This window comes from Blastomonas sp. AAP25, from assembly GCF_001295965.1.
Taxonomy (GTDB): domain Bacteria; phylum Pseudomonadota; class Alphaproteobacteria; order Sphingomonadales; family Sphingomonadaceae; genus Blastomonas; species Blastomonas fulva.
This window is the reverse complement of sequence record NZ_LJHP01000023.1, coordinates 1-57,671: the sequence shown is the minus strand read 5'-3', so window position 1 is coordinate 57,671 and position 57,671 is coordinate 1. Positions and strand designations below refer to the sequence as shown.

The 57,671-nt window shown below is 65.3% G+C and carries 47 protein-coding genes and 1 tRNA gene (1 of these 48 running past the window's edge); 27 read left to right on the top strand and 21 right to left on the bottom strand.

Translation table 11 applies throughout. From position 1 onward, the window contains the following. Together IP68_RS15555 and IP68_RS15550 are read right to left on the bottom strand one after the other, a co-directional pair. Positions 1–229, bottom strand: partial view of a UDP-glucose/GDP-mannose dehydrogenase family protein gene (locus IP68_RS15555; RefSeq protein WP_054135929.1) — the start only. It extends 1,073 nt beyond the left edge of the window; 229 of the gene's 1,302 nt are visible here — the first part of the coding sequence; it begins with the start codon at positions 227–229; its stop codon lies beyond the left edge, outside the window. 145 nt (positions 230–374) lie between these two features. Beyond that, entirely contained in the window at positions 375–1,535 is a 1,161-nt protein-coding gene (locus IP68_RS15550; RefSeq protein ID WP_054135928.1) for a hypothetical protein, read from the bottom strand. 162 nt (positions 1,536–1,697) lie between these two features. Here IP68_RS15550 and IP68_RS15545 point away from each other — a divergent pair, with 162 nt between their 5' ends. Then, positions 1,698–2,807 (top strand): fatty acid desaturase, encoded by a 1,110-nt coding sequence (locus tag IP68_RS15545; protein WP_054135927.1) that lies wholly within the window; start codon positions 1,698–1,700, stop codon positions 2,805–2,807. A gap of 36 nt (positions 2,808–2,843) precedes the next feature. Here IP68_RS15545 and IP68_RS15540 read toward each other — a convergent pair whose 3' ends face one another. Continuing rightward, a complete protein-coding gene (locus tag IP68_RS15540) occupies positions 2,844–3,665 on the bottom strand; it encodes a rhodanese-related sulfurtransferase (protein ID WP_054135926.1) in 822 nt (273 codons plus the stop codon). 81 nt (positions 3,666–3,746) lie between these two features. Between IP68_RS15540 and pdeM the strand changes: the two genes are divergently transcribed. Both pdeM and IP68_RS15530 read left to right on the top strand, forming a co-directional pair. Further along, positions 3,747–4,427, top strand: a complete 681-nt coding sequence (gene pdeM / locus IP68_RS15535) for a ligase-associated DNA damage response endonuclease PdeM (protein WP_054135925.1) — start codon at positions 3,747–3,749, stop codon at positions 4,425–4,427. Between the two features lie 152 nt (positions 4,428–4,579). Then, entirely contained in the window at positions 4,580–7,363 is a 2,784-nt protein-coding gene (locus IP68_RS15530) for a TonB-dependent receptor (protein WP_054135924.1), read from the top strand. A gap of 65 nt (positions 7,364–7,428) precedes the next feature. Here IP68_RS15530 and IP68_RS15525 read toward each other — a convergent pair whose 3' ends face one another. The 3 genes from IP68_RS15525 to IP68_RS15515 all read right to left on the bottom strand — a co-directional run bounded on the left by IP68_RS15525 (position 7,429) and on the right by IP68_RS15515 (position 10,786). Next, positions 7,429–8,646 (bottom strand): MFS transporter, encoded by a 1,218-nt coding sequence (locus IP68_RS15525; RefSeq protein WP_082382420.1) that lies wholly within the window; start codon positions 8,644–8,646, stop codon positions 7,429–7,431. A 128-nt stretch (positions 8,647–8,774) separates the two neighbouring features. Further along, the gene (locus tag IP68_RS15520) at positions 8,775–9,587 is read right to left on the bottom strand and encodes an RlmE family RNA methyltransferase (protein WP_082382419.1); all 813 of its coding nucleotides are present in this window, start codon (positions 9,585–9,587) and stop codon (positions 8,775–8,777) included. Next, positions 9,584–10,786, bottom strand: a complete 1,203-nt coding sequence (locus IP68_RS15515) for a Ppx/GppA phosphatase family protein (RefSeq protein ID WP_082382418.1) — start codon at positions 10,784–10,786, stop codon at positions 9,584–9,586. The genes IP68_RS15520 and IP68_RS15515 overlap by 4 nt, the downstream gene beginning before the upstream one ends. Before the next feature lie 177 nt (positions 10,787–10,963). Here IP68_RS15515 and IP68_RS15510 point away from each other — a divergent pair. Then, a tRNA-Gln gene (locus IP68_RS15510) sits at positions 10,964–11,037 on the top strand. 602 nt (positions 11,038–11,639) lie between these two features. On the opposite strand, the gene IP68_RS15505 is transcribed toward IP68_RS15510, so the two are convergent. Together IP68_RS15505 and IP68_RS15500 are read right to left on the bottom strand one after the other, a co-directional pair. Then, the gene (locus tag IP68_RS15505) at positions 11,640–13,343 is read right to left on the bottom strand and encodes an amidohydrolase family protein (protein ID WP_054135922.1); all 1,704 of its coding nucleotides are present in this window, start codon (positions 13,341–13,343) and stop codon (positions 11,640–11,642) included. Between the two features lie 39 nt (positions 13,344–13,382). Further along, complete coding sequence (locus IP68_RS15500) at positions 13,383–14,006, bottom strand: helix-turn-helix domain-containing protein (RefSeq protein ID WP_054135921.1); 624 nt, start codon at positions 14,004–14,006, stop codon at positions 13,383–13,385. Between the two features lie 144 nt (positions 14,007–14,150). On the opposite strand from IP68_RS15500, the gene IP68_RS15495 reads away from it, so the two are divergent. From IP68_RS15495 to IP68_RS15465, 7 genes are all read left to right on the top strand, one after another. Next, complete coding sequence (locus tag IP68_RS15495; RefSeq protein WP_054135920.1) at positions 14,151–16,130, top strand: serine hydrolase; 1,980 nt, start codon at positions 14,151–14,153, stop codon at positions 16,128–16,130. Then, positions 16,130–17,137: a dipeptide epimerase gene (locus IP68_RS15490; protein WP_054135919.1), complete on the top strand. Its 1,008-nt coding sequence runs from the start codon at positions 16,130–16,132 to the stop codon at positions 17,135–17,137. The genes IP68_RS15495 and IP68_RS15490 overlap by 1 nt, the downstream gene beginning before the upstream one ends. A 283-nt stretch (positions 17,138–17,420) precedes the next feature. Then, on the top strand, positions 17,421–19,583 hold the full coding sequence (locus IP68_RS15485) for a TonB-dependent receptor (RefSeq protein ID WP_197275826.1): 2,163 nt from the start codon (positions 17,421–17,423) through the stop codon (positions 19,581–19,583). A gap of 17 nt (positions 19,584–19,600) precedes the next feature. Beyond that, entirely contained in the window at positions 19,601–20,641 is a 1,041-nt protein-coding gene (locus IP68_RS15480; RefSeq protein ID WP_054135917.1) for a DUF1611 domain-containing protein, read from the top strand. Then, positions 20,638–21,777 (top strand): hypothetical protein, encoded by a 1,140-nt coding sequence (locus IP68_RS15475; RefSeq protein WP_054135916.1) that lies wholly within the window; start codon positions 20,638–20,640, stop codon positions 21,775–21,777. Before IP68_RS15480 ends, IP68_RS15475 begins: the two co-directional genes overlap by 4 nt. After that, positions 21,774–23,360, top strand: coding sequence for a serine hydrolase (locus tag IP68_RS15470; protein ID WP_054135915.1), 1,587 nt, complete (start codon positions 21,774–21,776; stop codon positions 23,358–23,360). The genes IP68_RS15475 and IP68_RS15470 overlap by 4 nt, the downstream gene beginning before the upstream one ends. Further along, on the top strand, positions 23,357–24,556 hold the full coding sequence (locus tag IP68_RS15465) for a dipeptidase (protein ID WP_054135914.1): 1,200 nt from the start codon (positions 23,357–23,359) through the stop codon (positions 24,554–24,556). Before IP68_RS15470 ends, IP68_RS15465 begins: the two co-directional genes overlap by 4 nt. On the opposite strand, the gene IP68_RS15460 is transcribed toward IP68_RS15465, so the two are convergent. Together IP68_RS15460 and IP68_RS15455 are read right to left on the bottom strand one after the other, a co-directional pair. After that, a complete protein-coding gene (locus IP68_RS15460) occupies positions 24,553–24,825 on the bottom strand; it encodes a hypothetical protein (RefSeq protein WP_054135913.1) in 273 nt (90 codons plus the stop codon). The two genes, IP68_RS15465 and IP68_RS15460, sit on opposite strands and share 4 nt — an antisense overlap. Further along, entirely contained in the window at positions 24,822–25,877 is a 1,056-nt protein-coding gene (locus tag IP68_RS15455; RefSeq protein ID WP_054135946.1) for a Glu/Leu/Phe/Val dehydrogenase dimerization domain-containing protein, read from the bottom strand. The genes IP68_RS15460 and IP68_RS15455 overlap by 4 nt, the downstream gene beginning before the upstream one ends. 124 nt (positions 25,878–26,001) lie before the next feature. Between IP68_RS15455 and IP68_RS15450 the strand changes: the two genes are divergently transcribed. From IP68_RS15450 to leuD, 4 genes are all read left to right on the top strand, one after another. Then, complete coding sequence (locus IP68_RS15450) at positions 26,002–26,475, top strand: Lrp/AsnC family transcriptional regulator (RefSeq protein ID WP_054135912.1); 474 nt, start codon at positions 26,002–26,004, stop codon at positions 26,473–26,475. Between the two features lie 579 nt (positions 26,476–27,054). Further along, a complete protein-coding gene (locus IP68_RS15445) occupies positions 27,055–27,456 on the top strand; it encodes a cytochrome c family protein (RefSeq protein ID WP_054135911.1) in 402 nt (133 codons plus the stop codon). Between the two features lie 21 nt (positions 27,457–27,477). Then, positions 27,478–28,896: a 3-isopropylmalate dehydratase large subunit gene (gene leuC, locus IP68_RS15440; protein WP_054135910.1), complete on the top strand. Its 1,419-nt coding sequence runs from the start codon at positions 27,478–27,480 to the stop codon at positions 28,894–28,896. A 4-nt stretch (positions 28,897–28,900) separates the two neighbouring features. After that, entirely contained in the window at positions 28,901–29,473 is a 573-nt protein-coding gene (gene leuD, locus IP68_RS15435) for a 3-isopropylmalate dehydratase small subunit (RefSeq protein ID WP_054135909.1), read from the top strand. A 6-nt stretch (positions 29,474–29,479) separates the two neighbouring features. On the opposite strand, the gene IP68_RS15430 is transcribed toward leuD, so the two are convergent. Then, positions 29,480–30,346 carry an oxaloacetate decarboxylase gene (locus tag IP68_RS15430; protein WP_054135908.1) on the bottom strand — a complete coding sequence of 289 codons (867 nt, stop codon included), beginning with the start codon at positions 30,344–30,346 and terminating at the stop codon, positions 29,480–29,482. Between the two features lie 318 nt (positions 30,347–30,664). Between IP68_RS15430 and IP68_RS15425 the strand changes: the two genes are divergently transcribed. The 3 genes from IP68_RS15425 (at position 30,665) to IP68_RS15415 (ending at position 35,572) form a co-directional block, all read left to right on the top strand. Continuing rightward, positions 30,665–33,262 (top strand): TonB-dependent receptor, encoded by a 2,598-nt coding sequence (locus IP68_RS15425; protein WP_054135907.1) that lies wholly within the window; start codon positions 30,665–30,667, stop codon positions 33,260–33,262. A 95-nt stretch (positions 33,263–33,357) separates the two neighbouring features. After that, positions 33,358–34,218, top strand: a complete 861-nt coding sequence (locus IP68_RS15420; protein WP_197275825.1) for a DUF1838 family protein — start codon at positions 33,358–33,360, stop codon at positions 34,216–34,218. Between the two features lie 184 nt (positions 34,219–34,402). Continuing rightward, positions 34,403–35,572 (top strand): alpha/beta fold hydrolase, encoded by a 1,170-nt coding sequence (locus tag IP68_RS15415; RefSeq protein ID WP_197275824.1) that lies wholly within the window; start codon positions 34,403–34,405, stop codon positions 35,570–35,572. Here IP68_RS15415 and IP68_RS15410 read toward each other — a convergent pair. Continuing rightward, positions 35,553–36,650 (bottom strand): DUF3089 domain-containing protein, encoded by a 1,098-nt coding sequence (locus IP68_RS15410; RefSeq protein WP_054135904.1) that lies wholly within the window; start codon positions 36,648–36,650, stop codon positions 35,553–35,555. The two genes, IP68_RS15415 and IP68_RS15410, sit on opposite strands and share 20 nt — an antisense overlap. A 140-nt stretch (positions 36,651–36,790) precedes the next feature. Between IP68_RS15410 and IP68_RS15405 the strand changes: the two genes are divergently transcribed. Then, positions 36,791–37,675, top strand: coding sequence for an alpha/beta hydrolase (locus IP68_RS15405; protein WP_054135903.1), 885 nt, complete (start codon positions 36,791–36,793; stop codon positions 37,673–37,675). Here the strand turns inward: IP68_RS15405 and IP68_RS15400 are convergent. Both IP68_RS15400 and IP68_RS15395 read right to left on the bottom strand, forming a co-directional pair. Then, the gene (locus IP68_RS15400; RefSeq protein WP_054135902.1) at positions 37,672–38,034 is read right to left on the bottom strand and encodes a hypothetical protein; all 363 of its coding nucleotides are present in this window, start codon (positions 38,032–38,034) and stop codon (positions 37,672–37,674) included. The two genes, IP68_RS15405 and IP68_RS15400, sit on opposite strands and share 4 nt — an antisense overlap. Before the next feature lie 16 nt (positions 38,035–38,050). Continuing rightward, positions 38,051–39,289, bottom strand: a complete 1,239-nt coding sequence (locus tag IP68_RS15395; RefSeq protein WP_231684078.1) for a class I SAM-dependent methyltransferase — start codon at positions 39,287–39,289, stop codon at positions 38,051–38,053. A gap of 174 nt (positions 39,290–39,463) precedes the next feature. Here IP68_RS15395 and IP68_RS15390 point away from each other — a divergent pair, with 174 nt between their 5' ends. The 3 genes from IP68_RS15390 to IP68_RS15380 all read left to right on the top strand — a co-directional run bounded on the left by IP68_RS15390 (position 39,464) and on the right by IP68_RS15380 (position 42,749). Further along, positions 39,464–40,498, top strand: coding sequence for a DUF1838 family protein (locus tag IP68_RS15390; protein WP_054135945.1), 1,035 nt, complete (start codon positions 39,464–39,466; stop codon positions 40,496–40,498). Further along, positions 40,495–41,859 (top strand): MFS transporter, encoded by a 1,365-nt coding sequence (locus IP68_RS15385; RefSeq protein ID WP_054135900.1) that lies wholly within the window; start codon positions 40,495–40,497, stop codon positions 41,857–41,859. The genes IP68_RS15390 and IP68_RS15385 overlap by 4 nt, the downstream gene beginning before the upstream one ends. A gap of 95 nt (positions 41,860–41,954) precedes the next feature. After that, positions 41,955–42,749 carry an IclR family transcriptional regulator gene (locus IP68_RS15380; RefSeq protein WP_054135899.1) on the top strand — a complete coding sequence of 265 codons (795 nt, stop codon included), beginning with the start codon at positions 41,955–41,957 and terminating at the stop codon, positions 42,747–42,749. Positions 42,750–42,761: 12 nt separating this feature from the next. On the opposite strand, the gene IP68_RS15375 is transcribed toward IP68_RS15380, so the two are convergent. Genes IP68_RS15375 through IP68_RS15360 form a run of 4 tightly spaced genes read right to left on the bottom strand, consistent with a single transcriptional unit; the run spans position 42,762 to position 47,927 of the window. Next, positions 42,762–44,276 carry an aldehyde dehydrogenase gene (locus IP68_RS15375; RefSeq protein ID WP_054135898.1) on the bottom strand — a complete coding sequence of 505 codons (1,515 nt, stop codon included), beginning with the start codon at positions 44,274–44,276 and terminating at the stop codon, positions 42,762–42,764. Between the two features lie 11 nt (positions 44,277–44,287). Then, positions 44,288–45,436: an FAD-dependent monooxygenase gene (locus IP68_RS15370; RefSeq protein WP_054135897.1), complete on the bottom strand. Its 1,149-nt coding sequence runs from the start codon at positions 45,434–45,436 to the stop codon at positions 44,288–44,290. Next, positions 45,433–46,347 (bottom strand): polysaccharide deacetylase, encoded by a 915-nt coding sequence (locus tag IP68_RS15365; protein WP_054135896.1) that lies wholly within the window; start codon positions 46,345–46,347, stop codon positions 45,433–45,435. The genes IP68_RS15370 and IP68_RS15365 overlap by 4 nt, the downstream gene beginning before the upstream one ends. Positions 46,348–46,376: 29 nt before the next feature. Continuing rightward, positions 46,377–47,927, bottom strand: coding sequence for an FAD-binding oxidoreductase (locus IP68_RS15360; RefSeq protein WP_054135895.1), 1,551 nt, complete (start codon positions 47,925–47,927; stop codon positions 46,377–46,379). Positions 47,928–48,095: 168 nt separating this feature from the next. Between IP68_RS15360 and IP68_RS15355 the strand changes: the two genes are divergently transcribed. Then, positions 48,096–49,598, top strand: coding sequence for an aldehyde dehydrogenase (locus tag IP68_RS15355; protein WP_054135894.1), 1,503 nt, complete (start codon positions 48,096–48,098; stop codon positions 49,596–49,598). A gap of 26 nt (positions 49,599–49,624) precedes the next feature. Next, complete coding sequence (locus IP68_RS15350) at positions 49,625–50,623, top strand: DUF1838 family protein (protein WP_197275823.1); 999 nt, start codon at positions 49,625–49,627, stop codon at positions 50,621–50,623. Positions 50,624–50,629: 6 nt separating this feature from the next. Here the strand turns inward: IP68_RS15350 and IP68_RS15345 are convergent, their stop codons facing one another. The 3 genes from IP68_RS15345 to IP68_RS15335 all read right to left on the bottom strand — a co-directional run bounded on the left by IP68_RS15345 (position 50,630) and on the right by IP68_RS15335 (position 54,689). Continuing rightward, entirely contained in the window at positions 50,630–51,802 is a 1,173-nt protein-coding gene (locus tag IP68_RS15345) for a serine hydrolase (RefSeq protein ID WP_197275822.1), read from the bottom strand. Then, complete coding sequence (locus tag IP68_RS15340; RefSeq protein ID WP_082382412.1) at positions 51,795–53,258, bottom strand: NAD(P)/FAD-dependent oxidoreductase; 1,464 nt, start codon at positions 53,256–53,258, stop codon at positions 51,795–51,797. The genes IP68_RS15345 and IP68_RS15340 overlap by 8 nt, the downstream gene beginning before the upstream one ends. Before the next feature lie 78 nt (positions 53,259–53,336). After that, entirely contained in the window at positions 53,337–54,689 is a 1,353-nt protein-coding gene (locus tag IP68_RS15335; RefSeq protein WP_054135890.1) for an alpha/beta fold hydrolase, read from the bottom strand. 163 nt (positions 54,690–54,852) lie between these two features. On the opposite strand from IP68_RS15335, the gene IP68_RS15330 reads away from it, so the two are divergent. The 3 genes from IP68_RS15330 to IP68_RS15320 all read left to right on the top strand — a co-directional run bounded on the left by IP68_RS15330 (position 54,853) and on the right by IP68_RS15320 (position 57,461). Then, on the top strand, positions 54,853–55,362 hold the full coding sequence (locus IP68_RS15330) for a MaoC family dehydratase (protein ID WP_054135889.1): 510 nt from the start codon (positions 54,853–54,855) through the stop codon (positions 55,360–55,362). Positions 55,363–55,488: 126 nt separating this feature from the next. Continuing rightward, complete coding sequence (locus tag IP68_RS15325) at positions 55,489–56,694, top strand: NAD(P)/FAD-dependent oxidoreductase (protein WP_054135888.1); 1,206 nt, start codon at positions 55,489–55,491, stop codon at positions 56,692–56,694. A 20-nt stretch (positions 56,695–56,714) separates the two neighbouring features. Then, positions 56,715–57,461 (top strand): arylmalonate decarboxylase, encoded by a 747-nt coding sequence (locus tag IP68_RS15320; RefSeq protein ID WP_054135887.1) that lies wholly within the window; start codon positions 56,715–56,717, stop codon positions 57,459–57,461. Positions 57,462–57,671: the final 210 nt, after the last annotated feature.

The following is a 57,671-nucleotide window of genomic DNA, read 5'->3' as shown; positions in this document are numbered from 1 at the left end:
CATCGGCGACGCTTGTCGGCAGATCGGTCGAGAACGACAGGTTGCCGGCGCGGACGTTCTTGTTGACCAGCCCTTCCAGCCCCGGCTCGTAGATCGGCATGACTCCGGCGAGCAGCGACTCGATCTTGGCGGGATCCTTGTCGACGCAGACCACGTCATGGCCGAAATCGGCAAAGCATGCCCCCGATACCAGGCCGACATAGCCCGAACCAATCATTGCAATCTTCATGTCAGGATAAGCTCCAGAGCGTCTTTGCCCCGTCTAGTTGCCGCCAGTGAGGGCGTCAAATGTTCAACGGGCGGGCGATTGACCGCGCCTGATAGCGGCAGAATGTTGCAATGATCTGAACGGCGCGGCTGCGTCTGCCAGAGGGTCAGAGCGGCTTTTCGTAGATCACATATTCGCGGTTCACCTTGCTGTCGATCGCATCGGCAATCGCGACCATGCCCTGGTTGTCCTCCAGCACCCAGCCAAGCTCGCCGCGTACCGCGCCATATCTGCCCACCGCCTCGATGCGGATCGTCTCGATCATCATGAACGCCATCTGCGCCGCGAGCCGAGAATTCTGCAGCTCGGTGCGCACCCCCATCAGCGGCACGCGCACGCTGGGCGAGCGGCAATCGCGCAGCCACCAAAGCAATTTGGCCCAGCCGAACGGCAGCAGCGAACCCTTGAGCGGCGCGGTGACCGCGTTGACATCGGGCAGCGTCATCAGGAACGCGACCGGGCGCCCGTCATATTCGGCGATCATGATCAGGTCCTCGCGCACCAGCGGGCGCAGTTTCTTGCCGATATAGGCGATCTCCGCATCGGTGATCGGCACGAACCCCCAGTTGTTGCCCCATGCCTCGTTGAGGATCTCCAGGATGATCGCCGCCTCCTCGTCGAACCTGCTCTTGTCGACCTTGCGGATGTGGATGCGATCGTTGCGGTGGCCCGATGCGACGATCCGCTGGATCAGCGGCGAAAACCCGCCGACGATCGGCAGCTCATAGGTCAGCAGCTTCTTCGCGGGGGCATAGCCCATCGCCTCGATCCAGCCGCGATAGGCGCGGTTGTGGTGTCCCATCATCACCATCGGCGGTGTCTCGAAGCCGGCGGTCAGCAGTCCGGGCTCGTCCCAGATCGACAGGCTGAGCGGCCCCAGCGCGCGGGTCATCCCCTGGTCCCGCAGCCAGCCCTCCGCCGCTGTCAGCAGCGCGCGCGCGACCTGTTCGTCGGCGGCCTCGAACATCCCGAAATTGCCCGTGCCCGGCCCCATGCCCTGGCTGACCGGCTGAGCGAGCGCGAGATGATCGATATGCGCCGAGATCCGCCCCACCACCTTGCCGCCGCGCAGCGCGATCATCGGCTGGACGGTGGCGTGGCCATAGAAAGGGTTCTTGGCCGGATCGAACATCTCGCGCATTTCGGTGCGCAGCGGCGGCACCCAGGCTGGGTCCGACGCGTTCAGCGTATAGGCAATTTCGATGAATGCCTTGAGCCCCGCCTTGTCATTGACCGGGCTGACCCTTATTTCACCTGGGTTCGTCAACGCCGTTTCCTTGTCCGGGCCGCGACCTCATCGGGGTCCGGCCATGTGCGAAGCGTTCTTTGTCGCCCGGCCATGATCTGTGTCAAGGACATGCGGGCCAGATGTTGCCATGTTGCTGCCATCTTGGTCTGGCTTAAGCAGGCACTCACAAGCAGGATTTTTATGGCAAGCAGCTTTCCATTGACCGGCCCTGACGCCTCTGCATCGCAGGGTACGACCAGCGCGCGGGTCGTCGGCCAGGTGCCCGACGACATGGCGATGATCCGCGCGGCGGCGAGCCTGACGCGCGATCTCAACGCCGCGCGTCCGGCGATCTACTGGACCGATCTGCTGGCCTCGGTCGCGATCGGCTATGGCGGCCTGGCAGGCGCGATCCTGGCGGATTCGACCGCGCTCGCGGTGCTGTGCGGGCTGGTCGCGGTGCTGGCGCTGTACCGCGCGGGCAGCTTCATCCACGAACTCACCCATTTGCGGCCCGATGCGGTGCCGGGCTTCAATGCCGGGTGGAATGCGCTTGTCGGCATTCCGCTGCTGATCCCCAGCTTCATGTACGAAGGCGTGCACAACCTGCACCACCAGCGCCTGCGCTATGGCACCGTCAAGGATCCCGAATATCTGCCGCTCGCGCTGATGAAGCCGTGGACGGTGCCGCTGTTCGTCGCGGTGGCCGCGCTCGGTCCTGTCGGGCTGATCATCCGCTATGGCGTGCTTTCGCCATTGTCCGCGCTGATCCCGCCGCTGCGCCGCATCGTCGTCGAGCGCTATTCGGGGCTGGTGATCAACCCGGCATTCCGCCGCGTGATGCCGGAAGGTCCTGCCCGCCGCCAGTGGCTGGTGCTCGAGACGCTTGCCAGCGTCTGGGCGATGAGCCTGATCGCGCTGGTCGCGACCGGGACGATCCCCTTGCGCGTATTTCTGATCGGCCTGGCCATCGCATCGGGCACGATGGTGCTTAACCAGGTCCGGACCCTGGTCGCGCATCTGTGGGAGAACGAGGAGCAGGTGATGAGCGTCACCGCGCAGTATCTCGACAGCGTCAATGTGCCCCCGCCCGGCCTGCTGCCCGAACTGTGGGCCCCTGTCGGCCTGCGCTATCATGCGCTGCACCATCTGCTGCCCGGCGTGCCCTATCACGCATTGCCCGAGGCGCATCGCCGCCTGTCGCGCGAACTGACCGGCGCCTCGACCTATGCGCTGGCGAATTATCGCAGCCTGTCAGGCCTGGTCGGTCGTCTGGTCCGCAGCACCTTCCGCACCACCGCGCGGCGCTAGTTTCGACCGTCATCCCCGCGCACGCGGGGGCGACGGTCAGCTTTCAGCCGAGCCCGAGGCCACGCCCCGCTTGCGCGGCTTGCGCTGGCGATCGACCATTTCGGGTTCGACCGGATCGCCCAGCACCGCGAGGCCCTGGCCCAGCGCCACGCGCTCGTCGAACACGAAGCAGCCGCCGGAAAACAGCGACTCCTCGGCGGGCACCTCCTCAAGATATTTGAGGATGCCGCCCTTGAGGTGATAGACCTCGTCGAACCCTTTTGCGCGGACATAGGCGGTGGCCTTCTCGCAGCGGATGCCGCCGGTGCAGAACATCGCGATCTTCTTGCCCGACGCCTGCAGGGCCGCGGCCTGATCGTCGAACCAGGCGGGGAACTCGCTGAACCGCTCGGTCCCCGGATCGATCGCATGGACAAAGCTGCCCTGTTCGACCTCGAAGCTGTTGCGGGTATCGATCACCACCGTATCGGGATCGCTGATCAGCGCGTTCCAGTCGGCAGGGTCGACATAGGCTCCCTGGCCGTGCACCGGATCGATGTCGGGCACGCCCATGGTGACGATCTCGCGCTTCAGCCGCACCTTCATCCGGCGGAAGGGGGCAGAGCGCGCGCCCGAATACTTGACCTCGATATCGGCAAAGCCGGGCAGGCTGCGGATATGGTCGATCGCCGCGGCAACGCCCTGTGCCGATCCTGCGATCGTGCCGTTCACCCCTTCGCGCGCGAGCAGCAGCGTACCGCACAGGCCATGCTGCGCGCACAGCGCCTCGACCGGGGGCCGGACGGCGGCGGGGTCCTCGATCCGCGCGAAGTGATAGAGCGCGGCAACGGTGATCGGATAGTCGTCTGATTGGGTCATGCCCCGCCCATAAGCCACACCGCTGCCCGATGCCAATGCTCAGGCTTGCATGGGGGTGCGGACTGCGGCATGGCAGCGTCCATGGTTCCCCTTTCGTTCGCCGGACAGCAATTTGCGATCGTCGACCGCGCAGGCCTGTACTGGCCCGCGCAGTCCGCGCTGTTCGTCGCCGACCTGCATTTCGAAAAGGCGAGCTGGTATGCGGCATCGGGGCAGATGCTGCCGCCCTATGACAGCGCCGCGACGCTCGACCGGTTGGAAGCCGCGATCGCTGCATGCGGCGCGAAGAGCCTGTGGTGCCTGGGCGACAATTTCCACGACAGCCGCGGCGCGCAGCGGCTGGATGTCCGGCTGGCAGAGCGGCTCGAGAGCCTGTCGCGCCGGATCGCGGTCCACTGGGTCACCGGCAACCACGATAGCGCGCTGGATGCGGGCTTTGGCGGGCAGGTGGTGGACGAGGCGGTGCTGGGCGGCCTCGCGTTGCGGCACCGCGCCGAATCAAGCCGCAGCGTGCCTGAACTTTCGGGGCATTTTCACCCGCGCCTGAGGGTGCGGCTGCGCGGCCGGATGGTGTCGCGGCCGTGCTTCGTACGCTGCGCCGAGCGCTTGATCCTGCCCGCCTTCGGATCGCTGACGGGGGGAATGGATGCGGGCGATCCGGCCATATTGGGGGTAATGGGCGAGGCCCCCCAGGCGGTTGTCGCTACGGAAAGCAAGGCCCTGGCGTTCTATCTTCAAAAAACCGCAGATTTGCGCGCCTGACGCGCCCCCCGGGCGTGTGTTGCGTTTTTGCGACAATCGGCTGCATTTTTGCGGGAGACCCGCGCAAATGCTGGATTTGAGGCCGATTTGGTCTAACGTGAGCGTCAAGGCGGCAAAATAGCCGTCACGCTGAACCAAATCAGGAGAGAGATATGCCCAAGCGTTTCGGCACCACCAGCCGTGTGTCCCTCATGCTTTCCGCCGGCCTTGTCGCCATGGCCAGCCCGGCCCTCGCTCAGGAAGCCGCAGGCGAAGACGGCATCAACGACAGCAACACCATCGTCGTCGTCGCCCAGGGTCGCGAGCAGCTGCTCTCCGATGTTCCGGTCGCGGTGTCGGCGGTCAATGCCGAAACGCTCGAAAACACCGGCGCCAACGATATCCGCCAGCTCAACCAGGTCGTCCCCTCGCTGCTCGTGTCCTCGACCGGCAACGAAGCGAACGGATCGGCGCGTATCCGCGGTATCGGTACCGTCGGCGACAACCCGGGCCTTGAAAGTTCGGTCGCGGTGTTCATCGACGGCGTCTACCGTTCGCGTTCGGGCATCGGCCTCAACGAACTGGGCGAGATCGAGCGGGTCGAGGTCCTGCGCGGACCCCAGGGCACGCTGTTCGGCCGCAACGCATCTGCCGGTATCATCTCGATCTATTCCAAGAAGCCCGAATTCGAATTCGGCGGCTTTGGCGAGGCGACCTACGGCAATTTCGACAACATCCGTCTGCAGGCGGGCCTCACTGGCCCGATCACGCAGGATCTGGCCGCCCGCATCGACGGTGTCTTCGAAAAGCGCGACGGCTTTCTGCAGGACGTCACCAACAACATCGATCTGAACAACCGCAACCGCTATTTCGTCAAGGGACAGCTGCTGTGGGAGCCCACCGACGAGGTGTCGTTCCGGCTGATCATGGATTATACCAACCGTGACGAACGCTGCTGCGGCGCGGTATATCTCGGCCGGGACTTCAACCCGCTGATCGGTGACCTCAACAACCCGTCGGCGCCGCTGACGCCGCTCCAGGCCAATGGCAACAACATCATCAACGTGCTGCGCGATCTGGGCCAGCCGCTCAACTCGTTCAACAACCCCTTCAGCCGCCAGACCAACGTCACCCGCGGTCGCAACTACAACGGCAGCACCAAGGACGGCGGTATCTCGCTTGAGGTCAACTGGGACATGGGCGGCGCATCGCTGACCTCGATCACCGGCTACCGCGAGTACAAGAACAGCCAGGCCGGCGACATCGACTACAGCGCGGTCGACATCCTGTATCGTTCCGATGACGAGGACGCGCAGTTCCGCCAGTTCAAGACCTTCACCCAGGAACTGCGGCTGCAGGGCGAGGCGTTCGACGGCAAGCTGGACTGGCTGGTCGGTGCCTATTATGCCGACGAAGACCTGACCGTCCGCGACAATCTGCGCTTCGGCAACCAGTACGGCCGCTTCGCGAGCTGCCGCCTGATCTCGGGTGGCGGTCTGGCAGGCCTGTACTCGCCGAACTCGCCCGGTTGCGTCGGTGCTCGTCCCGCGCTGTTCGGCGCGGCCTCGCCGATCATCTTCGGAGCGCTCGACCGGCTCGACAGCATCAACGATCGCGGTTCGATCAGCGATCGCTATTTCCAGAACAGCCGCAACTATGCGTTCTTCACCCACAACATCGTGCACATCACCGACCGGCTCGATCTGACGCTGGGCCTGCGCTACACCAACGAGCGCAAGCGCTTCAACGCGACCTTCAGCAACGACAACACCGCGTGCGTCCAGAACCAGGCCGCACTGACCGGCTTCCTCACCAACCCGGCGCTCGCTGCGGTGGCAGGCGGCATCATCGGCCTGTCGTGCCAGGGCAACTCGACTGCGGAACTCAACGGCGTGTCGATCAACGATCGTCGCAGCGAGAACGAGTTCACCGGCACCGCGGTGCTGTCGTGGAAGGTCACCGACGATCTGCTGCTCTATGGCAGCGCCTCGCGCGGCTACAAGGCTGGCGGCTTCAACCTCGACCGCTCGGCGCTCAAGGGCCCGATCGTTGCGCCGCTGGGCCAGGTTCCCACCACCACCTTTGCTTCGGTCGGCGGTGCGCAGGCGCTGGTGCGCAACCTGCAGTTCGACCAGGAAATCGTCGATGCCTTCGAACTGGGCATGAAGTATTCGAGCGGTCCGCTGACCGTGAACCTGGCACTGTTCCGCCAGCAGTTCGAGAACTTCCAGCTCAACACCTTCAACGGAACCGTGTTCCTGGTGCAGACCGTCAATGGCTGCTCGGCCAACCTCAATGGTGCGGATCGTGACCAGAACCTGTCGCCGGCCGGCGCGAACTTCAACGCCAACGCCGCGACCACCGGCGCGTGCGCACCCGGCGACACGACCTATGGCGTAGTCGCGCAGGGCGTCGAACTCGAAGCCTCGATCAACCCGGCACGCAACTTCACCGTCAACGGCGGCGTGACCTATGCCCAGACCAAGTATCGCAACAACCTGGTCGGCAACAAGACCGGTGCTGCGCTGGATCCGGCGCTCCGCCTGCTGCCCGGCGACAACCTGTCGAACGCGCCCGAGCTGACGCTGACCGGTTCGATGGCCTGGACCCCGGATATCGGCGACAGCGGCCTGTCGGGCCTGGTCTATGTCGACACCCGCGTCACCGAGGGCTTCAACACCGGATCGGATCTGTTCCCGCAGAAGGAACAGCCCAGCTTCGTGGTGGTCAACGCCCGTGTCGGCCTGCGCGGACCCGATCAGAAATGGGCGCTCGAACTGTGGGCACAGAACCTGTTCAACGAAGATTTCACCCAGGTCGCGTTCAACAGCCCGTTCCAGGCTGGCGGTACCGCGGCACCGTTCGTCGATCCGCAGTTCCCCGTTGGTCGCCAGATCTTCTCGGCGTTCCTTGCCGAGCCTCGCACCTATGGCGTAACGCTGCGCACGCGCTTCTGACAACAGCCTCGATCTGACAAAGGGCCCCGTCTGCACGCGCAGGCGGGGCCCTTTGTCGTCCTGGCCTAGCGTGCCGCCTCGCCCCGGCCGTGGCGCGCCAGCGTGACCACCAGCACGGCCACCGAGCCCGCCATCAGACCGGCGGCAAGCACGAAGGGCGCACCGGGAAACAGCAATCCGCGATCATCGGCATAAGCGGCGAACACCCCGGTCATCATCGGCGGGCCGATGATCGCGGTGAGGCTGATCACGCTGGCGATCGCGCCCTGCAATTCGCCCTGAGCATCCTCGGCCACGCGCGGGCTCATCAGCTGCTGCATGGCGGGAAAGCACATGCCCGGAACGCAACCGATGACCATGCCCAGGATGACCACCGGCGTGCTGGGCGCAAACGCCAGGATGAGGAACGAGGGCACCGCAAAGCTGAGGCTCACCGTGGCGGTCCGCACCGGGCCGAAGCGGGCGATCATCCGGCCCGAGAGCACGCCCTGGGTGAGCACCAGCAATGTTCCGAACAGCGCCACGGTCATCCCCGTGATCGCGGGCGTCCAGCCGAACTTGAGCGTGCCGTAATATGCCCAGACCGACAGCTGCGACTGGCTGGCGAGCTGCATCAGGAAAATCGCGCCGAGGCATCCGATGACCAGCGGGATCCGCGCCATGCGCACCAGCGTGCCGAACGGGTTGGAGCGGAAAGGATCGAACCGCCGGCGCTGCGCGGGATCGAGTGTCTCCTCGAAGCGCAACAGCCCGAACACCACCCCGATCAGGCAAAGTACAGCCGCCGCGATGAACGGCAGCCGGTCGCCGAACTGGCCGATCAGCCCGCCTATCGCCGGGCCCAGCACGAAGCCGGCAGCGCCTGCGCCCCCCAGCATCCCGAAGGCGGCGCCGCGGCGTTCGGGCGCGATGCTGTCGGCAATGCAGCTGTTGGCGGCGGCATAGCTTGCCCCCATGATGCCAGACACCAGCCGTCCGACGAACAGCCAGGTGATATCGGGCGCGGCGGCCATCAGCGCGTAATCGACGCCCAGCAGCGCGAGAGTCGCGAGCAATACGGGTCGTCTGCCGAACCGGTCGCTGAGGCCGCCGATGACCGGAGCGAACAGGAACTGCATCGCGGCATAGGCGAACAGCAGCCAACCGCCGAGCATCGCGGCCCGGTCGATGCCTTCGCCGGTGAGCTGCTGGATCAGCGAGGGCATCACCGGAACGATGAGCCCGATGCCGGCCATGTCGATGAACACGATTGAGGCCAGCACCACAAGGTTGCGATTGATCACGGCGGACCTTCCTGGAGATAACGGAAAGTCTCGGCCTGTGGACCGCGGCCGAGTCTGGAAACGAGAGCAGCCCGATCAACCACATCGCATGTGTGCGGTCCAGCGCGTTTTGCGCCGGTCCCCGGGCGCTATTCGTCGTCGGCAGCCGCCTGCACCGCGCGTGGCTTGCGGCCCTGCGCGATGACGTACCATTCGCTGCTGGCCTTGCGGCTGGCAGGCGGCTTGGCATGCTTGACCGATTTGAAGTGCTGCTTGAGCAAGGCGAGCAGCTCGTTGTCGGTGCCGCCCGCCAGCACCTTGGCAACGAACGCGCCGCCTTCTGCGAGGTTATCGACCGCAAAATGCGCCGCAGCTTCCACCAGGCCCATGGTGCGCAGATGGTCGGTCTGCTTGTGGCCCACGGTGTTGGCCGCCATGTCGGACAGGACAAGGTCGGGCTGCGCGCCCAGCGCCTCGATCAGCGTGTCGGGCGCATGGTCCGCCATGAAATCCATCTCGAAGATGGTGACGCCCTCGATCGGGTCGACCGGCAGCAGATCGATCCCCACCACGGCGGCCTTGGGGTTGATCCGCCGGATCAGCTGCGCCCAGCCGCCCGGGGCAATCCCCAGATCGATGATGTGCCGCGCTTTGCGCACCAGCGAGAACTTTTCGTCCAACTCGACCAGCTTGTAGGCCGCGCGGCTGCGATAGCCGTCGGCCTTGGCCTTGCGCACATAGGGGTCGTTGAGCTGGCGCGAGAGCCAGCGGTTGGACGAGGCGGTGCGGCCCTTGGCGGTCTTCACCCGCTGGTGCAGTGCATCGCCATAGCGTCCGGTGGGCTTGCGCGCGCTTGAGCCGGGCACCTTCTTGCTGCCGCCGGTACCGCTGCCGTCCTTGCTTCCGCCGTCCTTGCTTCCGCCGCCCTTGCTTCCGCCGTCCTTGCCGTCGCTACCGCTCATGTCCTGCTTCCGTGTTGGGCCTGCGCGGTCGGGGAGGATGGCAGCGGCGCATCGCGGCCCATCAGCGCGCGCAAAATGCCCTCGCGGATGCCGCGGTCGGCCACGCCCAGCCGTACCGCGGGCCAGATGTCGAGAATCGATTCGAGGATCGCGCAGCCCGCCACCACCAGATCGGCGCGCTCCTTGCCGATGCACGGCAGTTCGCGGCGCTGCTGCAGGCTCAGCCCCGCGAGCCGGGCGCTGATCGCGCGCATCGATTCGGACGGCACGATCAGCCCGTCGATTGCATCGCGGTTGTAGCAGGGCAGGTCGAGATGCAGGCTGGCAAGCGTCGTCACCGTGCCGCTGGTGCCCAGCAGCCGCCGGTCGTCGTCTGCCAGCTGCGGCAGGCGCCGGGCGAAGGGGGCAAAGCTTTCCACCACGCGCGCGCGCATCCGGCGATACGCCGCATCGCGGGCCTGTGCGTCATCGGGGTCGAACGATTCGCTCTCGGTCAGCGTCACCACGCCCCAGGGCACGCTCATCCAGTCGAGGATGTCGGGCACCGGTCCCGAGCTGTCGACCAGCACCAGTTCGGTCGATCCGCCGCCGATGTCGAAGATCAGCGCGGGGCCGTCGCCGGGCTCGAGCAGGATGTGGCAGCCCAGTACCGCCAGCCGTGCCTCTTCCTCGGCGGTGATGATGTCGAGCACGATGCCGGTTTCGCGGCGCACGCGCTCGATGAAATCGGGGCCGTTGCTCGCCTTGCGGCAGGCTTCGGTCGCGACAGAGCGCGCCAGTGCGACATGGCGGCGGCGCAATTTGTCGGCGCAGATCGACAAAGCTGCGACCGCACGGTCCATCGCCGCATCGCTCAGCCGCCCGGTCTGGCCAAGGCCTTCGCCCAGCCGCACGACTCGCGAGAACGCATCGACGACGACAAAACCGTCGGCCGCCGGCTTGGCGATCAGCAGTCTGCAATTGTTGGTGCCAAGGTCGATCGCCGCATAGGCGCGGCGCGCGTTCCAGTTGCTGCGGTCCGCCATGCGGCCGTGCGTGGCGTTGCCCGGGCCATGACCGGCCTGTTTCGTGCTGCGCTGTCTTGCCGCATTCCGGCCACCGATGGCGGGTTTCGCCAGTTCGCCCGAGGCTGCCCCTGGATCGTCAGAGTGCGGTGCCGACGGTTCAGCCTGCGGCAACGGTGTCGATCGCTCCACCATGCCAAGTTGCTCTTTTTTCTCATCCGGTCCTGCCCGCGCGGCCAATATGCCCGCGCATCGCCGGTACTTGGGGCCAAGGCTAGCCAATATGGCGCTTCAGCGCAAGCACGGCGCCCATGCTGCCCCTTTTTGGGTCTTGACCCTCTTTGCCGAGACGCTTAATGGCGGGCGCTCCATTGCCCCTTCGTCTAATGGTAAGACCACGGACTCTGACTCCGTTAATCAAGGTTCGAATCCTTGGGGGGCATCCAATTTTCCCGATATATATTGAATAACCAGCGCATGATGTTCGCCGTTTGCACGGCTTGGACGCTTGCTCCAGATCACCACGCATTTCCGCTCGTTTCCAGGCGGTGGATGGTGTTCCAGCAGTTCCCTGCAGCAACGATACGGCATAACCCCAAGCGCGCGATCTGATTCGCGGCTGCCGTGATAGCCAAGCTTGATCTGCCCGAAGCCTGAGCAGTCCAGGCCGTTACGGTCCAATGTCCCTTAAGTGGTCCCGAACACTTGTCGCGTCAGAACCTCTGCGAAAGAGTGATTTATCGGCCGGTCGGAGGGCCGCTCAGCAGGGAAGAGGCCATCTTTCCACCCTGTCGTGCCACCGTTCGTTCCCATATCAGCAACTTCGTTCCTCGAATGGATCATTCGCGTCGCATATGTCCGAACGCACGCATGCCGGCAACAAACCGCGACTTGCCGCTCCCGTCAGTCAAATTACCCGGCGGTTCGCAAGGGGGCGAGATGTGTTTACGCCAAATCAAGCTTGCAGGTCCTCCAGCCCAACGGCCTGCAACCTGCATCCCATTGTCTCCACGAGGCCACGGGGTGGCAGCAAACTTCCCGTGTTATTTCATCGGCATCGGTTGAAGCCTGGACCGCGGACCGCGCGGCCCGGCGTGGCGCCGGTGGGTTCGCCGTCGCGCAGCGCGGCGACGCCGTTGACGAGCACGTCGCGCATACCGATCGCGTAACGGTGGGGAGCCTCAAACGTAGCCGTATCGGCGATGGTGGCAGGATCGAACACCACAACATCGGCGAAATACCCCGGCCTGAGCGCGCCACGGTCCGTGATCGACAGATTGCGCGCGGGCAGCCCCGACAGGCGATGCACTGCCTCAGCCAGCGTGATCAGCTTCTCGTCGCGGACATAGTGGCCAAGCAGCCGGGCAAAATTGCCATAAGTGCGCGGGTGTGCGCCCGATTTGAGAAATACGCCCTCGGCAGATTGCGAGGCCGCGTCCGAGCCGAAGCTCATCCAAGGCAGCTTGACCTGTTCGCGGACATTGTCCTCGGACATCAGGAAGTACACTGTTCCGACGCGCGTGCCGTCCTCGATCACCAGATCCATCGCGGTCTGCTCGGGCGACTGGTTGCGCATCGCTGCGACTTCCGCCAGCGTCTTGCCGGTAAGAGGCTTGAGCGCGGGGTTCTTGAAGCCCACGAGGATCATCTTGTCCGCGCCGGCGCCGTGAAACAGGTTTTCCCAGTCGCTACCCGGCGCCTTCATCTCGGCTGCAACGCGCGCGCGGATGGCGGGGTCCTTGAGCCGCTCGATCCACGCCTCGACCCCGCCGGCCTGCACCCAGGTCGGCATCGCTGCATCGAGCCCGGTGGCACCTGCGGTATAGGTATACATGTCCGCGGTGATCCTGAGGCCTTCGCTCCGCGCCGCCTCGATCTGCCGGACCACGGCTTCGCGCTTGGCATGGTTGTCCTTGCCTGCCATCTTGAGATGATAGATTTCCGCAGGGGCCCCCGAACGGCGCGATATCTCGATCAGCTCGGCTACTGCCTGCTCGATCCGGTCGCCTTCCGACCGCATGTGGCTGATGTACATGCCACCGCAGCGCCCGGCCTCTTTGGTCAGCGCGACCAGCTCGTCGGTCTCGGCGTACGAGCCGGGCGCGTAGATCAGCGAGCTGCCGACGCCCATCGCGCCCTCGTTCATCGCCTCGCGGACCAGCGTGCGCATCCGTGATAGCTGTTCGGGGTTTGGATCGACATCGCCTTCGCCCAGCTCGTGTACCCGCACCGTCGCTGCGCCGACGAAGCTGGCCACATTGGTCGCGACGCCGCGCTTTTCGAGATAGCTCAGATAATCGCCGAGGGTGGTCCATTCGATCGGGAATTTGAGATCGCCCTGGCGCGCGGTCTCGTCCGCCTTCATCTTGGCGTTGACCGGTCCCATCGACCAGCCTTCGCCCATGACTTCAAGCGTAACCCCCTGGCGGATGTCGCTCTGGCTGCGCGGATCGATGATCAGCGATTCGGTCGCCCAGCTCAGCATGTTGATGAACCCGGGCGCCACCGCCATGCCGCGCGCCGAGATTTCGCTGCGGCCTGCACCCTCGACCGTGCCGACTGCGACGATCCGGTCGCCGTTGATCGCGACATCGCCCGTTGTCGGCGCTGAACCTGTGCCATCGTAGATGGTGCCGCCGCGGATGACGACGTCATAGCGGGCAGGGGAACCTTGGGTGCTCGCGCACCCTGCCAGGGCAAAGGGCAGGATGGCAGCAGTCGCGTACCGCGTGATCAACCGGCGCAATTTCATGTCACCATCTCCGCAAGTCTGCCGAACACTGCGGACGCATCATCCGTGCAGGCTCATCAGGGAATCCATCAGGCCGTCATCGGCGCTCGAACACACGCCCAGCACCAGCGCCTCTTCGCAGCCTTCGGCGACGACATAGGCATCGCCCATCGACGAATCGAGATAGATTCCCTGGCCGGCGGTGAGCGCGACGGCATCGTAGAATTCGGTGTGAATCTCGACCTCGCCTTCGATGACGTAGATGAACTCCTCGCCATGGTGGCGCACCAGATCTCCGAACTCGCTGGCGCTGCGCGCGCGGATGCGGGTGATGATCGGGATCATCCGCTTCTGACGAAGGTCGGTGCACAGATAATGGTAATCGTAATTGTCGGTGGTAACCCGCACCGCCTTGTCGATGGTCCCGATGCTGCGGCGACCGGTCACGCGCGGGGCGGGTTCTTCCTGCGATTCGGCGAACAGGTCCGACATGCGGATGTTGAGCCGCTGGCTGAGTTGCTGGAGCTTGTCATAGCTCAACGTCAGCCGGTCGTGCTCGACCTTGGACAGCGTCGATACCGGGATACCCGACTTTGCGCTCATCTGCTTGAGCGTCCAGCCATTGCGCGCACGGATATCGCGCATCACTGTTCCCAAAGTCGGCGGGGAGGAACGATCCGCCATCAAAAAATCCAATCGTTGTTTGACAATTTTCTAATCAGGATCATTATGTCCCTATCGGGCTAACAGTTGTTAGCTATTGGTAAGCCGTCGCGTCGCAAGCTGCAAGCATGTCGCGTGGGTATTCAGGGACAAAAGGGGAGTGCAATGCGTTTCATCCGCAAGGCGATGATCGGGCTGGCCGCTCTGGCGGCGTTGCCGCTGGTCGCGCAAGGGCCCGCGCCGCAGCCGAAAGCTGAAAAACTGGCGACGGCGGCGGTCAACGCTGACACAGGTGCAGCTTCGGCCAACCCGCTCAACAGCGCCGATGTGGAAGCGTGGCTCGACGGGTTCCTCCCTTATGCGCTCGAAAAGGGCAAGATCCCTGGCGCAGTCGTTGTCGTGGTCAATGGCGACGGAGTCGTGCTGCAGAAGGGCTATGGCTATTCGGACGTTGCCAAGCGCACCCCGGTCTCGCCTGAGACAACGCTTTTCCGGCCCGGCTCGGTCTCCAAACTGTTCACCTGGACCGCGGTGATGCAGCAGGTCGAGGCGGGCAAGCTCGACCTCGACAAGGACGTGAACAGCTATATCGATTTCAAGATTCCGCCGTTCGAGGGCAAGCCGATCACGCTGCGGCATATCATGACGCACACCGCAGGCTTCGAGGAATCGGTGCGCCACCTGATCAGCAGCGATCCCAAGGCTGCGATGACACTCAAGAAGCAGATGCCGCTGGCGCTGCCCGAGCGGGTGTTCGCTCCCGGAACCACGCCTGCTTACTCGAACTATGCCACCGCGCTTGCCGGCTATATTGTCGAGCGGGTCAGCGGCGAGCCCTTCGACGACTATATCGACAACCATATCTTCGACCCGCTGGGAATGGCGCATTCGTCGTTCCGCCAGCCGCTTCCGGCAAAGCTCGTCCCGCTGATGTCGAAGGGCTATCCCGATGTCACGCAGAAGCCCGAGCCCTTCGAGATAGTCATTCCCGCGCCTGCCGGCAGTCTTTCATCGAGCGGCGAGGACATGGGCAAGTTCATGATCGCGCATCTCAATCAGGGCGGCGTGCTGCTCAAACCCGAGACCACCCGGATGATGCACGACTTCCGCGCGCCCGGAATCGCCAACCTCAACACGATGGCGCTGGGTTTCTACGAACAATGGGTCAACGGCCAGCGCGCGATCGCGCATGGCGGCGATACCGTGTGGTTCCACAGCTATCTGTGGCTGTTCCCCGAATCGGATATCGGCCTGTATATCTCGATGAACAGCGCAGGTGCCGAAGGCGCCGCAGGCGGCGTCCGCAGCGCGCTGTTCCACAAGTTCGCCGATCGCTATCTTCCCGGCGATGAGCCCATGACCCCGATCGATGCCAAGACCGCGCGTGAACACGCGGCATTGGTGGCTGGCACCTATGTCTCCAGCCGCGGATCGTTCACCAACTTCCTCAGCGTGCTGGGGCTGCTGGGGCCGACCAGCATCATGCCCACCGAAAACGGATCGATCAGCCTGCCCGGGCTCGACGGCCTCAGCGCCGCCGCGCGCGACTGGGTCGAGGTCGAGCCATTCGTCTGGCGCGACCGCAACACCGGAGAGCGGCTGGTTGCCGAGGTCAAGGATGGCAAGGTCGTCCGGGTCAGCATGGACGCGGTTTCGCCGTTCATGATGCTGACCCCGGTACCCGCAGCGGTGAACACCGACTGGATCAACCCCGCCTTGATCTTCGCGCTTGCCATCGTCGTGCTGACTGCATTGGCATGGCCGGTGCGCGCGCTGGTCCGGCGCAACTTCGCTGCCGCCATGCCGTTCGAAGGCAGGGCGCGCACCGCCTATCGGCTGTCGCGCCTGTTCGCCTGGCTGGTGATCGCAGCGGTGGTCGGATGGATGGCGCTGATCCTCACCTTTTCGGCCGATATCGGCGCGATTGGTGGTCCGCTCGACTGGCTCATCCATCTGCTGCGCATCCTCACGCCACTGGCAAGCTTCGGCCTGCTGCTGACTGCGGGTTGGTATGGCTGGCTTGTCTGGACCGGCAAAAGGCGCTGGACGACCAAGCTTGGTGCAACGCTGCTGGTGCTCGCGGCGCTGCCATTGGTCTGGGTCACCGTGGTGTTCAACCTCTATGGCACCAACATGGTGTATTGATGGCACTGCAGACACAGACGGCGCTGACGCTCGACCTTCGGGTCGAGCGCTTCGCTTACCACCAGCCGTTCCGCATCTCGGGCCATGTCTTCACCGAAACCGCCTTGCTGGTAGCAACCCTGTCCGATGGGCAGCATGTCGGGCGCGGCGAGGGGGCGGGGGTTTATTACCTGGGCGATGATATCGATAATATGCTCGCGCAGGCGACCAGCGTGCGCGAAGCAATCGAGCGCGGGGCGAGCCGCCAGGATCTGCAGGAAATGCTTCCGCCCGGAGGCGCGCGCAATGCGCTCGACTGCGCCTATTGGGATCTCGAGGCGAAGCAGGTCGGACGTCCGGTGCGGGAACTGGCAGGGCTTGAATCCCCCCGGCCGTTGCTGTCAACGCTGACGCTTGGCGCCGACACGCCCGCGGCGATGGCGGCGGCAGCCCAGGCGCTCGATCCGCTCGCGCCGGTCAAGGTCAAGCTTACCGGCGATCTCGACGACGACATCGCCCGGCTCGAGGCGATCCGCGCTGCGCGGCCCGAGGCGTGGCTCGGCGTCGATGCCAATCAGGGTTACGATATCGGCACGCTCGCCAGCCTGATGCCGGTGCTGATCGGCTTGCGCATCGCGCAGCTCGAACAGCCGCTCAAGCGCGGACGCGAGAGCGATCTCGACGGCTTCAAGCGGTCGATCCCGTTCGTTGCCGATGAAAGCGCAGTCACGCTGGCCGACACCGCAAGCCTCGTCGGCAGGTTCGACATGGTCAACATCAAGCTCGACAAATGCGGCGGGCTTACCGAGGGCCTGGCGATCGCGCGCGAGGCGCGGTTGCTCGGGCTTGGCGTGATGGTGGGCAACATGATGGGTTCCAGCCTGTCGATGGCGCCATCGTTCTTGCTCGGCCAGCTGTGCGACATCGTCGACCTCGACGGCCCAACCTTCCTTGCACGCGATCGCGTGCCGGGCGTGAGCTATCGCGATGGCCGCGTGCATTGCCCGTCAGAAATTTGGGGCAACTGACATCAGCCTTTGCCAGCGACGCAGCCACTTGAGAATTTTCTCTCCCCTGTCATCCCACGAGGGTTGACAAGTTTCTGTTTAGAGTAAAATATCTCCAATAAGAAAATAGGTGCCAAGACGGGTGCCAATCAGGACAATCAAGCGAAGTCCGACGGATAGAGTGCGTCCAAGGCATTCGCCTGCCCGGAGGCTAGAGCACATCAACGTTCAATAGGGAGCGAACGCGCGCTGCCCGGCGGAAAACTCCGCCCGGAGCAGGCAGTCGCTCAAAGGGGAGATCATGATGAAGAACGCACTTTTGGCCGCCGGAAGCACCTTGGCGATGTGCACCGCAATGCCTGCTTTTGCCCAGGATTCCGCCGATACGGCCGCGCGAGATGGCAATGAGATCGTCGTTACCGCGCAGAAGCGCACCGAACGGCTGCAGGATGTTCCAATCTCGATCAGTGTCGTTACCGGCGAGCAGATGCAGCAGAGCGGAGGATCACAGCTCACCGATTATGCTGCTTATGTTCCCGGGCTGCAGGTCGATAACGCCGGCTCGCCCGGCCGCTCGACGCTGTCGCTGCGCGGCGTCGCGCCGATCGGCCCCAGCGCCACGGTCGGCATCTATCTCGACGATGCGCCGATCGGGTCGAGCGGCATCTACAACCGCTCGCAGATCTTCACGCTCGACCTTTTGCCCTATGATATCGAACGGCTCGAAGTGCTGCGCGGACCGCAGGGCACGCTCTACGGTGCGAGCTCGATCGGCGGCCTGTTCAAGTACGTCACCGTCCAGCCTGACCTTCGCGATCTCAAGGCAAAGGCCACCGGCGAAGTGTTCACCATCTCGAATGCCGACGATATGGGATGGGCGGCCAGCGCAATGGTCAGCGTGCCGATCATCGCGGACGAGCTGGCAGTCAGCGGCAGCTACTCGCGCCGCGAAACGCCCGGGTTCATCGACAACATTCTGACCGGCGAGAAGGACGTCAACGACGCAGTCCAGCAGGGAGCGCGCGCCGCCTTGCTATGGCAGCCCGACCCTGCGCTGACCATCAAGCTGAGCGCGATCTGGCAGAAGACCGATTCGGACAATCAGGGTATTTTGTATGAAGGATTCGGCGGTACGCCTCTGGCAGCCGGAGCTGCGTTCCTGAGCACCAACAATCAGCTGGCCGATCCCTTCAACAGCGAGTTCCAGTATTATTCGGGTTCGATCGCGTATGATTTCGGCTTTGCCGAGCTGAGCTCGACGACGTCGTACAGCAAGCTCGATATTTTCGAGGTCAGCGATGCCAGTCGCGTCTTTGGCGGAGCCTTCGGCGGACTGGCGCCATTCCCGTCCGAACTGCTTCAGAAGAAGTTCACCGAAGAGGTTCGCCTGACGTCGGCACCGAGCACCAGCTTCGAATGGATGGTCGGCTTCTTCTTCACCGACGAGGACAACACCCACAGCCAGATCGTGCGTGCGCTCGATTTTTCGCTCAATCCGATCCCGGGAGTCGATCCCTTTGCGATCGTGGGTCTGCCCAACACCTACAAGGAATACGCCGTCTTCGGCAACGCGACCTGGAAACTCAGCGAGGCGTTCCACCTCACCGGCGGCCTGCGCTGGGCGCGCAACGACCAGACCTTCACCCAGCTTACGGAAATTCCGCTGGCAGGCCTGAGCATCGGCGGCGATGGTACATCGCGCGAAGAGGTGGTGACCTATAGCGTCAGCCCGCAGTTCATCATCAATCCCGACACGATGGTCTACGCCCGGGTCGCAACCGGCTATCGTCCGGGTGGGCCGAACGTCGCGTTGCCGGGTTTCCCGACGACAGTCGGTTCGGAGCGGGTGACCAGCTATGAAGCGGGTATCAAGGCTGCGTTTCTCGATCGTGCCGTCTCGATCGATGCATCGGTGTTCATGCTCGATTGGGACGATCTGCAGACGTCTGCGCCCTTTGCCGGCGGGATCAACGGCTTGGTCAACGCCGGGACGGCGCGCAGCAAGGGTGTCGAAGCCGCCTTGCGGATTCAGCCCGTTGCCGGGCTAAGCTTTGGCTGGAACTTTGCCTATACCGACGCGACCTGTACCGAAACGACCGCCGCCTGCACCGATGGCGACCAACTGCCCAACGTTCCCAAGGTGTCCACGGCAATGACCGCCGACTATGCGTTTGCACTGGGTGATTCCGCCAGTGCGCGGGTCGGAGGATCGGTCCGCATTGTCGGTGACCGGATTTCGGCGGTCGAGAGCTCGCCGCTGGCAGTGCCGGTCGAGGGCTTTGCCACGCTCGATCTCAACGCCGCAGTCACCTTTGGTGAGCGTTGGACCGTGCGAGCCTATGCCCGTAACCTGACAAACGAGGAGGGGCGGATCACCACCAATGTAGCAACAACCAACCCCGGCTTCCTGGCAACCATACCCTTGCAGCCGCGCACCTTTGGCGTCGCGCTTGACCTGTCGTTTTGACGCACGGAGTTTGATGAATGAACGCGCCCATGATGCGTCTGGCTGAAAGCCTGGCTCTGCCGCAGCCTTATCTGCTCTTTCTGGGCGACACCACCGAACGGGGTTATGCCAAGACCGCATTGGGGCTTGCTGACTGGGCCGCAGACCGCTGTGTCGGCGAGTACTGGGTCGACGGCTGCACGGTGACGACCGGGCTTGCCCGGATGTCTCCGGCAGAGGCGCGCGCGGCTGGGGCGCAGTCGCTGGTCATCGGCGTTGCCAACCAGGGCGGGCTGATCGGCCCGACCTGGATTGCCGCGCTGATCGAGGCGATGGAGGCGGGGCTGGATATCGTCAGCGGGCTGCATGTCCGGCTGGCCAGCATCCCTGCGCTTGCTGAAGCGGCATGCCGCACCGGCCAGCGGCTGATCGATGTGCGTACCCCGCCCGCCAATATCCCGATCGGCACCGGCCGCAAGCGCAGCGGCAAGAGGCTGCTCACCGTCGGCACCGATTGCGCACTGGGCAAGAAATACACTGCGCTGGCGCTGCACCGGGCGTTCGTGGCGCGCGGCATCGACGCCGATTTCCGCGCTACCGGTCAGACCGGGATCATGATCGCGGGTGGCGGCGTTCCGATGGATGCGGTGATATCCGATTTCGAGGCGGGGGCTGCCGAGATGCTCAGCCCCGATGCCGCGCCCGATCACTGGGACCTGATCGAGGGCCAGGGATCGATCTTCAACCCCGCATATGCTGCGGTCTCGCTCGGCCTGCTCCACGGCAGCCAGCCCGACACGTTCGTGGTCTGCCACGATCCGTCGCGCAAGGTCATCCTGGGGATGGAAAGCTTTGCGCTGCCGAGCATTGAGGAGGTCATCGATCTCACCGTCCGCCTGGGCAGCCGCACCAATCCCGCGATCCGCTGCACCGGCGTCAGCCTCAACACCTCGAGCATGGGTGCGGAAGAGGCGGATGCCTATATGGCCTCCGAAAGCGCGCGCCTCGGACTCCCGGTTGCCGACCCGATCCGCGGCGGGGCAAGATTCGATGCGCTCGTGAACAGCTGCCTGTCATGATCGCTGCAGCGCCTGCCAAAAGGGCAAGCTGGTTCCAGCGGTTCCTGCTCCCCGGGCTGGCGCTCAAGGCGGTGATCATTGGCGGCGGCTATGCCACCGGGCGCGAACTTGCCGAATATTTCGTGCCCGCGGGGCCCTGGGGCGGGCTTGCGGCGATGCTGCTGGCGACGCTGATCTGGACCGTGGTCGCGGCGATCACCTTCATGCTTGCGCGCGCGCTGCACGCCTATGACTATCGCAGCTTCTTCAAGGCGCTGCTCGGGCCGGGCTGGATCGCGTTCGAGATATCCTATCTGATATTCGTCATCCTGATCATTGCGGTGTTCGGCGCAGCGGCAGGCGAGATCGGCGCGGCAACCTTCGGCTGGCCTGGGTTCCTGGGATCTGCGGTGCTCGCTCTGGCGATTGTCGCGGCGACATCGCTGGGCGAAGGCGCGGTCGAGCAGCTGTTCAAATATGCCTCGATGCTGATCTATGCGGTCTATGCCCTGTTCCTGGTGTTCGCGCTGTCGAGCTTCGGCGACCGCATCGGCGCGACGTTTGCCGCAGCGCCGGCACCGTCGGGCAACTGGATGGCGGGCGGGCTGACCTATGCCAGCTACAACATCGTCGGCGCCGTGATCATCCTGCCAATGCTGCGCCACCTCACCAGCCAGCGCGACGCGATGGTCGCCGGGCTGATCGCAGGACCGCTGACCATGATCCCTGCGGTCCTGTTCTTCATCGCGATGATGGCCTTCTACCCTTCGATCGGTGCCGAGACGCTGCCTTCCGATTTCCTGCTGCGGCAGATGGCGGTGCCGGGCTTCCATTTCGTGTTCCAGATGATGATCTTCGTCGCCTTGCTCGAAAGCGGTGTCGGCGCGATCCATGCGATCAACGAGCGGATTGCAGGCGCACTCGAGGCGCGCTCGCGTCCCGAGCCTGGCGCCCTGGCGCGCGCCGCGATCGGCGCTGTGATCCTGACGGCTTGCATGTTCGTCGCCGCGCGGATCGGTCTGGTCGATCTGATTGCCAGCGGTTACCGCTTCCTCGCCTGGCTGTTCCTCGCGGTCTATGTCGTCCCGCTGCTCACGCTTGGCGTCTATCGCCTGATCCGTACCCCGAGTTCTTCGCCATCGGAGTTGCCTGCATGAAACGCTTCCATCTGCTCGCGGGCGCTCTGCTCGCGGCCGCTGCCGTGCCTGCCTGGGCCGAACCCCCCAAGGACATCGACCAGAGCGTCGAGGCGCTGCGCCAGAAGGTGGGCGCTCCGGGCGTGTCGATCGCGATCGTCGAGGGCGGCAAGACCACGCTGTCGCGCGGCTGGGGCGTGCGCAAGCTGGGCGACAAGGCTCCGGTTGATGCCGCAACCTTGTTCCAGACCGGATCGACCGGCAAGGCGCTGACCGCCGCGGTGCTGGCGATCCTGGTCGATGAAGGCAAGATCGCCTGGGACGATCCGGTGATCAAGCATATGCCGTGGTTCCGCATGCACGATGCCTGGGTGACGCGCGAGATCACGATCCGCGATCTGCTGGTCCATCGCAGCGGGCTGGGGCTGGGGCAGGGCGATCTGATGTTCGTCCCGCGCACCAATCTGACCCGCCGCCAGACCGTCGAGCGCGTCGCCTTCCTCAAGCCCAAGACCAGTTTTCGCTATTCCTACGCCTATGACAACATCCTCTATGCGGTGGCAGGACAACTGATCGAGGAGGTCACCGGCCAGACGTGGGAAGTGTTCATGCGCGACCGCGTGCTCAAAGCCGGCGGCATGAAGCACGCGACCAGCGACAGCAACGATCGCTTCCGCATCGCCAACCGCTCCTGGCCGCACGCGCGGCTTTCGGGGCCGTTGCGCGGGCTAGGCGACCAGCAGGTGCTCGACGAGCGCGACGAGCTCGGCCGCAACGGTGCGCCCGCGGGCGGCCTTGCGATGAGCGCTGACGACATGGCGGCGTGGCTCAAGATCCAGCTTGCGCAAGGCAAGTTGCCAGGCGGCAAGCAACTGTTCAGCGCGCAGCAGGCGAAGGAAATGTGGACGCCGGTGACTCCGATGGAGGTCACCCCGCTACCCGCCGAATTGAAACCCGCGCAGCCCAACAACCAGGCCTATGCGCTTGGCTGGCAGGTACAGGATTATCGCGGCCACCAGATCATCAGCCATGGCGGCGGGGTGTTCGGATCGATCACCCGCGTGGTGATGATCCCCGAACTCGATGTCGGCTTCGCGATCATGCTCAACTCCGAGGAGAGCGGAATGCTGCTCGGGCTTAGCTATGATCTGATCGATCACTATCTCGATGAACCCGACTTCGACTGGACCACCAAATGGCAGGACTGGTATCTGGCGCGGCTCGAGGACGGACGGAGGTATCTGGAGACGACGCAGACCGCGGCCGCATCGGGGGCGAAGGTCGGTCCCTCGCTCGATGTCGCGCGCTACGCCGGACGCTATCGTGATCCGTGGTACGGCGATGTCGTTATCGCCTCGACCCCACAGGGGCTGACGATCGATTTCACCTCGACCCCGCGCATGGTCGGGCGGCTCAAGCACTGGCAGTATGACAGCTTCGTCACCGAATTCGACGACAAGGCGATCGAGCCTGCCTATGTCACCTTCGCGCTTGATGCCGATGGCGCCATCACCGGGGTGACGATGAAGACCGTGAGCAAGATCGCCGATTTCAGCTGGGATTATCACGATCTGGACCTCAAGCCCGTGGAGAATTCCAAGTGAACCGTATCGCCATGCTCCTCGCCGCCACCGCGTTTTCCGCGTTGGCTGGTTGCGCCACCACGCCCAACGATGCAGGCGGCGATGCTGCCACGCTGCATAGCCGCATCCTCACGCTCGACACCCATCTCGATACCCCGCTGCATTTCGCGCGTCGTGGCTGGAGCTTTGCCGATCGCCACGATCTGGCGACCGATCTTGCCCAGCTCGATATCCCGCGGATGGAGGACGGCGCGCTCGATGGCGGGTTCTTCGTCACGTATACCGATCAGGGTCCGCTGACCGCCGAAGGCTATGCCGGCGCATTGGCGCACGCACGCGCGCGCTCGGACCTGATCGATGCCACGCTGGCAAAACACGCCGACCGCATTGGCACTGCGCTCACCGCCGCCGATGCCCGCCGCCTTAACCAGCAGGGCAAGCTGATCGCGTTCAAATCGATCGAGAACAGCTATCCGCTGGGAGAAGATATCTCGCTGCTCGCCGAGTTTCACGCCAAGGGCGTGCGCATGGCGGGGCCGGTGCATGGCAAGAACAACCAGTTCGCCGACAGCTCGACCGATACGCCGCGCTGGAATGGGCTGAGCCCGCTGGGCAGGAAATGGGTCGCGGAAATGAACCGGCTGGGCATGGTGATCGACGCCAGCCATTCATCCGACGCGACATTCGACCAGATGCTCGAGCTGTCGAAATACCCGATCATCCTCTCGCACTCGAGCCTGCGTTCGGCGAATGACCACCCGCGCAATCTCGACGAAGGCCGGTTGCGCGCGCTCGCCGCGAAGAACGGCGCGATGTGCGTCTCGACGATATACCTGTCCGAGATGAACATCACCCCCGAGCGCGCCAAACTGTTCGCGATGTATGAGCAGATTGGAACGATGCCCCCGGCGGAGCAGGCCGATCTCACCCGCCGCTGGCGTGAGCTCGATAAGACCGAGCAGATGTGGAATGCAGATTTCGAGAAGTTCATGGCGATGGCGCTGCGCGCGATCGAGGTCGCGGGCCCCGATCATATCTGCTTCGGCGCAGACTGGGATGGCGGCGGGGGCCTTGTCGGGATCGAGGATATCTCGGCGCAGCCCAAGATCACCGCGCGACTGAAAGCGGCGGGCTATTCGGACGCGGACATCGAGAAGATGTGGAGCGGCAATGTGCTGCGCATCCTTGAGGCGCAGGGCGGGGGAGCGGTCCGCTAGGCCGCTGCCCGCTCCCTTTCGGCCTGCTTCAGCTCATCGAGCCTGACGGACTGAACCAGCACGATCTGCTCGAGCTTGGCCGCGACGATCAGCGCATGCGCTTGCGCAAGGTCGCTTACGGTCAGGCTGATCGTCATCTTGTCATCCCCGACGCGCATCTGCAGCGCATCGGGGACCACGCTGCGCTGGGCGAAATAGCCCAGCACCCGGAGGAGCGACTGCGGATCGATCATCGCCTCGACCTCGAACCGCCAGTTCTCGCAGCTCATGCCGGTTGCATCTCGCGTGCGTTGGCGATCACCTGCTCGGCCATTTCATCGGCGACATGCGCGGGCGAGCGGCCTTCGGCGGCTGCGCGCGCGATCAGCAAGCCGACGCGTGGCGCGATGGCTGCGACCCGCTGGCCGACATGGCCCACATCCTCGCCCAGATACTCCGCCGACACGCTGATGATCCCGCCCGCGTTGACGACATAATCGGGCAAATAGACGATGCCGCGCTCCAGCAGCAGCGCAGCGACATCGGGGGAGGCGAGCTGGTTGTTGGCCGCGCCGCACACCAACCTGGCGGTGAGATTTGCGACGACATAGCGGGTCAGCGCGCCGCCCAGCGCGCAGGGCGCAAACACATCGGCATCTACCGAGGCGATCTGCTCGACTCCGACGACACTGGCACCGACCTCCTTCGCCAGCGCAAAACATCGCGCGGCATCGGTGTCGGCGATCACCAGCCGCGCGCCGGCGGCATGCAGGCGTCTACACAGATCCGCGCCGACATTGCCAACACCCTGGACGGCGACCGTCAGCCCATCGAGATTGCCGCGCAGCACCTGCGCCACGCCGGTCTGCATCGATTCGAACACGCCTTGCGCGGTCCAGGGCGAGGGGTCGCCGCCAGCGCATCCCGTTTCGGGCGGCAGGCCGGCGACATGGCGCGACATCGAGGCAACGACCTGCATGTCGGCGACCGAAGTCCCGACATCTTCCGCTGTCACATACCGGCCATCGAGTTGCGCGACCGCGCGACCGAACGCCTGGAACAGCGCCGTGCGGTCGAAGTCCTTGTCGGGCCGGCGCAGCACCGCCTTGCCGCCCGAAAAAGGAAGGCCAGCCAGCGCGTTCTTGTAGGTCATGCCCCGCGCCAGCCGCACCGCATCGGCTTTGGCATCCTCGCCATCGGCATAGCTCCAGAACCGGCAACCGCCCGCAGCAGGCCCCAGATCGGTCTCGTACATCGCGATATAGCCATCAAGCCCGCTGGCGGGATCGTGCAGACGAACGCATTCGACAGTGGCGGTTTGCAGGTCAAATTGATCGGACATGATGGGCTCCTGAAATGTTGTGCTGCTTATGGCAGCGCGCGCGCGGGCAATCTCGGTCTGGTTCGGGTGGCAATCGGACATTTACAGGATGGTATGATCGGTAAAACCGCCTTATCCGAAATGGATGACCCAGCTTGATCGATTCGAGATAAAGATACTTCGCGAGATGCAGCGCGATGCGACGCAGACCACCGCGCAGATCGCCGAGCGCGTCGGGCTGTCGGTGTCGCCATGCTGGCGGCGGATCGACCGGCTGCAGCGCGAGGGCTTCATCCGCAAGCAGGTCGCGATCCTCGATCGGCGCAAGGTCGGGCTCAATGCGCACGTTTTTGCGCAGGTGAAGCTCAACGCGCATGGCCGCGCCAATCTCGACGAGTTCAGCGCCGCGATCCAGGGCTTCCCCGAGGTGATGGACGCCTATGTGCTGATGGGCACCACCGATTTCATGCTGCGCATCGTGACCGCCGATATCGACGCCTATGAGCGGTTCTTCTTCGACCAGCTGAGCAAACTGCCCGGCGTACAGGAAATCAACTCCACCGTGGCGTTATCTGAGATCAAGTCGACGACCGAATTGCCGCTTCAACAGACGCTGTGACACGACGGCCAGCTGACTTCTCGGCCTTTGGGCGTTGAGTAATCGTAAAAACGCCCGCCGTTCGGCACATCATAGGGGAACGGCAGCTTTGTCCACACTTCGATCCAGGTAACCTTCGATACCTATGGCCATCTGTTTCTAGACGCATCGCGTGACGCAGCCACTGCTGACGCGATGACACGGCTATGCTCGATGCTGCATGAATGCGACAAACGACCGAGCAACGTTAGATAACCGTCTCTCTGAGCGGACTTTCACTCCGTTAAGCGAGGTTCGAATCCTTGGGGGGCATCCAAAACTCTCTGTCTATCTCGAGATATCACGGGCAAATCACCGTCTCTGCGGCGAGGCTTGCGCCACCGGCGGATTGCCACGCATTTCATGCGGCATTCGCGGCGCAACATCTGGATACCGACAGAACCGCGCAGCCAAAGTGCAGCCTGACATTCGGCGGACGCGCGATTCGCGGCCCGGGCCATATCCGACTATCGGTCATCCGGGTCGGCACGGGTGCCCTCTTGCCCGGGTGCTGCGAGCAAGGCAGCATTCAATGACCCGATCCGTCAAGCCGAGGTGTTCATGAAAGCTGCCGTCCCCGCTCTTTTCGCCGTTGCGCTTGCAGCATTGGTGCCGCTGACCCAAGCGCCCGTGGCGGTCGCCGCGCCGGCGGCAAGCGAGGCGGCGCAGGGCAAGCGTCTGTTTCTGCGTTGTTCGGCCTGTCATGCCGTGACCGCATCCGCGCCGGCCAAGGTCGGTCCGCATCTACAGGGCATCGTCGGGCGCAAGGCGGGCGCGGTGAAGGGCTTTGGCTATTCGCCCGCGATGCGGTCGTCCGCGGCGGTGTGGAACGAGGCCACGCTCGATGCCTGGCTGCAGCGGCCGCAGGCGGTGGTGCCCGGTACCTCGATGGCCTTTGCCGGCCTGTCCAAGCCCGCGGACCGCAAGGCGTTGATCGCCTATCTCAAAAAGCCGGTTCCTTGATCGCCCTTCCGGCCTGATCCGATGGGCCGCACGCTTTACGCCAAGCTCTGGGACAGCCATCTCGTGCGCGCAGAGGAAGGCGGCGAAGACCTCATCTACATCGACCGGCAGCTGGTGCACGAGGTCAGCAGCCCGCAGGCGTTTCGCGCGCTGGCCGACGCCGGACGGCGGCTCAGGCGACCCGAAACGCATCTCGCGGTCGCAGACCATGCGGTACCGACCCGGGCCCGCAGCATCAGTGGGCATTCGGGCGCAGATCCGGTGGCCGCGGCGCAGATCGCCGAGCTGGAAACCAACGCGTCCGACTTTGGCGTGCGCTATCATCCGCTGGACGGTGCGGGGCACGGAATCGTACACGTGATCGGGCCTGAACAGGGCTTTACCCTGCCCGGAATCACTCTGGTCTGCGGCGACAGCCATACCACCACGCACGGCGCGTTCGGCGCGCTCGCCTTCGGGATCGGCGCGAGCGAATGCGGCACGGTGATGGCCACGCAATGCCTGGCGCAGAAGCGCGCGGCGACGATGCGGGTGGAACTGCAGGGCACGCTGCCCGCCTGGACCTGGGCCAAGGATATCGCGCTCGCGCTGATCGCGCAGATCGGCGCGCAGGGTGCGCGGGGCTTTGCGGTGGAATATGCAGGCCCCACCATCGCCGCGCTCGACATGGCGGGGCGGATGACATTGTGCAACATGACGATCGAGGCGGGGAGCCGGATCGGGCTGATCGCGCCCGATGCCACGACCTTTGCCTATCTCAAGGGCCGCCCCGGAGCGCCGCAGGGCGCCAACTGGGACCGCGCGGTCGCCTTCTGGCGGACACTGTCGAGCGATCGCGATACGGCATATGACCGGGTGGTGACGATGGATGTCTCGGCGCTGGCGCCGCATGTCACCTGGGGCACCAGCCCCGATCAGGGTGCGCCGGTGACCGGCCGTGTCCCCGATCCTGACGACGCCGAGCCGCAGCTGCAGGCGCAGATCCGCCGTGCGCTTGGCTATATGGATCTGACGCCGGGCATGGCGCTGACCGACATTGCCATCGACCGCGTGTTCATCGGATCGTGCACCAACGCGCGGATCGAGGACCTGCGCATCGCCGCGCGGGTCGCAGCGGGGCGCAGGGTCGCAAGCGGCGTGCGCGCGATGGTGGTGCCGGGGTCGGCAGCGACCCGGCGCCAGGCCGAAGCCGAAGGGCTGGCCGATATCTTCCGCGCCGCCGGGTTCGAATGGCGTGATGCGGGGTGCTCGATGTGCGTGGCGATGAACGACGACCGTCTCGCTGCCGGCGAGCGCTGCGCCTCGACCAGCAACCGCAATTTCGAGGGGCGCCAGGGGCAGGGCGGGCGTACCCATCTGATGAGCCCGGCGAGCGCGGTTGCCGCAGCCGTCACCGGGCGGATCGCCGATGTCCGCGTGCTGATGGCCGGGGCAGACTGAGGCGATGCACCCCTTCACCCGCCTGACCGGATTGGCCGCGAGCCTGGCCGAGGACAATGTCGATACCGACGTCATCTATCCTGCCCGGTTCCTGACGATCACCGCGCGCGAGGGGCTGGGCGACTATGCCTTTGCTGATCGCGCGTTCAGGCCCGGAGGAGCGCCGGTGCTGGTCGCGGGCGCGAATTTCGGCTGCGGGTCGAGCCGCGAGCAGGCGGTCTGGGCGCTGCTGGGCTGCGGCGTGCGCTGCATCATCGCGGCGAGCTTCGGCGAGATCTTCGCGGGCAACTGCATCCGCAACGGGGTGCTGCCGGTGACGCTGGACGCGGCCCAAGTTGCGGTGCTGCACCGCGCGGCGGACGCGGGCGCGACCTTCACGATCGATCTGCACGCCTGCACGCTGCAGGCGGGCGATACGCCGGTCATCGGCTTTGCCATCCCCGAACCCCAGCGCCAGGCGCTGCTCAACGGCTGGGACGAGACATCTGCCATCCTGGCGCGCGATGGTGCGCTGATCGATGCGTTCGAGCAGCGCCAGCGCGGCGAACAGGCCTGGCTTTATCCCCCGGCAGGCTGACCGGGCTCAGTCCGCGCCCTTGCCCCATTGGCGTTCGAACGCCCACACATCCTCGAACCCGATCAGCGAGCAGAATTCGCTGAAGCTGAACAGGCCTTCGGGCTGGCCGATCCCTTTCGTCTTCAAGTCGACCAGTGCCTTTTCCATCGCGGCGGCCGCCGCGAGCGAGGTCAGCGAGGGATAGATCGCAAAGGCATAGCCGATCTGCGCCAGCACATCGGCCACCGGCACCGGGCTCGATCCGCCGTTCGACATGTTCGCCATCATCGGCAGATCGAACGCGGCGCAGGCGCGCGCCATCTCCTCCTCGCTCTCCAGTGCCTCGGGGAAGAGCACGTCCGCGCCGGCCCTGGCATAGGCCTCGATCCGCCGCATCGCGCCGTCAAACCCCTCGCTCTGCCGCGCGTCGGTACGCGCGATGACCAGGAAGTTGCGCTTGTCCTCGCGCGCGGCGCAGGCAACCTTGATCTTCTCGACCATCTCCTCGACCGGGATCACCCGGCGAAAGGGGGTGTGGCCGCATTTCTTGGGAAATTCCTGATCCTCGATCTGGATCGCGGTGACACCCGCGGCCTCATAGCCACGCACGGTGTGGTGGACGTTGAGCAGCCCGCCATAGCCGGTGTCGCCATCGGCGATCACCGCAGCGTTGCTGGTGCGCACCAGCGTCGCCATGCGTTCGCGCATCTCGGTATAGGTGACGATCCCCGCATCGGGCAGCCCGTGGGCGGAGGCGGTGAGCCAGTATCCGGTGCCATAAACCAGATCGAACCCGACCTTGTTGGCCACCACGGCGGCGATCATGTCCTGGATACCCGGCACGACGAAAAAGGTGCCGGAATCGAGCTTGGTGCGCAAAACGGGGTTGGCCATCAAGGTGGTCCTTTCCTGGGATCAGCTGTGCCTGCGCGATGCATCGGAGATGCGATGCCACCCCTCGCGGCGTGCGCGAATATCCGCCATGCGGTCTTACCCGCGCAGAAGGCGGCGGCTAATGACCGACAGGCGGATAGTTGGCCGAGGTGGATTTGCATGAATGGAGGGGTTCATGCGCTCATTGCCCTGTCAGGAGCAAGCCAGTCCTCGCAACGAGACGGGCAGCGATATTCGATCCGGGCGCCATGGCGCGGCGCAAGACGGAAAAAAGGGAAAGTCACCCGGCCAGGTGTCACATTTGGGGGATATGAAATCATGAAGGCTTTGCGTGCTTCGGGCTTTGCCCGTTCGGTTCTGTTCACTGGCGTTGCCCTGGGCAGCATCACCGCCGCCGCCCCGCTCGCCGCGCAGGAGACCGTGGCAGAGGACGATGGCGACCGCTCCGAGATCGTCGTCACCGCGCGCAGGCGCGACGAGGACATCCAGTCGGTTCCGATCTCGATCAACGCCTATTCGGCCGAGGATCTGGCAGAACGCAACATTCAGACGCTGGCGGACCTGGGCAATTCGACGCCGGGCATCGTGATGAACAGCATCGCGGGCGGCAACACCCAGACGATCTACATTCGCGGCCTGGCGCCGGGCAACACCGCCAACGACCTCAATGTCGAGGCCAATGTCGGCGTGTTCATCGACGGCATCTACCAGACCAGCCGCAACACCATCGACATGATCTCGGTGCTCGATGTCGGCCAGATCGAAATCGCCAAGGGCCCACAGAGCGCGCTGTTCGGCCGCTCGACCTTTGCCGGCGCGATGGCGATCAGCACCGGCAAGCCGACCGATGACCTTTCGGGCAGCCTGCAGGTGACCGCGGGCATCGACGAGGATTACCGCATCCGCGGGGCGATCTCGCTGCCGATCTCGGACACGCTCAAGGCCCGCATCGCGGGCGGATACGTCACCTATGACGGCTTTGGCACCAACGCGGCCGCGCGCGGCGACAATCTGGGCGGGTTCGAGAAATATGCCGTCACCGGCGCACTCGAGTTCAAGCCGAGCGAGAATTTCCGCGCGCTGCTGTCGGGTTTCTACACCCATTCCGAAGCGGAAGTGTCGCCGGTTTATGGCTTGCCGATCCGCAACCTCAACTGCGGCAACGTCAATGCGGCGACCGGTCTGCCTTTGCTGTTCTGCGGCGAGCTCGCGCCGCAAAGGGTCAGCGATGTCTCCCCGCGCCTCAAGGACACGGTCGCCAAGAACACGCAGGTCTCGCTGACGCTTGAAGGCCGCATCGCCGGCGTCAAGGCGACCAGCATCACCGGCCTGACCTGGGCCGACAACCGCGGCACCAGCGATTACGACCTGACTTCGGGCGGGACGCAGTTCGGCGTCTGCACCCTGGGCAACGCCACCAACGCCAGCTGCGGCACCAATTTTCTCGCTGCGCCTTATTCGCGTCTGACCCGCGTCAACTTCTCGATCGGAACGGTCGAGCGGGTGCGCACCTTCAGCCAGGAAATCCGCATCCAGTCGGACAATGAATCGCCCTTCCAGTGGATTGTCGGCGGCTATTACTTCAACTCGCGCATTCCGCTTGCCGCTGGCGGCCTGGGCGCGGACGGAGCCGGGCTGGCGGCGAACGAGCGGCTGATCCAGGTGTCGCAGCTCACCACGCCCGCAGCGACCGGCGTGGGCCCCTATGACTTCACCGGCAACCTGTTCCTCGTCCCCGACAGCAATTCCGGCCAGGTGTTCGGCAACTATTCGTCCGCGAGCACCAAGACCTTCTCGATCTTCGGCGCGCTCGGCTATGAGTTCGGCGATTTGCGCTTCAACGCCGAGGGCCGCTACAATTCGGACGTGAAGCAGGCGCAGGTCTTCTCGATCCTGAACCCCACCTCCGCGCCGCGGGTGAACCAGCCGATCAAAGGGACCACCATTCCGGCCGCTGGGACATTCCCGACCGCCGGTCCCCGGTTCAAGCGCACCTTCAACAGCTTCACCCCGCGCTTCACGCTGGACTATCGCCCGGCCGAGGACATCCTGCTCTATGCCTCTGCCGCCAAGGGCGTGCGCTCGGGCGGCTTCAACACCGCCAACCCGGTCAGCGCGACCGGCATTCTGGCGAGCGAAGTGCCCTATGAGGAAGAAACCAACTGGACCTATGAAGCAGGCTTCAAGAGCCAGCTGTTCGAGCGGCGGCTGACGCTCAACGGCGCGTTCTTCTATGTCGACTGGAAGGACGCCCAGATCTCGGCGTTCACCCAGAACCCGACCGCGGTGAACCCGGTGCGCATCGTCCAGAATGCCGGCGCGCTGCGCGCCAAGGGTTTCGAAATGCTCGCCGAGTTCGACGTCACCGACATGTTCGCGATCGGCGGCAGCTTCATCTATTCGGATCCCAAGTTCCGCCCCGGCGCCTATGACGGCTCGCAGATCCCGCAGTGCCGCACGGGCACCACGCCTGCGACCTTCGGCAACGCCAATGGCTGCCCGCCGATCATCGCGGTGCCCACCGCCAATGGCGGTACGCAGTTCGTGCCCACGCTCGAGGGACTGCGCCCGACGCGGTCGGTGAAGGTGCAGTGGAATGTGCACGCCACCGCCGACATTCCGCTGTCGGACGACTGGGCACTGCGCGGCCGCGTCGATGTCAACCACACCGGCCCGGCCTTCAACAACCTGATCAACACGATCGGCTTTGGCGAGCGCACGCTGGTCAATGCGCGGCTGGCGGTCGAAAGCGACCGGTTCAGCATTGCGCTGTGGGGCAACAACCTGTTCGACAAGGCCTATGTCCAGAACTCGATCAACCAGCCCCGCGCCGGTTTCCCCGCCGCCTTCTCGATCCCGGAAATCTATCTGGGCGAGGGCCGCAGGATCGGTATCACCGCGGGCATGAAGTTCTGATAGCAATGCGGGGCGTGGTCCGTAGCGGAGCACGCCCCGCCGTATCGCCAACGCCATCGCCAAGCCGCGGCGCAGCACCCACAAGGACCCAAGCCATGATCCGTCGCCGTGAAGCCCTTGCCGGAATGATGGCCACCGGCGCAGCGCTCGCGGTGCCGGGTCCGCTGCGTGCGGCGTCGGCTGCTGCGCCGTCGTCGCTCGATGTCACCAGCATGGCGGGACGCCAGCGCACCTTCCTGATGATGCGCGGCGCGCTCGACGAGGATCTCGTCACAAACTGGGTGCAGGCGAATTATTACGGCGTGGTCGAGGACCGGATGCAGCCGCTGTTCAACGTGGTTTCCGCAGTGTTCTCGCGCACCCGCGCGCTGGCCGATGGCGCGTACCAGCAGGTGACCTTCGAGCTGGCCTGGTTCACCGACATCGCGACCGGCAAGGCGCTGGATACCTTTCGCAACCCCTATACCAACAAGGACTGCAAGATCCCGAGCGGCGGCTTCGCGCCGTCTTCGACGCGGTTCGACAAGGACCTGTCGTTCCATCTGCCCAAGGAGATGCCTGGGCTCCAGCTCGAGCACGAGGTGCTTCCCATCGTGACCCGCGGCAACGATGTCTGGGTGACCGAGCGCATCCGTTCCGCGGCGAGCTTTCCCGGCGCCGCCAGGCCGTTCCGCTACTCGGACAGCACGGTGATGCACGCTCAGGCCAGCGACTTGCAAAGGCCGGGTGCCACCCGCGTGACCTCGAACGTCAGCTACACCAATGTCGTATCGTGGAGGCCCTGGCTGGAGATGGGCGACCATCCCGGCCATCTGACCGCCAGCGGCGTTGGCCGCCAGAACGCCACCCGCGATTCGATGCCGCCGGCCTGGCTGGAAGCGACCGAAGCGCGGCGGCCGGATGTGTTCAAGGACCCGGCCGCGCTGCTCGCGCCGTTGTGGGACGCGAAAGCCTGATCAGCGCCGCAGCGCCCTGATCCGCCGGGCGATGGCGAGGTCTGGCACGGTGTCCAGCCTGCGAAATGCCAGACGTGACGTGCCGGCAGCGCCCGGCTTTAGGAGATGCCGTTTGTCCAGAACCCGACCAAGATGGATCCGGAACCTCCTGTTTGCCGGAGCCTGCCTGGGCCTGGCAAACCCCTTGGCTGCCCAGAGCCGGATGCCGCCCGCCGACCCGCAACTCGGCGATGGGGGCACGGGAGCGTTCTACCAGTGGGACGGGGATGTTCCGACGGGAGCCCCCCGGATTGTCCGGCGAGAGGCCATGGCGCCCGATAAGGCGCTGGCTCAAGCTGGATCGAGTGAAAGGGTTCTGTACACCAGCCGCGGCGGGCCGGACGGCACACGGTCGATCGTCGTGTCCGGCGGTGTCTACCTGCCCCCGGGTCTCCCCCCGCGCGGTGGGTGGCCGGTGATCGCCTGGGCGCACGGCACGGTCGGATTCCCCGACATCTGTGCGCCCAGCTTCAACGGTTGGTCCGCGCGGGACACAGCCTATCTCAACACCTGGCTGCAACAGGGTTACGCTGTCGTCGCCACCGATTATGAGGGTCTGGGAACCAATGGTGCCCACCCCTACATGATGAGCCGGTCGGAAGGACAGGGCGTGCTGGATGCTGTGCTGGCGGCGCGCAAGCGCTATCCGCTTTCGCGCGACGTCGTCCTCGTCGGTCAATCGCAGGGCGCCCATGCCGCTACCAATGCCGCCCTGATGCAGTCCGTCGTTGCCCGAACGCTCAGGTTGCGGGGTGTCGTCCTGACCGGCTGGCCCGGCTCCATGGATATGTCGGCGCTCGACATGCAGAAGTTCGACGGCTGGGCTGCGCTGTACATGCGATTTTTGCCGACCTATGCCTTTCTGGATGCTGCCGCTCGCCCACAGGCCATGCTGACGCCTGCAGGCCAGGCCCTGTATGAGCGGTTTCGGTCGACATGCGGATCGGACGCGATGCGCCAGTTCATGGTCGACCGGCCCGTCGCAGGCACGTTGTTCAGCCAGGACCCTAGCCCGCTCGAGGCAAACGCCCAGCCTTACCGCGCATACCCGCCACTCAGGTTCAGCGTGCCGGTCTTCGTCGGGATCGGCCTCAGCGACGAGCAGACCGCTCCGCGACAGGCCTTCGATGCTGCCAGAAAGGCCTGTGCGATGGGCTCCAACGTTGCGATCCATTTGTATCCTGGGCAGGGCCATGGCGCGACGGTGGCTAAATCGCAGGAGGATTCGCTACCCTGGGTGCACCATGTCTTCGAGGGCCGCGTGCCGAAGGGTAACTGCGACGAGGCTGTTTTCCCTAGCGCCGCAACGCCTTGATCCGCTGCGCGACGTTCGCCTGGATGTCGGCAAAGAACAGGCCGTATTCGTGATAGTGCAGGCTGCCGCCCGGAAGCGGCTGCAGATCGAGCGCAGGGTCTGCATCGACCACCAGAAAGCCGCTGTCGCATCGCGCGGCGACCTTGCTCCTGACCGCTGCGCGCATCTGCCCCTCGCCGGGTTCGCCGGGTATGGCACCTCTGGACGTTGCGCGGCTTGCGGCGGGTTTCGCCATGTCGAAGGTCAGCGGGTTGATGCACAAGGGTGTCTTGCCCTCCTCTCGGCCATGGATGTGCGCGAACCGTGATCCGGCAAAGCCGCCCAGCATCTTGAGGTCCGCTTGCGGCGACACCGCGTTCCAGGCAAGCACGCAGCCGGTGCGCACCGGAGTGTCGCAGGGCTTGAGCGTGCGATAGCGCGTGCCGAAATAGCCGACCGAAAAATCGATGCCGATCGCATAGGCGGCGACCATCCGCTTTTGCAGCGGCGTGCCGTCGATCCGGTCGGCGAGCAGCCGCATCAGCATCTCGCCGCCCTGGCTGTGGCCTGCCAGGATGAACGGACGGCCTTGGTTGCGGCTGGCCTGCCACTGGTCGAAGGCGGCGAGCACATCGGAATAGGCCAGCGCATAGGCCTTGCCGCCATCGCCTTCCATGAACCGGTCGCGCGTGGCGAGGAACGAGGCTTGGCGATAGCGCGGGGCAAAGACGTTGCAGCAGGCGTTGAACACCGCCGCCTGGCGCGCGATCACGCTGGCATCGGTCCAGGCGTTGACCTTTGCATCGGCAAGGTCGGCGTTCCAGCGGTCGGGGGTGCGAAAGGTCGTCGGGTGGACGTAGAACACGTCGACGCCGCGCAGCTTGCCGGTGGCCGGCTTGCGCCCCTGCGGCACCGTATCGGCAGGTCCGGGCACGCCAGGAAGCGCCGCCCAGGCGCTGTCCGTCGCATAATCCGGAGGCGTGGGTTGCGGCTGGCTGTCGAAGGGCGGCGGCGGGGGCGCGGCCTGCGGCGCCTGCGCTCCGGCCATGCTGCTGGCGAGGGCCGCCAGGGCGCCGATTGCGGTCAAAGTCCTGTTCATCGCTGCATCCCTCGTCGATCCCGTCACCGCATGCTTGCCCAATATCGTCCGCGACGCCAGAAGATGCGCGCACTGTCCGCAGGGCGGACAAGCCGGGGTGGCAAATGGCCAAAACCCGGCTGCGATGATGGGATTGTCCGATGACCCCTTGCCTCACCCGTCGCGGCCTGATCGGCTCTGCCCTCGCGCTCGGCGCGATCGCGCGTGTTCCCGCGCTGGCCCGCGCGTCCGGCCCGGAGGTCATCGACGTGGCGCTGCCGTCGGCGCGGGTGTGCCGCACCTGGCGCTATGATCCTGCGGGGCAGCGCCGCGGCACGATTGTCTTCGGCCATGGCGCAGCCTCGGCCCCCTGGAAGTACGAGGCGCTGTTCGCTCGCTGGACCCAGGCGGGGTACCGCGTGCTCGCGCCGCTGCATGTCGATTCGACCGACCATCCCGACCGCGCCAGCTTTGCCGGGCTGGCGGGCTGGGCGGCACGGATCGAGGATATGCGCGGCCTGACCGCGACCATCGAGAATGCGCAGTATGTCGCCGCCGGGCACAGCTATGGCGCGCTGGGGGCGCTGGCTCTGGGGGGCGCCGAGCCCCTGCTGCCCGAGGGGGTGACGGGACCGCTGCGTGATCCGCGCGCGGTGCTGACGCTCGCCTTCTCGCCGCCCGGGGCGATGGCTCCGCTGATCGATGCCAAAGGCTATTCCGCACTGGCGGTGCCAGTGCTGATCCAGACCGGCACTGCGGACATTCCGCCCGGCGCCGATGGGTGGACCAGCCATCTGCTGGCATTCGAATCCGCGCCCGCAAGGGGCGACCGCTTCGGGCTGGTGCTGGACGGGGTCGACCATTATTTCGGCGGCGCGATCTGCCGGCCGGAGCTGCCGGGGCCCAGGCAGCTTGCCCAGCTCGACCGCGCCGCTGCGCTTTCGCTGCTGATGCTGCAAGGCTGGGCCCAAGGCGACGCTACCGCGCGCGCAGACATGCTCGCTGCTGTCGGCACGCGCCCCGGCGAGACGCTGATGCAGCGTTAGTTCACCGCGATATCGGCGATCGTCGCGCGATAGGCCTCGTCGGTCTCCTGCGCGGCGGCTTCGTTCGCCTCCTTGCGCGCCAGGTAGAACAGGCGGTCGAGGAAATCCTGACGATAGGCCTCGCGCGTCTGCAGCGCCTCTTCGTCAAGCGTCAGCGCGTCGATCCCCTCGGCGAGGTTGATTCCGTGCATCCTGGCGACGCGTTCCTGCGCATCCATCCGGTCGCGCAGCATGCAGACCTCGCCCGCCAGCACCATCACCATCGACATCAGCTGATCGATCCCCGGCCCGGCATAGAATTGCGGGCGCTTGCCCTTGGCGTCCTTGATGACGTGCGGGCGGTCGGCAGTCTGGGTCATGGGTCTGTTCCTTGTCTCAGGCGGCTGCGGCGAGATCGATGGGCTTTTGCGCGATCAGCACTTCCCAGCCGCCGCCGGGAGCATATTCGCCCGCGGTGAATTCGCGATCGGCGACGCTTTCGGTCGCGTCCGCCGCATAGCCGGCTCCCATGAACTCCATGATCGCCATCGGCGCGGTGGTGAAGCGCGCCTCGCCGGGCGGAAAGCCTGCAGCCTCGGCCAGCGAAAGCTGGTCCATGTCGCGCATCGCGCCCCAGAACGGCTCGTTGTTGTACCAGGTCTCGTTGTCGAGGATGAACTGGGTGAACGGGTCCATCAGGTCGAACGGCGGCAGATCGGCGTGGATCATCAGCCCGCCGGGCGCGAGCAGCCGGTAGGCCTCCTTGAAGATGCGCGGCATCGCCTTGCCGCTGGTCTCGTGCAGCAGGATGTGGCTGACGACGAGATCGAAATGGCCTTCGGGAAAGCTGGTGTCTTCTGCATTCATCTGCGCGAAGTTGACCTCGTGCCCCAAAGCCGCCGCGCGGGCATGGGCGTAGCGGATGCACGGGCCGCCGACATCGATTCCCCACACTTCGGCATCGGGGAAATATTCCTTGTAGGGCAGGGTCGAGTGGCCGACGGTGCAGCCCATGTCGAGAATGCGGCGCGGCTTGAACTCGGGCATGGTCCGCTGGACATAATTGCACACCGACCGGCCCATGTCGTCGTTATGCGGCCCGCCATAGCCCATCGAATAGAGGAACACGCCGCGGTCGTAGAGCACGGCCACCGAGACATCGTCCTGGCACACCTCGCTGGCATAGCCGCCGGGCATGCAGTGGATATCGAGCGCGGTGACGTAGCGCGGCGGGACAAAGCCCTCGGGCATGACCAGCTGCGCCTTGCTCGAGGCGCTGAGCGCCTTCGCCTTCGCGATCAGATCGGGCAATGCGCGCTCGACCGAAAGGTTGGTCGCTTCCCACAGCAGCTCCTGCGCGATGCGGTTGATCGAGGCGTAGAGCAGGAAATAGGGATCGGGCACCATTGCAGCTCGGATGTCGCGGCGGTCTTCGGGCTTGCGGCCGTGCTCGCGCTCGAACGCCTTGGCCGCGCGGGTCTGGTAGACCGGGGCGAGCCCCGGCAACAGCCCGGACTGGATGAAGCCCTTGAGGCTCTTGGCGAATTCCTGGCGCGATGCCTCGTCGTGCGTTGGCACGGGCAGCATCGCGTGGTGCGCCTGCTGGAAGCAGTTGAGCATAAGGCGTGTCTCCATCGAGCGGACGCAAGGGCAATGTCCGGTCTGCCGAGCTTCGCCGATTCATGCCCGGCATGGCAAGCGCAGGATAAGCGGACTATCCGGTGCGTGGATAATTGTTCACAAGCCTTGCGGCGGCGCACAACTTTGCCATCAATCTGTTTCCATCAGGACGCGCCTCAGGAGGACATGATGGCATACCGGGCTTCGGGACTTTTCAGGCAGCTCACGCTGGGCCTTGCGGTCGGCGGGCTGATGCTCGCAGGATGGGCAGGCAGCGCGGTGGCGGCGGCGGCGAAAACGCCGTCCTTCGTTTCGAAGATCGACCTCAAGGACCCGGTCTGGAACCGCGATACCTATGCGCGCATCGATGGCGAGATCGATACGACCAGACAGAAGGTCAGCCGCATCACCGGCACCGTCTATGGCGTGCGCGACAACGAAAAGGTGAAGCCTTTGTTCAAGATCGACGGCTTTTCGGTCGTCCGCACGCTGCGCCTGCCCGATGGCAACTGGCGCCGCGTGCTGAAGGAGGTGGTGTTCTACCGCGATCTGGAAACCGGCAAGATCATGGACAGCTGGAAGAACCCCTACACGAACGAGACGGTGAAGGTGGTGCCGATCGCCAACGATCCGTTCAACTACGACATCCGCGACACCAAGCCGCAGCCGCCGAGCTATGGCGGGCTCAACAAGGATACCCGCCCGCCCGAGCCGTTCCTGCTCAACTGGAGCGACGGGCCGGGCAACACGCTGATCCTGGAGACGGGGATCGACCTGTTCTATCCCGCCTCGCTTCAGCCGAAGGACTGGCCGCGCGAATCGGCGGGCGCGTTCAACCGCGTGTCCGAGCATTTCCTGTTCTTCGTGGACAAGGCCGATATCGAGAACCGCAAGCTCACCGCGATTCCGGTCACCGGCAGCTGGTCACGGATTACCCCGTGGCTGCCCTGGATGCTGATGGGCGAGGCGCCCGGGTTCATCAACTATTTCGCCTCGTTCGGCACGATGACCAACGGCATCAAGGACCTGCCCGCCGATCTGGTCGAGGCCGCGCGCAAGATCGATCCGGGTTATCTGACCGCACCGACGCAAGATTACGGGCCGTCGCTGTCCAGCCTGGAAAACTACAAGATGACGCAGAAGCCCGCGCCGGTGCCCCAGGGCTGGACCCCGCCGCAGCCGCCTGCCGCGCCGACGCTGCCGCCGATGCCGCCACGTCCGTGACCGCGCAGGCGGAACCGCTGGCGGCCGATGCCCCGCCCGCCGCCGCAGCCCGGCTCTCGCTCGGCGGGCAGATGGGCTATGGCGTGGGGCAGATCGCGGGGCAGATCTTCCGCGATATCCCCTCGCTGCTGCTATTGTTCTTCCTGACCAATGTCGTGGGCATGGATGTCGCGCTGGCGGGCGCGGCGATCTTCCTGCCCAAACTGGTGTTTGGCGTGGGCAGCGATTTTGCCGCGGGCATGCTGTCCGACCGGTTCAAGGCCCGGATGCCGCGACGCTACTGGCTGCTGATCGGCGCGGTGCTGGCGCCGGTGGCGCTCAACCTGCTGTTTCGCGTGCCTGAAGACGGCAACGCGCTGCGCGTCGCCTGGGTGGCGATGACCTTCAGCCTGTACATGATGGTGTTTGCAACCTTCTCCGTCCCCTATCTCGCGATCGCGGGCGAACTCGCATCGAACGAGCGCCAGCGCACCGTGCTGATGGCGTGGCGGCTGGTGTTCACCGCTGTCGGCGTGCTCACCGCAGGCGCGGTCGCCCCGGCTTTGGTGGAGCATTTCGGCGGCGGTATGGGCGGATACCAGCAGATGGCGATGGTGCTCTCGGTGATCGCATCGGGCTCGCTGCTGCTGGCGTTCTTCGGCATCGGTCATCGCGCGGATGGCGCGCGTGGCGGGCCCGCGCTGCCGCCGCTGAGGCTGGGCGCGATGGGCGGGCTGTTCGCCAAAAGGCGCTTCGCCAGCCTGTTTGCCGCCAACTTCCTGCAATTGACCGGTAGCGGCATGGGCTATGCGACCATGCTGTATTTCCTGACCTATCAATCGGGGCGCACCGATGCGCTGCAGGTGATCGGGATCATCATCGTGTGCGCCTGTGTCGGCATCATCGCCGCGCAGCCGATGTGGGTGTGGGTCGCGGGGCGCTTCGGCAAGCCCGCCGCGTTCATCGCCGGATCGGTGATCTATTCGCTGAGCTACATGGTCTGGCTGGCGCTGGCCGATCAGCCGATCGAGGTCGCCTATCTGCTCGCCTTCACCGCCGCGATCGGCAATTCGGGATGGACCGTGATCGGCTTTTCGATGCTCGCGGATATCGCTGCCGATGATTCGGAGCATTCGGGGCTGTATTCTGCTGCCTGGATCGCCGCGGACAAGATCGCCTTTGCGCTGGGCGGCACCTTGCTCACCGGGCTTGTCCTCTCCGCCTTCGGCTTCGATGCCGCGCGCGCGGTCGCGGGGCTGCCGCAAAGCGAGAGCGCGGTGCTGGGCGTCGGGCTTGCCTTCGGGCTGATCCCGCCGCTGCTCACGCTCACCGGCGCGGCCATCATCGGAATCTGGGGGCGTCGATATCCGCCTGTCGGATAAAACTGGATCAACAGCCACCATCCGGATAGTTTGACGCAGCATTCGCATGAGGGCGCGCCCGGTCACGGCGGCCCGCAGCGAAAGGGAGCTGTCAGATGAAGGGTGTTCCGATCCAGTCGTTCAGCCGCGCGATTGCGGCGCTCAAGGCGATCAATCGCAACCGGTCGATGACGATGATGGAAATCTCGCGCGCCGCCAACGTGCCCTATCCCACCGCGCACCGCATCGTGCAGACTCTGCTGTATGAAGGGCTGATCGAGCAGGAGCCCGCGCGCAAGCGCTATCGCCCCACGCTGCTGGTGCAGAGCCTGTCGAGCGGATATCAGCAGGACGGCGTGCTGGTCGAGGCTGCGCGCGCGCCGATCGTCGATCTCACCCGCAAGGTGGGCTGGCCGGTCTCGATCGCGATCCGGGTGGGCAAGAACATGATGCTGTGCGATTCGACCCACGCCAACACCTCGCTGACCTTCGCGCAATATTATCCGGGCTTCACGCTGCCCCTGCTCGACAGCGCCTCGGGCAAGCTGTCGATGGCCTATGCCGATGACGACGAGCGCGCGCAGATCCTCAAATGGATGCGCGCCGACCAGGACATCGACCCCAATTATCTGGCGGCAGCCGAGCTGGCGTTGAATGCGGAAGGCATCCGCGCGCGCGGCTATGCGGTGCAGGGGCGCAATTACTTCAACCACACGCCGGGCAAGACATCCTCGATCGCGGTGCCGATCTTCAAGCAGGGCCGGTTCGAGGCTGCGATGACCCTGGTGTTTTTCGCCTCGGCGCTGAAACTGGAAAACGCGCTGGAAAGCTATCTGCCCGAGATGCTCGCCACCGCGCGGACCATCGGCGAGGCGCTCGATAAGGCGGTGGCGGAGCCGGTCGCGGCTTGAGTCAGGCCTCTGTCAGAGTCTGGCGGTGACCGCCTTGGTCTCGAGATAATTGTCGAGGCTCTCGCGCCCGAACTCGCGTCCCCAGCCCGACTGGCCATAGCCGCCGAACGGGATGTTGTGCGCCACCGCGCCATGGCAGTTGATCGAGACATGGCCCGAGCGGATGCGCGCGGCGATCTTGTGCGCGGATGACAGCGAGGTCGTCCACACGCTGCCCGACAGGCCATAAGGCGAGTTGTTCGCCATCGCCGCGATGGCATCGATATCGAGCGTGTCGAAGCTTTGCACCGCCATCACCGGGCCGAAGATCTCGTCCTGCACGATCCCCATGTCCGGGGTGGTGCCGGTGAAGATGGTGGGCGCGATGAAGCTGCCTGGCCGGTCGAGCCGCTCGCCGCCGGTGCGCAGCACCGCGCCTTCGCTGAGGCCGCGCGCGATATAGCCCATCACCTTGGCGCCATGCGCGGGCGAGACCATCGGGCCGATCTGGCACCCGGGGGCCAGGCCATGATCGACCACCATGCTCTGCGAGAACGCGACCAGCCCATCGACCAGCGCGTCGTGGATATCGGCATGCGCAAAGATGCGCGTGCCCGCCATGCAGTTCTGCCCGCCCAGGAAATAGGTCGCCATCGCGACCCCGGGGATGGCGAGCGCAAGGTCGGCATCGGGCATCACCACGACGGGCGACTTGCCGCCCAGTTCGAGCGTGACCTTCTTGAGGTTGCCCAAAGCTGCCTCGACGATCCGCCGGCCGGTCGCGGTCGATCCGGTGAACGCCACCTTGTCGATCCCCGGATGTCCGGCCAGCGCCGCACCCACGGTGCCGCCGGTGCCGTTGACGATGTTGACCACGCCTGCGGGAAATCCGGCCTCCGCGATCAGATCGGCGAGCGCCAGCGCGGTGAGCGGGGTCTCCTCGCTGGGCTTGACGATGGCGGTGCATCCCGCGGCGAGCGAGGGGGCAAGCTTGAGCACCGCCATCGAGAGGGGCACGTTCCACGGGATGATGTGCGCGGTCACCCCCACCGGCTCGCGTAGTGTGTAGGTGATCGCCTCGGCATCGTGCGTGACATGCGCGGGCGGGGTGGTTGTCGTGCCCTCGATGGTGCCGGCAAGCCCCGCGTAATAATGCAGCATCTCGGTGCAGTTGCTCACCGTCAGGCTGGCGATGAACAACGGCATGCCGCTGTCGATCACCTCGAGTTCGGCGAGCATCTGCGCATCGCGCTGCACCAGATCGGCCAGCCTGCGCAGCAGCGCAGCGCGAGTGGCGGGTTGCGAGCGTGCCCAGCCGCCGTCGAACGCGTTGCGCGCGGCGACCACCGCGGCGTTGACATCGGCCGCCTCGCCGATCGCAAAGCGCGCGGCGACCAGCCCGGTCGCGGGATCGCGCGTCTCCATCCAGCCATCGCCGCTGGCATCGCGCCAGGCACCGTCGATGAACAACAGGTGGTCGCGCTGCAGGAAGGCGCGGGTCGCATCGCTGACCGAATGGCCGTCAAAGGGCAGGGGAGGGGTGGTCATGGCCGCAATCCTTAAACCGCAACGCTGCGGCAATCATAGTCGAACAGGCCCAGGGTCTCTTCGTTGCGCAGTTCGCCCAGCCCGAACAGGTCGGTCTCCTGGCCCTGCATCCGGTCGGCATTGGCGTTCGATTCGGCCTGGATGAAGGTCGTGCGCTCGATCCGCGCGGCCTGGTAGCGCTGCAGTCCCTCTTCGGGTGTTTCGCTCGCGGCCATCGCCCGCGCCAGCACCACCGCATCCTCGATCGCGCAGGCCGCGCCATGGCCCAGGAACGGCGTCATCGCATGCGCCGCATCGCCGAGCAGCGTGACGCGTTCGTCGGCGATCCAGCTCTCGAGCGGCTGACGCGCGTTCAAGGCCCAGCGGAAATGCGGGACCGCTTCGGCCGCCGCGATCATCGCCTGAACATCGGGTTCCCAATCGGCGTAGAGCGCGCGCAGTTCGCCCGGCTCGGCCGGGATGGTCCAGCCATCGTCCTGCCAGCCCGGTTGCCGCGCGAAGAACACCATGTTGAGCAGGTTCGAGCCGCGCACCGGATAGCGGGTGATCATCTTGCCCGGGCCGATATGGATGCCGGGCCAGTCGACCAGCGGGCGCAAGCCGTCGGTGACCGGCACCACCGCGCGCCAGGCGACATGGCCGGTGAAATGCGCCTTGACCGGTTCGAACCGGTCGCGGATCGCGGACTTGAGGCCGTCGGCACCGACCAGCACGTCGCCGCTGACCGTCTCGCCATTGGCCAGCGTGACAGTGGTCCCCTCGCTCGAGACCACCGCCGCATCGGCGCGCAAGGTCACGCCGGCCTTGCGTGCGGTCTCGACCAGGATCGCGTGCAGATCGGCGCGGTGGATATAGACGTAAGGCGCGCCGTATTTTTCGCGCGCATCGGCACGCTCGAGCGTCAGCAGCGCACGGCCATCCTGCCAGTGCTGGATCCGCTGGCGCTTCGGCTCGACGCCGGCGGCGGCAACCTCTTCCATGCAGCCGATGAAATCGAACCCGTGCATCGCGTTGGGCGAGAGCGTGACACCCGCGCCGATCTCGCCGAACGCGGGTGCGGCCTCGAGCACGGTGACCGCGAAGCCCGCCTGCGCCAGCCCCGCCGCCGCTGTCAACCCGCCGATGCCCCCGCCGACGATCAGGATCGCGGGCCTGCTCATCCCAGCTGCCCCGGAATGTGCGATTCGTGGTTCTCCAGATACCAGGCGGCGATCTCCTCGCGGGTCGCCCACCAGATGCCGGGAAGCGATTGCGCGTGCTCGATGAACTCGCGGATCGCGCGGATGCGGTGCGCGCGGCCCGAGACGTGCGGATGGAGCCCGACATTCATGATTCGCCCGGTCACCGCGCCTTCCTCATGCAGCACGTCGAGCTCTTCGATCAGCGCCTGCGCGAACTGATCGGTGGTGAAGTTCTTGCGGGTGATGAAGGTGAAGTCGTTGATCTCGTTCGAATAGGGCACCGAGACGATCGGGCCGTGCGGGGTCCGCAGCAGATAGGGCTGATCGTCGTTCATGATGTCGCAGTAGAAGGTGCAGCCCTGCTCGGCGAGAATGTCTGCAGTCTGCATCGTCCCGCGCAGCGAGCTGGACAGCCAGCCCCTGGACTTGCGCCCGGTGTGCTTTTCGAACTCGGCGAGCGAGCGCAGGATGATATCGCGCTCCTTTTCGGGCTCGTGCGCGAAGTTGCTGAGCAGCTCGCCCTGTTCCCAATTGTGCGTCAGCAGCTCCCAGCCGCGCTCGAGCACCGCATCGGTCATCGCCTTGCGCCGCTGGAAGGTGACCGCATTGGTGGTGCAGCTCGCCTTCGCCCCCAGTTGATCGAACAGCTCGAACAATCGCCAGATGCCGACCCGCTGGCCATATTCGCGCCAGGTGAAATTGGGGAAATCGGGCGTGTTGCCGGGCAGCACATCGGGCAGGATCGCAGGACCGCCGGCGTAATAGGGCTTGTCGGTATCCTTGGTGAGATCCCAGGTTTCCAGATTGAAGGTAAGGATCAGCGCGACGCGCGCCCCGTTCGGCCATTTGAGCGGCCGGCGCTGGGGAAGCGGGATATAATCGTAGTCCATCGTCTGCCTTTATGCGGTGGAGGTGCGGATCAGAGCCCGAGCACGCCGGGGTTCATCAGGTTGTGCGGATCGAGCGCGGCCTTGGTCGCCTGAAGCAGCGCGCGCGCTGCCGGATCGAGCCGCTCGAGATAGGGATAGGCGCGCCCGATCTGGAAATGGGCGCTCCCGTGCGCCTGCATCAGATCGACCAGCGCCGCCTTGAACCGGTGCGCGAACGCGCGCGCCTCGGGGTTGTCGGGATAGGCCGGGATAGTGGCGAGATACTCCGCGCCCAGCACCTCGCGATGATAAGGCGTAACCGCATCGGGCCAGTAGATCGCGATCTCGTAGAGCAGCCCGTGCCCGCCGATGCTGCTGAACATCGTTCCGGTCCACAGGCCGTGGCGGTCCATCTCGGGCTGCTGCTCGCCCAGAAACCGCTCGAACGCCGCGTGGAATTCATCCGCCGCGCTGTGCGCGAAGATGCCGTGCAGCGGCACCCAGCGCTCGCCCTTGGGGCCGAGCACGTTGAACAACGGCGCAAACGGCATCGAGCGGACGAAGGCGGCGGCGGTGTTGGCGATCTCCTGCCCGTCTGCGGTCATGATCGAGCGGATGCGCGTCAGGCGCGCTGCGACATCGGCCTTGTCGACGCCCTCGACGATGACATGGCAGCTGTAGCGCGCCTCGCGCATCTCGGATTCGCCCGCCAGCGCCATCTTGCCCAGCTGGAACAGGCCTGAGACAGGGTTGGGCGCGGCCCGCATCACGTTGCGTGCGATGGTGACCTTGGCCGCGGTCCCTTCCGATCGCGCGATCTGGCCCTGCGACAGGGCCTGGTCGATGCTGAAATGCTCCTCGTCCAGCCCTTCGCGCGCGAGCTGGGCGACCGAGCGATGATAGCTCGTGAAATCGACGAAGGCGAAGCTTGCGGTGTCGAACGCGGGCCGCGCGGCGATCAGCGGCAGCGTGATCGCGACCTTTACGCCCAGCGCGCCACAATCGCCGGTGAACAGCCCGGTGAGGTCGGGTCCGTAATGGCGGGTGCCGGTGGTAACCCCGGTGTTGAGCAGACTGCCATCGGCCAGCACGACCTCGATCCCCAACAGCGATTGCGCGGAGATTCCGTGCGCGCCGCTGCCGTGGCTGATCGTGTTCTGGCTGACGCTGCCGCCGATGGTCGCGGCGATGCCGGAAAACGGCCCCCAGAACGGCGTGCGCAGGCCAAGCGGGTCGAGCGCGGCCTTGAGGGCGGCCCAAGTGACGCCCGCCCCTACGCGGACGTACGCATCGCGCTGGTCGATCTCGATTGCCTGCAGCGCTGAGAGATCGAACAGCACATGCGGCCGATCGATCAGATAGCCGTCCGAATAAGACGCACCGCCGCCGCGCGGCACCATCGCCACCCCGGCTTGTGCGCACAGCCGTACCGCCGCCTGCACGCCTGCACTATCGGCCGGGCGCACGACGCACAGCGCGTGCGCGCCGTGGGTGAAAACGTCGTGCGCATAAAAGGCCAGCCGGTCCGCCCCGGTCAGCACCTGGGCAGCGCCCAGCGCATCGGCCAGCGATTGCGGCAATCCGGTGATATCGTCTGCCATAGACTGTTCGTGGCTCCCTGGCTGCTCCGCGTCGGTTCGACCATGTTGGTGGCCGCGCCGACACGGGACACTGCCGATTTATCCGCCTTGCGGTTGATGGTCGCGTAATGATTACATGGCGAGCACGATTTTCTAGCCTCGTCATCAGATACAGGGAGTTTCATCCGCATGGCCTTCGCCCGACCGCCGCTTTCCGACAGCGTGACCGCCTTCCTCGCCCGCAGGGGCCAGGGCCAGGGGCTGCTGATCGGCGGCGAATGGACCGGCGGGCAGGGCGAGACCTTTGCCACCGTCGACCCCGCAATCGGCGACCAGATCGGCGTGCTGCCGCGCGGCGGCGCGCCCGAAATCGATGCCGCGGTGGTCGCTGCGCGCGCGGCGCTGGCGGGATGGAAGGCGACCACGCCGCTGAACCGCGCCAAGATCCTCTGGGCCGCCGCCGACCTCATCGAGGCGCATATCGACGAGCTCGCCGAGATCGAGACGCTCGACCAGGGCAAGCCGCTGTTCGTCGGGCGCTGGGCGGAAATCCCCGGCGCGGTCAACCAGTTCCGCTTCTTTGCGGGCCAGGCGATGGCCATCGAGGGGCAGGTGATCGAATCCTCGATCGACTATCAGCCCGCGGGCAAGAAGATGGCGAGCTGGACGAAGCGCGAGCCGGTGGGCGTGGTCGGCGCGATCGTGCCGTGGAACTCGCCCCTGGTGCTCACCGCGATGAAACTGGCGCCTGCGCTGGCGGCGGGCTGCACCATCGTGCTCAAGCCCGCGGAAAACACCTCGCTCTCGGCGCTCAGGCTGGGCGAGCTGCTGATGGACGCGGGCATCCCGGCGGGCGTGCTCAACATCGTCACGGGGCTGGGCGGAGAGGCGGGCGCGGCGCTGGCGGCGCACCATGGTGTCGACAAGATCGCATTCACCGGATCGACCCAGACCGGCCGCGCGATCATCGATGCCGCCAAGGGGAACCTCAAGCGCGTCAGCCTCGAGCTCGGCGGCAAGTCGCCGATGATCGTGATGCCCGATGCCGATCTGGAGCTGGCGATCCCCGGCGTTGCCAACGCGATCTTCTTCAACGGTGGCCAGGTTTGCGTCGCGGGATCGCGGCTGTATGTGCACAGCGCCATAAAGGACGAACTGCTCAAGGGCGTGGCAGCCTATGCGCAGGGTCTGGTCGCTGGGCACGGGCTCGATCCTGCAACCCAGATGGGGCCCTTGGTCTCGCGGTTGCAGGCCGAGCGGGTCGAGGGCTTCATATCTGCCGCGCGCGATGGCGGGGCGACCGTGCTGACCGGGGGGGAGCGCTTCGGAGATGCGGGCACCTTCGTCCAGCCCACGGTGATCACCGATGTCACCCCCGACATGCCGATCGTGCGCGAGGAGGTGTTCGGGCCCGTATTGGTGGCGCAGGAATTCGATGACGCAGACGCGGTGATCGCAGCGGCCAACGATAGCGACTACGGCCTTGCCGCGAGCATCTGGACCCAGTCGCTCAGCCATGCGCACCGTATGGCCGATGCCATCGAGGCGGGCACCGTCTGGATCAACTGCCACCTGATGTACGACGCCGCGCTGCCGATCGGCGGCATCAAGCAATCCGGATATGGCCGCGACAGCGGGCGCGCCGCGCTCGACAGTTATCTCGAATGGAAAACCGTCTGCGCGGTCCTCTGACCGGCGCGTACCCAAAGGACAATGCGATGATCTATGAATCGGTGTGCGCGAGCATTTCGCGCCGGACGCTGTTCGGCGGCGTGGCGGGGCTGGCGACCGCGGCGACCCTGCCCGGAATCGCACAGGCAAGAACCGGCAACATCCGCCCGCTCGACATCATGGATCCGCGCGACAACCTTTACGGCTTTGCCAAGATGTGGGGAACGATCGGCGAAAAGGCGGTGCTCTCGGGCTATCAGGGGGTGCAATATGCGATCGTCGGCGCCAACCGCGCCAAGCCGGTGTTCGGTTATGCCGGCTTCGGCAACATCCGCAACGCCATCGAGCCCGATGGATCGGTGCGCGTCATCGGCAAAGAATGCGGCTATTTCACCGACCTTGCCACCGGCGAGATCCTCGATCACTGGGACAATCCATGGACCGGCGAGCGGGTCGAGGTGTTCAATTTCCTCAACGACAAGTTTCGCGGGACGCTTGGCCTCACCCGCAAGGTGTTCAAGGTCGGCGATGGCGAGACGGTGAACAACGACATCGGAAAGGGCGGGGCCGGAGAGCCTTACAGGCTGCCCTGGCAGCCCATCGGCGACCAGTATCTGCTCGGCTGGGACTATGCGCACGAATACACCAACCCGGTGACGCCTGCAGGCTGGCCCAAGGCCTCGACCGGCAAACGCGTCAATCCGTCCGAGCATTTCACCTTGTTCACCCCGCGCGCGGCGATCGATGACCGCGATGTCGTCTCGGCGCCCTATACCGGCGGCTTCATGCGGCAGGCGCCGTGGTGGCCGTGGATGCGCATGGGGCAGAGCGGCGTGGACGGCGTGCTGATGGGGCGGATGCACACCTACAAGATCACCGGCGGGATGGACGATGTGCCGCCAGCGGTGCGCAAGCGCGTCGAGCGCGACCGGCCCGACCTGTTCGAGGAACCGGTCGATGGCCCCGACCTCGGCGTGATCGGCACGCTCGAACATTATGCCGAACAGGTGCCGCCCGAAACGCCCGGCTACAGCCGCAAGAAATAGCGGCGGTCAGCGCAGGCCCAGGCCCCGGATCAGCAGGTTGGGCAGCTTTGCATTGTCCCATTCGGGGATCTTGGGCGGAGTCTCGCCCATCCGCAGCACGATCAGCCGGTGCTTCGGGCTGATGTGCACCGTCTGGTTGGAGTTGCCATCGAACAGGAACATCTCGGGGTCGAGATAGGCTGCCGAATGCAGCACCTGCGGTCCGGCGGTGCCCGGCGCGCCGAAGCCGCGGCGCTCGCGATAAGGCTCGCCCAGCCACAACCCCAGGCCGAAGTTCGGGTTCTGCGGCGTGCCGGTGCGCATCGCGCGGACATAGCCCTTGGGCAGCAGCCGTCTGCCGCCTGCCTCGCCGTCATCAAGCAGCAGGATCGCAAGCTTCATCCAGGTCTCGGCGGGAAGCTTGATGCAGCAGCCCGAATGCGCAAGCCCTTGCGGCCGGTTGACCCAGACCTCGCCGCCCGCAGCGCCCAAGGGGGCCAATACCTCATTGCTGATGAACTCGGCATAGCGCCGCCCGGTGGCGCGTTCGATCACCAGCGCGATCAGTTCGCTCGGCGCATTGGCATAGGCATAGCGTGTGCCCGGCGGGTCGGTCAGCGGATAGTCGCGCACGATATACGCGCCGTGATCGGGGTCGAGATACGCCCGGTTCCACGGATGCTCGGGATTGGGCGAATAGCCCTGGTCGAGCAGGCCCGATCGCATGTCTAGCAGGTGCCGCACCAGGATCGCGGCCTTCGGCGTGCCAGCCAGCTCGGGGATGAAGTCTGCGATTCGCTGGTCCAGCCCCTTGATCTTGCCCAGCTGGATCGCGCGGCCGATCGCGATCGCCGTCAGCGGCTTGGCAAGCGACTTGGCGACCAACGGCGTGTCGCGCGTGGTGGCGCCGAAATAGCGCGAGGCCTCCAGCTTGCCGTCGCGCCAGACCAGCAGCGCGCTCGACCGGTTGGCTTGCGCATAGCGCGCGGCCTCGTCGAGCGCGGCAGCGGCGATCCGCGGCGCGCGCGAAGCGGCCAGATGCTGCACCTTCGGCGCGCCGGGCACGGCTTCCATCGGACTGTAATCGAACTGCGCTGGGTTCGCCATGAACGCCTCGAACCGCGCGCGATAGGTCGCATCGTCTGCAGGCGTCGCGGCGGTCGTGGCCAGCAGCGCAAGCGCCGCGAGCGGTTTAAGCACGTTCAAGGATCTCGAGCGCCGCGATCTCCGCGGTCTCCATCGCCGATTCCATGCCCGGTTCCATCCGCCGCAGATGCTCGCCGGCAAAGTGCACCCGGCCATGCGGCAGCGCCATTTCCTTGGCGAACATCTTGACCTGGCCTGCGGCAAAGCAGTGCTTGTTGCCGCCGACGAACGGGTTCTTCTCCCAGCTGTATTCGAACAGCGGCTCGAGTGCGCCTGCGGTCGAGGGGCGCGCGGCGGCCAGTTCCGCCATGATGAACGCGCGCTGCGTGGGCAGGTCCATCGCGTCGAGCCGGGTTGCACCGTCGCCGTTCATCCAGACGATCAGCGACCCATGCGCGCCGCCCTTGTCCATCACGAAGGCACGCTCGAAAAAGCGGTCCGACCAGATCGAAGGGGGCAGGCCGTCCGCCTCCCAGAAGGGCTTGAGCACGCGGAAATGGAACTGGGTGGTGGCGGAATAGATCGCGCCCTGCACCGCATTGGCCTGAGCTATCGGGAGGCCGGGGGTAAAGTTGATGTAACGCACCGCCGAGAAGGGGGCGGCCATCACGACGAAGCGGGCGCGCATCCGCTCGCCGCCCATCAGCCGCACCTCGACCTCATCTGCCGTCTGGTCGATCGCGGACACCGGCGACTTCAGCATCACCCGGCCCTTGAGGGCAGCGGCCATGGCCTTGGGCAGCATGTCCGATCCGCCGACGATATAGTGCCGCTTGCTGGTGTTACCCGCGCCATATTGCGGCTTGGTGGGGTCATTGAAACCTTCCACCTTGAGCCGCGCCAGATCACGGAAGATGCTCATCGCCGAGACCGAATGCACGCTCGGTCCATTGAGATCGATATCGGCCAGCCGGATCGCCGCTTCGGACACGCCCCTGGCGCGCATATAGGCAGCGGCGGACATGTCGTGTTCGTGATACTTCGCCTCCAGCCAGTCGGCCGGATCCTCGAACGGCACCCAGTCGAAAAACAGCCGGTTCTGGATGAGAAAGGGCAGGATCTCGCGCTCTGCACCCATGGTGTGGTTGGCGTTCGACGATGCCCAATCCTTGGGCAGCACCATCTGCCCTTCGATGTTCAGCACAAACGGTGTCGACTTGCCGCCATCTTCGGTCAAGCCGACATTGAACTGCGTGCAGGCATTGCGCACCCGGCCATACAGCGGGCCGACCTCGCTGCCGCCCAGCTCTGCGGTATAGCCTTCGGCATGGCCGGTGCGCAGCCGTCCACCGACGCGGTCGTTCGCCTCGAGCACCGCGACCTTGAGGCCCTGGCTTTCGAGCACATGCGCCGCATTGAGCCCGGCGAGCCCTGCGCCGACGACGATGACATCGAGCTTTTCGGGCTGGCCGGCTCCCCTTGCGGTCTTGGCAACGGCAGAGGTCGCAAACATTGCGCCGGCTCCGGAGAGAAAGGCGCGGCGGCTACCGGTGAGGATCGTGTGCGACATGGGGCTGAACTCCTGCAGAGCGAAGCCGACACTATGCCGGGCGCTTGGCGATGCACCAGCGCAAAACGCCGCTGCTGTTCACCTGGTGGATAGTCGCGCCCGGTGCAGCGCCAGGGCGGCGCTCGATCGCATCAGCGCCAGATGCTCGCGCGCCAGGGTGGTCAAGTCCATGGCGCCCTCAGCCATCGGCGCCATCGTGTCGCGCGTGATCGCATAACGCGGCGAAAACGCATGGCCTGCGCGCAGCAGCGCCCATGCATTGACCAGATGGTTGCCATAGCGGTCGGGCGTGAGGTCGGGGAACAGCAGCTCGGGCTCGCCGGGCAGCAAGGGCTCGCTTCGGGTGTCGCTGGCGCCCAGTTGCTTGGTTGCTGAATCGATCACCTCAGCCCAGGCGGCCCAGTCGAGCGGCGGCTCGCCCGGCCAGCGATCGGACAGGCCATGCCCGGGAAGATCGATCGCCAGCACGCTCTCGGGCAGCAGATCGAGCGATCGGCCGGGCCCGTGGATGTGCAGCACGTCGCCGCTGCCGCGCCAGTGGATCAGCCCGTCAAAGGCATCGGTTCGAACCGGAAGAAAGCCTCGGTCAATGTCCTGCACAGGCATGAAGGCGGGCGCGGGATGGTGCGCGAGCCAATTGGCATTGCCGCTGGAATGGGCTACCGGATCGGGCTGCTCGGCGGTGCTCCATCCAGCAGGCAGCGCAGGAAACCGCGCCATGTGCGCCGTCATCGGGTCGCTGGAATAGCTCGAGAGCAGGGCGGGCGGCACATCGGCACCGGCGGGCGGGACGTCGTAGCCGGCGCTGAGCGCGGCACGATAGCCGTGGCGATAGGCATCGCCCGAGGCGAGCAGGTCCATCACCTGCGGATGAAGCACCATGGGGTCGGCATGCGGGGCCGACATGCGCCGCGCCTGTTCGGGCTTGTACCACGGGAAGTACCAGCTCTGTTCGAGCATGCGGTTCCATGCCCATAACAGGTGCTCGCCATAAGGCTGGGGGTGGAAGGGACGCAGATACGCCTCGCCGACATCGTCGAGCTCGTGCGGATGAAAGCAGGGATAGCCGCCGACGGCGAGCGCGACGAAGCGCTCGGGATGGCGGCGCAGCGCATTCATCAGGAAGATGCCACCCGAATGGAAGCCATAAGCCGCGATTGCGCGAAACCCCACGGCGTCAGCAAAGTCGAGGATCGCGTCGGCAAAGTCCTCAGTCGTCGGGCTTGCGATCGGCAGCGGATCGGACTGGCCGAAGCCGGGCGAATCGGGTGCGATGCAGGTGAAGCGCTCGCCCCATTGCGCCATCATCGCGGTATACTCGTCCGATGATCGCGGGCTCTGGTGGATCAGCAGCACCGGCGGACCGCTGCCGCACATCCGGTAATGCACGCGCCGTCCGGCGAGCGTCAGATAATGTCGGGTGATGCGCATGGCGCAGTGTCTACCGCATCGCGCCGCCCTGCAAGCCCGGCCCGGCGCGGGACTGGCCGCATCGTGGATAGCCGCCCGCTCGCCCGATGATCTCGCCACCGCGCTGCCACCAAGGGGCTAAGGCCGCCATGTGCGGTGCGATGCAAACCAAGGGGAATGATCGATGCGTGATGGCGTAACCGAGGTGGGACCACAGCGTTACCGCGAAACCTATGGCCGCTTCTTCGAGGAGTTCGCGGTGGGCGATGTCTATGAACATCGCCCGGGCCGCACGATCACCGAAACCGACAACATCTGGTTCTCGCTGCTGACGATGAACCAGCACCCGGCGCACTGCGATGCCAACTTTGCTGCGAAGACCGAGTTCGGCAAGCCTTTGGTCGCATCGCCGCTCACCGTGGCGATCATGACCGGGCAGAGCGTTTCCGACGTCAGCCAGAAGGCGGTCGCCAATCTGGGGTGGAAGGAAATCCGCCTGCTCAAGCCGGTGTTCGCGGGCGACACGCTCTATTCGGAATCCGAAGTGCTCGAAAAGCGCGAGAGCGAAAAGCGCCCGACCCAGGGCATCGTCACCATCAAGACCATCGGCAGGAACCAGACCGGCGATGTGGTGTGCGAATTCACCCGGGTGATGCTGATCTGGAAGAAGGGCTTCGGCCCGATGGACGATTGATCCTGCACGCACGGGCGCGCCGGTCGGCCGGGCACTCGCCGCAAGGCGGATAGTTTGGGCCAAGGGTGCATCGGGGCGCGCGCGCGCTTTCTAGCCAGATCACAGTCGAGATGAGGGGCAGGACGTATGTCCGCAACAGAACGTTGCCAGGTAGTAATTGTCGGGGCCGGGCCGGTGGGCACGACCATGGCGACCTTGCTGGCCAAGCAGGGCGCGGACGTGATCGTGCTCGAGGCCAATGAGGACTGCGCCCAGGACCTGCGCGCCTCGACCTTTCACCCGCCGACGCTGGAAATGCTCGACGAGGTCGACGTGACCCCGATGCTGCTGCAGCGCGGGCTGAAGGCGCCGGTCTATCACTGGCGCGATCGCCAGTCGGGCGAGGTCATCGGCTTCGATCTGGGCGAGCTGTCCGATGTCACGCGCTATCCGTTCCGCATCCAGTGCGAGCAATATCATCTTTCGCGCGCGCTCGCCGAGGGGCTGGCGCGCTACTCGAACGCGCAAGTGCGCTTCAACCACCGTCTGCTGGCGTTCGATCAGGACGACAAGGGCGTCAGCGTGTTCGTCGAGAGCCCCACCGCAATCCAGCAGATCCGCTGCGATTTCCTGATCGCCGCGGACGGCGCCAACAGCGTGGTGCGCAAATGGCTGGGGATCGAGTTCGACGGGTTCACTTATCCCGAACGGTTCCTGTGCCTGTCGACCGACGAGGATCTGACCGCGCATCTCGATAACCTGGCTTATGTGAACTATGTCTCCGATCCAGAGGAATGGCTGGTGCTGCTCAAGGTGCCCTCGCTGTGGCGGGTGCTGGTCCCCACCGATGGCGATGCAACCGATGACGATCTGCGCTCCGATGCGCGCAAGGATGCGATCTTCGGGCGATTGGTGGGCGATGGCGCGCGCGTGAAGACCTTCCACCGCACCTTGTACCGGGTGCACCAACGCGTCGCCAAATCCTTCCGCGAAGGGCGGGTGATGCTGATCGGCGATGCCGCGCATCTCAACAACCCGCTGGGCGGCTTCGGCATGAACTCGGGCCTGCACGATGCGTTCAACCTGTTCGAAAAACTCGCGCCGGCGCTCAAGAACGGTTCGCCCAACGGCGCGCTCGCCCTGTTTGATCGCCAGCGGCGGCAGGTGACGCATGATTTCACCCAGGCGCAGACGATAGAGAACATGGCCTTCATCCGCGGCGGCGCGGGCGAAGGGCACGAGCTGCGGCGGCAGGCGATGCTTGCGATCCAGGGGGATGACGAGCGACGCCGCGCCTATCTGCTCAAGCAGGCGATGTTCGACAGCCTCGACAAGGCCCGCGCGATCAACTGACTTCACGAAGGGGAAAGGCCATGGGCGATGTTCTGGGCTGGCGCAGGCTGCTGGGGGTGGTGGCGCCGTCCACCAACACCGTTGTGCAGCCCGACATGGAGCGGATGCGGCCCGGAGGCGTGACCAATCACTTTTCGCGGATCTATGTCGAGGACCCCGTCGCGCTGTCGAACGAGGATTTCATCGCCGGAACTACCGCGATCGCGGAAAACACGATGGACGCGGTGCGCTCGGTGATGACCTGCCGTCCCGACTATCTCGTGCTCGGCATGTCGGCGATCACCTTTTACGGTGGCGTCCAGGGATCCGTCGACTTCAAGCGCCGGGTCGAACAGGTCGCAGGGGTGGGCGCGAGCACCGGCGCCGAATCGATCGCGGCCGCGCTGCATGCCTATGGCGGGATCCGGCGGGTAAGCTTCGTTTCGCCTTATTATCCCGTCGCCAATGCCGAGGTGCAAAGGTTCCTCGAAGAATCAGGGTTCACGGTGGTGCGCGACGTGCCGCTGCAATGCCGGTGCTGGACCGACATCGCCAAGGTAACACCCGATCGGCTGCGCGAGGTGATCGAGCATCTCGATGGGCCCGATGTCGATGCCATCGTCCAGGTGGGGACCAATCTGTCGATGGTCGATCTGGCGGCCGAGCAGGAGGCGCTGCGCGGCAAGCCGGTGATCGCGATCAACACCGCCACCTATTGGCATGCGCTGCGGGCGTGCGGCATCGAGGACAAGGTTGCAGCTGTGGGACGCCTGCTCAAGGAGTTCTAACGCACATTCGATGAGCCTTGTGTCGGAAAGGCATCTGCGATGGCCATGACAAGGTGGAGGGGGGAAATTGCATAAAACTGCAAAAAAGGGTTTGACCCGAATCGGAAGGGTGCATATATGCCCGTTCACCGGACGGGACACACTGTTGTTTTCGCCGGTCGCCAACATAGACGGACGCCAAGTCCCCCGGTAGGAAAATCGGGGAACACT

Bases quoted from the DNA above. Each gene is read 5' to 3' on its own strand.
- IP68_RS15530 (WP_054135924.1), top strand. From the start codon at position 4,580: ATGCCCAAGCGTTTCGGCACCACCAGCCGTGTGTCCCTCATGCTTTCC.
- IP68_RS15455 (WP_054135946.1), bottom strand. From the start codon at position 25,877: ATGTCCGATCAATTTGACCTGCAAACCGCCACTGTCGAATGCGTTCGT.
- IP68_RS15355 (WP_054135894.1), top strand. From the start codon at position 48,096: ATGGCCTTCGCCCGACCGCCGCTTTCCGACAGCGTGACCGCCTTCCTC.
- IP68_RS15420 (WP_197275825.1), top strand. From the start codon at position 33,358: ATGATCCGTCGCCGTGAAGCCCTTGCCGGAATGATGGCCACCGGCGCA.
- IP68_RS15335 (WP_054135890.1), bottom strand. From the start codon at position 54,689: ATGCGCATCACCCGACATTATCTGACGCTCGCCGGACGGCGCGTGCAT.
- IP68_RS15410 (WP_054135904.1), bottom strand. From the start codon at position 36,650: ATGAACAGGACTTTGACCGCAATCGGCGCCCTGGCGGCCCTCGCCAGC.
- IP68_RS15360 (WP_054135895.1), bottom strand. From the start codon at position 47,927: ATGGCAGACGATATCACCGGATTGCCGCAATCGCTGGCCGATGCGCTG.
- IP68_RS15505 (WP_054135922.1), bottom strand. From the start codon at position 13,343: ATGAAATTGCGCCGGTTGATCACGCGGTACGCGACTGCTGCCATCCTG.
- IP68_RS15340 (WP_082382412.1), bottom strand. From the start codon at position 53,258: ATGTCGCACACGATCCTCACCGGTAGCCGCCGCGCCTTTCTCTCCGGA.
- IP68_RS15500 (WP_054135921.1), bottom strand. From the start codon at position 14,006: ATGGCGGATCGTTCCTCCCCGCCGACTTTGGGAACAGTGATGCGCGAT.
- IP68_RS15390 (WP_054135945.1), top strand. From the start codon at position 39,464: ATGGCATACCGGGCTTCGGGACTTTTCAGGCAGCTCACGCTGGGCCTT.
- IP68_RS15395 (WP_231684078.1), bottom strand. From the start codon at position 39,289: ATGGAGACACGCCTTATGCTCAACTGCTTCCAGCAGGCGCACCACGCG.
- IP68_RS15430 (WP_054135908.1), bottom strand. From the start codon at position 30,346: ATGGCCAACCCCGTTTTGCGCACCAAGCTCGATTCCGGCACCTTTTTC.
- IP68_RS15375 (WP_054135898.1), bottom strand. From the start codon at position 44,276: ATGACCACCCCTCCCCTGCCCTTTGACGGCCATTCGGTCAGCGATGCG.
- IP68_RS15320 (WP_054135887.1), top strand. From the start codon at position 56,715: ATGGGCGATGTTCTGGGCTGGCGCAGGCTGCTGGGGGTGGTGGCGCCG.
- pdeM (WP_054135925.1), top strand. From the start codon at position 3,747: ATGGTTCCCCTTTCGTTCGCCGGACAGCAATTTGCGATCGTCGACCGC.
- IP68_RS15350 (WP_197275823.1), top strand. From the start codon at position 49,625: ATGATCTATGAATCGGTGTGCGCGAGCATTTCGCGCCGGACGCTGTTC.
- IP68_RS15540 (WP_054135926.1), bottom strand. From the start codon at position 3,665: ATGACCCAATCAGACGACTATCCGATCACCGTTGCCGCGCTCTATCAC.
- IP68_RS15330 (WP_054135889.1), top strand. From the start codon at position 54,853: ATGCGTGATGGCGTAACCGAGGTGGGACCACAGCGTTACCGCGAAACC.
- IP68_RS15365 (WP_054135896.1), bottom strand. From the start codon at position 46,347: ATGGACTACGATTATATCCCGCTTCCCCAGCGCCGGCCGCTCAAATGG.
- leuD (WP_054135909.1), top strand. From the start codon at position 28,901: ATGCACCCCTTCACCCGCCTGACCGGATTGGCCGCGAGCCTGGCCGAG.
- IP68_RS15400 (WP_054135902.1), bottom strand. From the start codon at position 38,034: ATGACCCAGACTGCCGACCGCCCGCACGTCATCAAGGACGCCAAGGGC.
- IP68_RS15470 (WP_054135915.1), top strand. From the start codon at position 21,774: ATGAAACGCTTCCATCTGCTCGCGGGCGCTCTGCTCGCGGCCGCTGCC.
- IP68_RS15370 (WP_054135897.1), bottom strand. From the start codon at position 45,436: ATGAGCAGGCCCGCGATCCTGATCGTCGGCGGGGGCATCGGCGGGTTG.
- IP68_RS15520 (WP_082382419.1), bottom strand. From the start codon at position 9,587: ATGAGCGGTAGCGACGGCAAGGACGGCGGAAGCAAGGGCGGCGGAAGC.
- IP68_RS15490 (WP_054135919.1), top strand. From the start codon at position 16,130: ATGGCACTGCAGACACAGACGGCGCTGACGCTCGACCTTCGGGTCGAG.
- IP68_RS15445 (WP_054135911.1), top strand. From the start codon at position 27,055: ATGAAAGCTGCCGTCCCCGCTCTTTTCGCCGTTGCGCTTGCAGCATTG.
- IP68_RS15515 (WP_082382418.1), bottom strand. From the start codon at position 10,786: ATGGTGGAGCGATCGACACCGTTGCCGCAGGCTGAACCGTCGGCACCG.
- IP68_RS15480 (WP_054135917.1), top strand. From the start codon at position 19,601: ATGAACGCGCCCATGATGCGTCTGGCTGAAAGCCTGGCTCTGCCGCAG.
- IP68_RS15495 (WP_054135920.1), top strand. From the start codon at position 14,151: ATGCGTTTCATCCGCAAGGCGATGATCGGGCTGGCCGCTCTGGCGGCG.
- leuC (WP_054135910.1), top strand. From the start codon at position 27,478: ATGGGCCGCACGCTTTACGCCAAGCTCTGGGACAGCCATCTCGTGCGC.
- IP68_RS15405 (WP_054135903.1), top strand. From the start codon at position 36,791: ATGACCCCTTGCCTCACCCGTCGCGGCCTGATCGGCTCTGCCCTCGCG.
- IP68_RS15485 (WP_197275826.1), top strand. From the start codon at position 17,421: ATGAAGAACGCACTTTTGGCCGCCGGAAGCACCTTGGCGATGTGCACC.
- IP68_RS15450 (WP_054135912.1), top strand. From the start codon at position 26,002: ATGACCCAGCTTGATCGATTCGAGATAAAGATACTTCGCGAGATGCAG.
- IP68_RS15425 (WP_054135907.1), top strand. From the start codon at position 30,665: ATGAAGGCTTTGCGTGCTTCGGGCTTTGCCCGTTCGGTTCTGTTCACT.
- IP68_RS15545 (WP_054135927.1), top strand. From the start codon at position 1,698: ATGGCAAGCAGCTTTCCATTGACCGGCCCTGACGCCTCTGCATCGCAG.
- IP68_RS15380 (WP_054135899.1), top strand. From the start codon at position 41,955: ATGAAGGGTGTTCCGATCCAGTCGTTCAGCCGCGCGATTGCGGCGCTC.
- IP68_RS15460 (WP_054135913.1), bottom strand. From the start codon at position 24,825: ATGAGCTGCGAGAACTGGCGGTTCGAGGTCGAGGCGATGATCGATCCG.
- IP68_RS15325 (WP_054135888.1), top strand. From the start codon at position 55,489: ATGTCCGCAACAGAACGTTGCCAGGTAGTAATTGTCGGGGCCGGGCCG.
- IP68_RS15475 (WP_054135916.1), top strand. From the start codon at position 20,638: ATGATCGCTGCAGCGCCTGCCAAAAGGGCAAGCTGGTTCCAGCGGTTC.